40 protein-coding genes and 3 tRNA genes are annotated in these 42,095 nt (G+C 71.1%); 18 read left to right on the plus strand and 25 right to left on the minus strand.

What is annotated here, in order from left to right; genetic code table 11:
• Positions 1–26: 26 nt before the first annotated feature.
• Together VJR25_RS09525 and VJR25_RS09530 are read right to left on the minus strand one after the other, a co-directional pair.
• Positions 27–758, minus strand: coding sequence for a zinc ribbon domain-containing protein (locus tag VJR25_RS09525; protein WP_324114737.1), 732 nt, complete (start codon positions 756–758; stop codon positions 27–29).
• A gap of 33 nt (positions 759–791) precedes the next feature.
• Positions 792–864, minus strand: a tRNA-Val gene (locus VJR25_RS09530).
• A gap of 145 nt (positions 865–1,009) precedes the next feature.
• Here VJR25_RS09530 and aceE point away from each other — a divergent pair.
• The 6 genes from aceE (at position 1,010) to VJR25_RS09560 (ending at position 8,597) form a co-directional block, all read left to right on the plus strand.
• Complete coding sequence (gene aceE / locus VJR25_RS09535) at positions 1,010–3,736, plus strand: pyruvate dehydrogenase (acetyl-transferring), homodimeric type (protein ID WP_324114738.1); 2,727 nt, start codon at positions 1,010–1,012, stop codon at positions 3,734–3,736.
• A 7-nt stretch (positions 3,737–3,743) separates the two neighbouring features.
• Positions 3,744–4,961 carry a helix-turn-helix domain-containing protein gene (locus VJR25_RS09540; protein ID WP_324114739.1) on the plus strand — a complete coding sequence of 406 codons (1,218 nt, stop codon included), beginning with the start codon at positions 3,744–3,746 and terminating at the stop codon, positions 4,959–4,961.
• Positions 4,962–5,045: 84 nt separating this feature from the next.
• The gene (locus tag VJR25_RS09545; RefSeq protein ID WP_324114773.1) at positions 5,046–5,966 is read left to right on the plus strand and encodes an ACP S-malonyltransferase; all 921 of its coding nucleotides are present in this window, start codon (positions 5,046–5,048) and stop codon (positions 5,964–5,966) included.
• Positions 5,963–6,964: a beta-ketoacyl-ACP synthase III gene (locus tag VJR25_RS09550; protein ID WP_324114740.1), complete on the plus strand. Its 1,002-nt coding sequence runs from the start codon at positions 5,963–5,965 to the stop codon at positions 6,962–6,964. The genes VJR25_RS09545 and VJR25_RS09550 overlap by 4 nt, the downstream gene beginning before the upstream one ends.
• Positions 6,965–7,055: 91 nt before the next feature.
• Positions 7,056–7,304 carry an acyl carrier protein gene (locus VJR25_RS09555; protein ID WP_324114741.1) on the plus strand — a complete coding sequence of 83 codons (249 nt, stop codon included), beginning with the start codon at positions 7,056–7,058 and terminating at the stop codon, positions 7,302–7,304.
• A gap of 54 nt (positions 7,305–7,358) precedes the next feature.
• The gene (locus tag VJR25_RS09560; protein ID WP_324114742.1) at positions 7,359–8,597 is read left to right on the plus strand and encodes a beta-ketoacyl-[acyl-carrier-protein] synthase family protein; all 1,239 of its coding nucleotides are present in this window, start codon (positions 7,359–7,361) and stop codon (positions 8,595–8,597) included.
• Positions 8,598–8,756: 159 nt separating this feature from the next.
• On the opposite strand, the gene VJR25_RS09565 is transcribed toward VJR25_RS09560, so the two are convergent.
• Together VJR25_RS09565 and VJR25_RS09570 are read right to left on the minus strand one after the other, a co-directional pair.
• Complete coding sequence (locus tag VJR25_RS09565; protein ID WP_324114743.1) at positions 8,757–9,260, minus strand: DUF3145 domain-containing protein; 504 nt, start codon at positions 9,258–9,260, stop codon at positions 8,757–8,759.
• Between the two features lie 153 nt (positions 9,261–9,413).
• Positions 9,414–10,013: a TetR/AcrR family transcriptional regulator gene (locus VJR25_RS09570; RefSeq protein WP_324114744.1), complete on the minus strand. Its 600-nt coding sequence runs from the start codon at positions 10,011–10,013 to the stop codon at positions 9,414–9,416.
• Positions 10,014–10,090: 77 nt separating this feature from the next.
• Here VJR25_RS09570 and VJR25_RS09575 point away from each other — a divergent pair, with 77 nt between their 5' ends.
• Together VJR25_RS09575 and VJR25_RS09580 are read left to right on the plus strand one after the other, a co-directional pair.
• Positions 10,091–11,812, plus strand: a complete 1,722-nt coding sequence (locus tag VJR25_RS09575) for an amidohydrolase (protein WP_324114745.1) — start codon at positions 10,091–10,093, stop codon at positions 11,810–11,812.
• 72 nt (positions 11,813–11,884) lie between these two features.
• Positions 11,885–11,958: transfer RNA gene (locus VJR25_RS09580), tRNA-Ile, on the plus strand.
• A 17-nt stretch (positions 11,959–11,975) separates the two neighbouring features.
• Here the strand turns inward: VJR25_RS09580 and VJR25_RS09585 are convergent.
• Both VJR25_RS09585 and VJR25_RS09590 read right to left on the minus strand, forming a co-directional pair.
• On the minus strand, positions 11,976–12,791 hold the full coding sequence (locus tag VJR25_RS09585; RefSeq protein ID WP_324114746.1) for a DNA-formamidopyrimidine glycosylase family protein: 816 nt from the start codon (positions 12,789–12,791) through the stop codon (positions 11,976–11,978).
• A gap of 44 nt (positions 12,792–12,835) precedes the next feature.
• The gene (locus VJR25_RS09590) at positions 12,836–13,786 is read right to left on the minus strand and encodes a DMT family transporter (protein ID WP_324114747.1); all 951 of its coding nucleotides are present in this window, start codon (positions 13,784–13,786) and stop codon (positions 12,836–12,838) included.
• A 73-nt stretch (positions 13,787–13,859) separates the two neighbouring features.
• Here VJR25_RS09590 and def point away from each other — a divergent pair, with 73 nt between their 5' ends.
• Positions 13,860–14,426, plus strand: coding sequence for a peptide deformylase (def, locus tag VJR25_RS09595; RefSeq protein WP_324114748.1), 567 nt, complete (start codon positions 13,860–13,862; stop codon positions 14,424–14,426).
• Positions 14,427–14,450: 24 nt separating this feature from the next.
• On the opposite strand, the gene VJR25_RS09600 is transcribed toward def, so the two are convergent.
• Positions 14,451–14,996, minus strand: coding sequence for a ribonuclease H (locus tag VJR25_RS09600; RefSeq protein WP_324114749.1), 546 nt, complete (start codon positions 14,994–14,996; stop codon positions 14,451–14,453).
• A gap of 144 nt (positions 14,997–15,140) precedes the next feature.
• Here VJR25_RS09600 and VJR25_RS09605 point away from each other — a divergent pair, with 144 nt between their 5' ends.
• Positions 15,141–15,701, plus strand: a complete 561-nt coding sequence (locus tag VJR25_RS09605; protein WP_324114750.1) for an HdeD family acid-resistance protein — start codon at positions 15,141–15,143, stop codon at positions 15,699–15,701.
• Positions 15,702–15,716: 15 nt separating this feature from the next.
• Here the strand turns inward: VJR25_RS09605 and VJR25_RS09610 are convergent, their stop codons facing one another.
• Genes VJR25_RS09610 through VJR25_RS09620 form a run of 3 tightly spaced genes read right to left on the minus strand, consistent with a single transcriptional unit; the run spans position 15,717 to position 19,160 of the window.
• The gene (locus VJR25_RS09610) at positions 15,717–16,409 is read right to left on the minus strand and encodes a DUF2510 domain-containing protein (protein ID WP_324114751.1); all 693 of its coding nucleotides are present in this window, start codon (positions 16,407–16,409) and stop codon (positions 15,717–15,719) included.
• Positions 16,406–18,394: a S9 family peptidase gene (locus tag VJR25_RS09615; RefSeq protein WP_324114752.1), complete on the minus strand. Its 1,989-nt coding sequence runs from the start codon at positions 18,392–18,394 to the stop codon at positions 16,406–16,408. Before VJR25_RS09615 ends, VJR25_RS09610 begins: the two co-directional genes overlap by 4 nt.
• Before the next feature lies 1 nt (position 18,395).
• Entirely contained in the window at positions 18,396–19,160 is a 765-nt protein-coding gene (locus VJR25_RS09620; protein ID WP_324114753.1) for an SDR family oxidoreductase, read from the minus strand.
• A 98-nt stretch (positions 19,161–19,258) separates the two neighbouring features.
• Between VJR25_RS09620 and VJR25_RS09625 the strand changes: the two genes are divergently transcribed.
• The 4 genes from VJR25_RS09625 to VJR25_RS09640 all read left to right on the plus strand — a co-directional run bounded on the left by VJR25_RS09625 (position 19,259) and on the right by VJR25_RS09640 (position 22,029).
• Positions 19,259–19,711, plus strand: a complete 453-nt coding sequence (locus VJR25_RS09625; RefSeq protein WP_324114754.1) for an NfeD family protein — start codon at positions 19,259–19,261, stop codon at positions 19,709–19,711.
• The gene (locus VJR25_RS09630) at positions 19,708–20,715 is read left to right on the plus strand and encodes an SPFH domain-containing protein (protein ID WP_324114755.1); all 1,008 of its coding nucleotides are present in this window, start codon (positions 19,708–19,710) and stop codon (positions 20,713–20,715) included. The genes VJR25_RS09625 and VJR25_RS09630 overlap by 4 nt, the downstream gene beginning before the upstream one ends.
• A complete protein-coding gene (locus VJR25_RS09635; RefSeq protein WP_324114756.1) occupies positions 20,712–21,515 on the plus strand; it encodes a glycerophosphodiester phosphodiesterase family protein in 804 nt (267 codons plus the stop codon). Before VJR25_RS09630 ends, VJR25_RS09635 begins: the two co-directional genes overlap by 4 nt.
• 130 nt (positions 21,516–21,645) lie before the next feature.
• Positions 21,646–22,029, plus strand: coding sequence for an RNA polymerase-binding protein RbpA (locus tag VJR25_RS09640; RefSeq protein ID WP_324114757.1), 384 nt, complete (start codon positions 21,646–21,648; stop codon positions 22,027–22,029).
• Between the two features lie 10 nt (positions 22,030–22,039).
• Here the strand turns inward: VJR25_RS09640 and lnt are convergent, their stop codons facing one another.
• From lnt to VJR25_RS09695, 11 genes are all read right to left on the minus strand, one after another.
• Positions 22,040–23,665 carry an apolipoprotein N-acyltransferase gene (gene lnt, locus VJR25_RS09645; protein WP_324114758.1) on the minus strand — a complete coding sequence of 542 codons (1,626 nt, stop codon included), beginning with the start codon at positions 23,663–23,665 and terminating at the stop codon, positions 22,040–22,042.
• The gene (locus VJR25_RS09650) at positions 23,662–25,935 is read right to left on the minus strand and encodes a DEAD/DEAH box helicase (protein WP_324114759.1); all 2,274 of its coding nucleotides are present in this window, start codon (positions 25,933–25,935) and stop codon (positions 23,662–23,664) included. Before VJR25_RS09650 ends, lnt begins: the two co-directional genes overlap by 4 nt.
• On the minus strand, positions 25,932–26,702 hold the full coding sequence (tatC, locus tag VJR25_RS09655; RefSeq protein WP_324114774.1) for a twin-arginine translocase subunit TatC: 771 nt from the start codon (positions 26,700–26,702) through the stop codon (positions 25,932–25,934). The genes VJR25_RS09650 and tatC overlap by 4 nt, the downstream gene beginning before the upstream one ends.
• Before the next feature lie 63 nt (positions 26,703–26,765).
• Positions 26,766–27,032 (minus strand): Sec-independent protein translocase subunit TatA, encoded by a 267-nt coding sequence (gene tatA, locus VJR25_RS09660; protein ID WP_324114760.1) that lies wholly within the window; start codon positions 27,030–27,032, stop codon positions 26,766–26,768.
• 78 nt (positions 27,033–27,110) lie between these two features.
• Positions 27,111–28,067 (minus strand): helix-turn-helix transcriptional regulator, encoded by a 957-nt coding sequence (locus VJR25_RS09665; RefSeq protein ID WP_324114761.1) that lies wholly within the window; start codon positions 28,065–28,067, stop codon positions 27,111–27,113.
• A complete protein-coding gene (locus VJR25_RS09670; protein WP_324114775.1) occupies positions 28,067–29,014 on the minus strand; it encodes a WYL domain-containing protein in 948 nt (315 codons plus the stop codon). The genes VJR25_RS09665 and VJR25_RS09670 overlap by 1 nt, the downstream gene beginning before the upstream one ends.
• 137 nt (positions 29,015–29,151) lie before the next feature.
• Entirely contained in the window at positions 29,152–30,105 is a 954-nt protein-coding gene (locus VJR25_RS09675) for a hypothetical protein (RefSeq protein ID WP_324114762.1), read from the minus strand.
• 31 nt (positions 30,106–30,136) lie between these two features.
• Entirely contained in the window at positions 30,137–31,183 is a 1,047-nt protein-coding gene (locus VJR25_RS09680; protein ID WP_324114763.1) for a tRNA (adenine-N1)-methyltransferase, read from the minus strand.
• Positions 31,176–31,868, minus strand: coding sequence for an HAD family hydrolase (locus tag VJR25_RS09685; protein ID WP_414683764.1), 693 nt, complete (start codon positions 31,866–31,868; stop codon positions 31,176–31,178). Before VJR25_RS09685 ends, VJR25_RS09680 begins: the two co-directional genes overlap by 8 nt.
• Positions 31,869–31,896: 28 nt before the next feature.
• The gene (locus VJR25_RS09690) at positions 31,897–32,727 is read right to left on the minus strand and encodes an undecaprenyl-diphosphate phosphatase (RefSeq protein ID WP_324114765.1); all 831 of its coding nucleotides are present in this window, start codon (positions 32,725–32,727) and stop codon (positions 31,897–31,899) included.
• A gap of 16 nt (positions 32,728–32,743) precedes the next feature.
• On the minus strand, positions 32,744–34,042 hold the full coding sequence (locus VJR25_RS09695) for a M20/M25/M40 family metallo-hydrolase (protein ID WP_324114766.1): 1,299 nt from the start codon (positions 34,040–34,042) through the stop codon (positions 32,744–32,746).
• A gap of 131 nt (positions 34,043–34,173) precedes the next feature.
• Between VJR25_RS09695 and VJR25_RS09700 the strand changes: the two genes are divergently transcribed.
• Positions 34,174–34,257, plus strand: a tRNA-Leu gene (locus VJR25_RS09700).
• 79 nt (positions 34,258–34,336) lie between these two features.
• Here the strand turns inward: VJR25_RS09700 and VJR25_RS09705 are convergent.
• The 3 genes from VJR25_RS09705 to VJR25_RS09715 are packed head-to-tail and all read right to left on the minus strand — an operon-like array spanning position 34,337 to position 37,916.
• Positions 34,337–35,437, minus strand: a complete 1,101-nt coding sequence (locus VJR25_RS09705) for a VIT1/CCC1 family protein (RefSeq protein WP_324114767.1) — start codon at positions 35,435–35,437, stop codon at positions 34,337–34,339.
• Between the two features lie 48 nt (positions 35,438–35,485).
• Positions 35,486–35,998 (minus strand): hypothetical protein, encoded by a 513-nt coding sequence (locus tag VJR25_RS09710; protein ID WP_324114768.1) that lies wholly within the window; start codon positions 35,996–35,998, stop codon positions 35,486–35,488.
• Positions 35,999–36,008: 10 nt separating this feature from the next.
• Positions 36,009–37,916 (minus strand): DEAD/DEAH box helicase, encoded by a 1,908-nt coding sequence (locus VJR25_RS09715; RefSeq protein WP_324114769.1) that lies wholly within the window; start codon positions 37,914–37,916, stop codon positions 36,009–36,011.
• Positions 37,917–38,049: 133 nt separating this feature from the next.
• On the opposite strand from VJR25_RS09715, the gene VJR25_RS09720 reads away from it, so the two are divergent.
• Together VJR25_RS09720 and VJR25_RS09725 are read left to right on the plus strand one after the other, a co-directional pair.
• Positions 38,050–38,874: an SGNH/GDSL hydrolase family protein gene (locus tag VJR25_RS09720; protein WP_324114770.1), complete on the plus strand. Its 825-nt coding sequence runs from the start codon at positions 38,050–38,052 to the stop codon at positions 38,872–38,874.
• 36 nt (positions 38,875–38,910) lie between these two features.
• The gene (locus VJR25_RS09725) at positions 38,911–40,290 is read left to right on the plus strand and encodes a CoA transferase (RefSeq protein WP_324114771.1); all 1,380 of its coding nucleotides are present in this window, start codon (positions 38,911–38,913) and stop codon (positions 40,288–40,290) included.
• A 42-nt stretch (positions 40,291–40,332) separates the two neighbouring features.
• On the opposite strand, the gene VJR25_RS09730 is transcribed toward VJR25_RS09725, so the two are convergent.
• Positions 40,333–41,148: an RNA methyltransferase gene (locus tag VJR25_RS09730; RefSeq protein ID WP_324114772.1), complete on the minus strand. Its 816-nt coding sequence runs from the start codon at positions 41,146–41,148 to the stop codon at positions 40,333–40,335.
• Positions 41,149–41,221: 73 nt separating this feature from the next.
• Here VJR25_RS09730 and VJR25_RS09735 point away from each other — a divergent pair, with 73 nt between their 5' ends.
• Complete coding sequence (locus tag VJR25_RS09735; RefSeq protein WP_324114776.1) at positions 41,222–42,079, plus strand: Sir2 family NAD-dependent protein deacetylase; 858 nt, start codon at positions 41,222–41,224, stop codon at positions 42,077–42,079.
• Positions 42,080–42,095: the final 16 nt, after the last annotated feature.

The raw sequence follows: 42,095 nt of genomic DNA on the forward strand, positions 1-42,095 counted from the left end.
CGCTCATGCGCGGCGGAGCGCGCGGCTCACAGGCCGGATTCCTCCGTGCGCACCAGGATGCAGCCGCACTCGGGGCAGGTCACGACGGCGTCGCCGGCGGCCCCGCTGATCGCATGCAGGTCGGTGCCGGAGAGCACCATGCGGCATCCTTCGCACGTCTGGCGGCGCAGCAGCGCCGCGCCGACGCCGCGCAGGGCCAGGCGGTCGTACAGCGCGACGAGCTCCGCAGGGACGGATGCCGCGATGGCCGACCGGTCGCGTTCGGCCGCCTCGTAGACCGCGGTGGCCTCGGCGACCGCGGTCTTGCCGGCGGCGGACAGTGCGGCCCCCTCCGCATTCACCTCGGCGATCACCTGCTCCTGCTCGGCGACGGCCGCCTCGGCCTGCTCGAGCCGCTCCATGATCTCGAGTTCGGCGTCCTCGAGGTCGCTCTTGCGGCGCGCGAGGGCGGCCAGCTCGCTCTCGAGCCCCTGGGCGTCCTTCGGGTTGGTGACGGTCTGCAGCCGGCCCTCGTCGCGGACGCGGCGGGCATCGACGACCGAGACGTCCCCCTCGATCCGCGACAGCTCCAGGCGCAGGTCGTCGCGGATGCCCTGACGCGCTCCCAGCTCGCGGCTCAGCTCCTGCCGACGACCCAGCAGCTCCTGGACGCGGGCGGCCTGCGCGGGGTTCTTGCGGGCGTGGTCCGCCTGGCGCATGCGCGTGTCGATCTCGGCGAGATCCAGCAGCCGGCGCTGGTCGGTCGGTGTCGCGTTCACGGGGACTCCGTCATGTAGGTTCTCGACAAATCGTGGGCCCTGCCGGGTTCGAACCGACGACAACCTGGGTGTAAACCAGGTGCTCTACCAGCTGAGCTAAAGGCCCGTCCCGCAATCCTACAGATCCGAGATAGTCGACCGTCCACAAATTCGCTAGGCTGTGCAATTGTGCGTTGTGCCGACTGTACAAGCGGACGCGCATCTGTAGCCGAATCTCTGGCACGACCTGCCAGATCGAAGAAAGGTCAGCCGTGACTGTTCACGATCAGGATCCATACTCACAGGGCCCTCTCGACAGCGACCCGGAAGAAACCGCGGAGTGGCAGGAATCCCTGCAGCAGCTCGTCGAGGCGAAGGGGCACCAGCGTGGCCGCGAGGTCATGCTCAGCCTCCTGAAGGAGTCCAAGGATCTCCAGCTCGGAGTGCCGATGGTCCCCACCACGGACTACATCAACACGATCGCTCCCGAGAACGAACCGGAGTTCCCCGGTGACGAGGAGATCGAGCGCAAGTACCGCTCGTGGATCCGCTGGAACGCCGCACTCACGGTGCACCGCGCACAGCGTCCGGGCGTCGGCGTCGGCGGCCACATCTCGACCTACGCGTCGTCGGCCTCGCTCTACGAGGTCGGCTACAACCACTTCTTCCGGGGCCTCGACCACCCGGGCGGCGGCGACCAGGTCTTCTTCCAGGGCCACGCCTCCCCCGGGATGTACGCCCGCTCGTTCCTCGAGGGCCGCCTCAGCGCCGAGGATCTCGACGGGTTCCGCCAGGAGAAGTCCCGCGCCGGGCACGCCCTCCCCTCGTACCCGCACCCGCGCCTCATGCCGGACTACTGGCAGTTCCCGACGGTCTCGATGGGTCTCGGCCCGATCAACGCCATCTACCAGGCGATGACCAACAAGTACCTCACCAACCGTGGGATCAAGGACCTCGACGACTCGCACGTGTGGGCCTTCCTCGGCGACGGCGAGATGGACGAGGTCGAGAGCCGGGGTCAGCTCCAGGTGGCCGCGAACGAGGGCCTGGACAACCTGACCTTCGTCATCAACGCGAACCTGCAGCGCCTCGACGGTCCGGTGCGCGGCAACGGCAAGATCATCCAGGAGCTCGAGAGCTTCTTCCGCGGTGCCGGCTGGAACGTCATCAAGGTCATCTGGGGCCGCGAATGGGACGAGCTGCTCGCCCGCGACTCGTCGGGTGCGCTCGTGAACGTCATGAACATGACGCCCGACGGCGACTACCAGACGTACAAGACCGAGGACGGCGCGTTCGTGCGCGAGCACTTCTTCGGCAAGGATCCGCGTGCCCTGGAGCTCGTCAAGGACTACTCCGACGACCAGATCTGGAATCTGCGCCGCGGCGGCCACGACTACCGCAAGGTGTACGCGGCGTTCAAGGCGGCCAAGGAGCACAAGGGCCAGCCCACCGTCATCATCGCCAAGACCATCAAGGGCTACGGCCTCGGTCCGCACTTCGCCGGTCGCAACGCCACGCACCAGATGAAGAAGATGACGCTGGACGACCTGAAGCTGTTCCGCGACTCGATGCACATCCCCATCTCGGACGCACAGCTCGAGGAGAACCCGTACCAGCCCCCGTACTACAACCCGGGACCGCAGGACGAGGCCATCCAGTACATGCTCGAGCGGCGCCGCGCGCTCGGCGGCTTCCTGCCGGAGCGCCGCAGCCACCACGTCGGCCTCACCCTGCCCGACGACAAGGCGTACGCACTGCCGAAGAAGGGCTCGGGCACCCAGGAGGTCGCCACCACGATGGCCTTCGTGCGCCTCCTCAAGGACCTGCTGCGAGCGCCCGACTTCGGTCACCGCATCGTGCCGATCATCCCCGACGAGGCCCGCACGTTCGGCATCGACGCCTACTTCCCGACGGCGAAGATCTACAACCCGAACGGGCAGAACTACACGTCGGTGGACCGCGAGCTGCTGCTGGCCTACAAGGAGAGCCCGCAGGGTCAGATCGTCCACGTCGGCATCAACGAGGCCGGCGCGATGGCGGCGTACACGACCACCGGGACGTCGTACGCGACGCACGGCGAGCCGCTGATCCCGATCTACGTGTTCTACTCGATGTTCGGCTTCCAGCGCACCGGCGACGCCATGTGGGCCGCCGGTGACCAGATGGCGCGCGGCTTCATCATCGGAGCCACGGCCGGCCGCACCACGCTGACCGGCGAAGGTCTGCAGCACGCCGACGGCCACTCGCCGCTCATCGCGTCGACCAACCCGTCGATCGTGTCGTACGACCCGGCCTACGGCTACGAGATCGCCCACATCGTGCGCTCGGGCATCGAGCGCATGTACGGCGGCGAGCACGAGGACCCGAACGTCTCGTACTACCTCACCGTGTACAACGAGCCGTATGTGCAGCCGGCCGAGCCCGAGGGCGTGGACGTCGACGGCATCGTGCGCGGCATCCACCGCATCTCGACCGGCGAGGGCGACGGCAACCGCGCGCAGATCCTCGCGTCGGGTGTGGGCGTGCCGTGGGCTCTCGAGGCCCAGAAGCTGCTGAAGGACGACTGGGGCGTGGTCGCCGACGTCTGGTCGGTCACCTCCTGGGGCGAGCTGCGCCGCGACGGCCTCGCCGTCGACGAGCACAACTTCCTCCACCCGGAGGAAGCGCCGCGCACCGCGTACATCACCGACAAGCTGCAGGGCGCCGAAGGCCCCGTGGTCGCGGTGAGCGACTTCTCGCACGCCGTGCAGGATCAGATCCGTCCGTGGGTTCCGAACCGCTTCGCGACCCTCGGCGCCGACGGCTTCGGCTTCAGCGACACGCGCGCCGCGGCCCGCCGGTTCTTCAAGATCGACGGCCCGTCGATCGTCGTCCGCACGCTGCAGGCCCTGGCCGAGGAGGGCAAGGTCGACCGCTCGCTGGCGGCCGAGGCCATCCGCAAGTACGACCTGCACAACGTGAACGCGGGCACCAGCGGCAACGCCGGCGGAGAGTCCTGATCCGGCCATGACCGACGCCACGGAAGCGATGGACAAGACCGAGACGCTCGGCTGGCTGCGGCGGATCTCGGGAGATCTCGCCACAGCCACCCTGCAGCGGCTCGAGTCCACGCTTCCGTGGTACGCCGAGATGCCGCCTGCGCGCCGCTCCGCCGTGGGGCTGGTCGCGCAGGCGGGCATCACGTCGTTCATCCAGTGGTACGAGGATCCGGGGTCGACCCCCTGGATCGCGTCCGACATCTTCGCAGCTGCCCCGCGCGAGCTGCTGCGAAGCGTCAGCCTGCAGCAGACCCTGCAGCTGATCCGGGTCACCGTGGAGGTGACCGAGGAGCGCGTGGCCGGCATGGGAGAGCACCTCCGAGAGGCGATCCTGCTCTACTCGCGCGAGGTCGCCTTCGCATCCGCCGACGTCTACGCGCGCGCCGCCGAGGCCCGTGGGCTCTGGGACGCCCGTCTCGAAGCCCTCGTGGTGGATTCGATCCTCACCGGCGAAGCCGACGAGGAGCTGCCGAGCCGCATCGCCGCCCTCGGGTGGCACGGGCACGGCGAAGTCGTCGTGCTCGTCGGCACCACCCCCGCGCAGCTCGACGTCGACCAGCTGCGCCGCACCGCGCGCAAGCTCGGCGTCGACGTGCCCATCGGCGTGCAGGGCTCCCGGCTCGTGCTGGTGGTCGGCCGCACCCACGGCCCGTCGGGCACCGCGGATGATTCGTCCGAGCTGCCGTTCGCCGAGATCGCCGCGCGCCTCGAACCCGGCTTCGGCACCGGGCACCTCGTGCTCGGGCCGGCGGTTCCCGCGCTCGTCGACGCCAGCCGCAGCGCCCGGGCGGCGCTGGCGGGCTTCGCCGTCGCCAAGGCCTGGCGGCATGCCCCGCGTCCCGTGGACGCCGACGATCTGCTGCCCGAGCGCGCCCTCGCCGGCGACCCGCTGGCCAAGCAGACCCTCGTCGACCGCATCTACAGCCCCCTGCAGGCCCACAGTTCCGACCTCGTGACGACGCTGTGGTCGTATCTCGACAACGGCCGCTCGCTCGAGGCGACCGCGCGGGAGCTGTTCGTGCATCCGAACACCGTGCGCTACCGCCTGAAGCGCGTCTCGGAGGTGATCGGGTGGGATGCCACCGGCCCCCGCGAAGCCGTCATCCTGCAGACCGCGCTGATCCTCGGCGCGATCGGACCGGATGCCACACGCCGCCGGCCGGCGCCCGCCCGGCGCCCGCGGTGATTGTCGCCTTCGTACAACGGAACCCCCATTTCTTCTGAAGGTCATGCACGACCCTCGTCTCGACCGCCTGGCAGGATGGAAATCGTGATCGTCGCCGTCTTTCCCGGCCAGGGTTCGCAGACCCCTGGCTTCCTCGCTCCCTGGCTCGAACTCGACGGCGCCCGCGAGCGCCTGGCCGCGTACTCCGAGGCCGCCGAGGTGGACCTCGTCGCCGCCGGCACCGAGTGGGATGCCGACCGCATCCGCGACACGAAGATCGCCCAGCCGCTCATCGTCGCGGCGAGCCTGCTGTCCTCCGCGGCGCTGGCCTCCCGCACCACGACGTCCTTCTCCGGCGTCGCCGGCCACTCCGTCGGCGAGATCGCGGCCCTCGCCGCGGCAGGCGTCTTCTCGGAGACCGACGGCATGCGACTCGTCGGCATCCGCGGCCGGGCCATGGCCGAGGCGGCCGCCCTCGAGGAGACCGGCATGAGCGCCGTGCTCGGCGGCGACGAAGAGGCCGTGCTGCAGCGCCTCGCCGAACTCGACCTCACCCCCGCGAACTACAACGGCGGCGGGCAGATCGTCGCGGCCGGCGCCCTCGACAAGCTCGCCGAGCTCGCGGCGGACGCCCCGGAGCGGGCCCGCGTCATGCCCCTCAAGGTGGCCGGCGCCTTCCACACGCGCTACATGGCGCCCGCCGTCCAGACGCTGCGCGCCGCGGCCTCCGAGGTCGCGGCGAACGACCCGGCTCTGCCGCTGTGGACCAACTTCGACGGCTCGGTGCTCGAATCCGGCACGGCGGCGATCGACCGTCTCGTCGCCCAGGTGGCTTCGCCCGTGCGCTGGGATCTGTGCATGGCGTCGTTCGCCGAGAGCGGCGTCACCGGGCTCATCGAGTTCTCGCCGGCCGGCACCCTCGTCGGTCTCGCCAAACGTGCGCTGAAGGGCGTGCCCGCTGTGGCCGTCAAGACGCCGGAGGATCTCGCGGCTGCGGCCGCACTGCTCGAAGGGGACGCCGAATGACCGCGACCATCAACCAGGCTCAGGGACCCGCATACACGCGGATCTACGCGTACGGTGCCGCCCGGGGCGAGAACTTCGTGCCCAACGACGACCTGGTCGGCCCGATCGACTCCAGCGACGAGTGGATCCGCCAGCGCACCGGCATCGTGACGCGCGTGCGCGCGGATGCCGGCACGACCGCCATCGACCTGGCGTCGGCCGCGGCGCTCGAGGCCGTGGAGCGGTCGGGTGTCGACCCGAAGCAGGTCGACGCGGTGATCGTGGCCACCATCAGCAACCCCAAGCAGACGCCGTCGGTGTCGGCGATCGTCGCCGACCGGATCGGTGCGAACCCGGCCGCCGCCTACGACGTGAACGCCGCCTGCGCGGGCTTCGCCTACGCGGTCGCCCAGGCCGACGCCCTCATCCGCGGTGGTGCCGCGCACTACGCCGTCGTCGTGGGTGCGGAGAAGCTCAGCGACATCGTCGACCCGACCGACCGCAGCATCTCGTTCCTCCTCGGAGACGGCGCCGGTGCCGCCGTGATCGGCCCGAGCGACACCCCCGGCATCGCCCCGACGATCTGGGGCTCGGACGGCTCCAAGGCCGACGTCGTGGGCATGAACGAGACCCTGGTCGACTTCCGCGACGGCAAGGCGCCCTGGCCGACGCTTCGCCAGGAGGGCCCCACCGTGTTCCGGTGGGCGGTCTGGGAGATGGCGAAGGTCGCCCGGCAGGCGCTCGACGCCGCCGGCATCCAGCCCTCGGACCTCGCTGCGTTCATCCCGCACCAGGCCAACATGCGCATCATCGACGAGTTCGCCAAGCAGCTGAAGCTGCCGGACACCGTCGCGATCGCCCGAGACATCGAGACGACCGGCAACACGTCGGCCGCGTCGATCCCGCTCGCTGCGCACCGGCTGCTGGAGGAGCACCCGGAGCTTTCCGGAGGCCTCGCGCTGCAGATCGGATTCGGTGCCGGACTGGTGTTCGGCGCGCAGGTCGTCGTGCTCCCGTGAGCGCGGGAACCGCAACTCTAGACTGAATCGGGTGCTGCCGGCCGACCGGTCCGCCGCACCGACATCCGTACATTCCACACAAGGAGCAGACATGGCACTGACCAACGATGAGGTCCTCGCGGGCCTGGCCGAGCTGATCACCGACGAGACCGGCATCTCCGCCGACGAGGTCGCGATGGAGAAGTCGTTCACCGACGACCTCGACATCGACTCGATCTCGATGATGACGATCGTCGTCAACGCCGAGGAGAAGTTCGGCGTGACGATCCCCGACGACGAGGTCAAGAACCTGAAGTCGGTCGGCGACGCCGTCACCTTCATCACGTCCAACCAGGCGTGACCCCTCCGGTGGGGGCGAGAGCCCCCACCGGCAAAACCTCACCAAGGATCTTCAATGAGCGCATCCCGCATCGTCGTCACCGGAATCGGCGCGTCCAGCCCCATCGGGGGCACCGCGCCCGAGAGCTGGTCCGCCCTGCTGGGCGGGGCCTCCGGAACCCGCACCCTCGAGCACGAGTGGGTCGAGGAGCTGCAGCTTCCCGTCACCTTCGCCGCCGAGGCCCTCGTGCGCCCCGAAACCGTCCTCGCGCGTCCGATGGCCAAGCGGCTCGACCCCTCCTCCCAGTTCGCGCTGGTCGCGGCGATGGAGGCGTGGGAGGATGCCGGCGCCCCCGAGGTCGACCCCGACCGCCTCGGCGTGGACTTCGCGACCGGCATCGGCGGGGTGTGGACGCTGCTCGACGCGTGGGACACGCTCAAGGAGAAGGGCCCGCGCCGCGTCATGCCGATGACGGTGCCCATGCTCATGCCGAACGCGGCCGCGGGCAACCTGTCGCTGCATTTCGGGGCCCGCGCCTTCGCGCGAACCGTGGCGAGCGCCTGCGCCTCCAGCACGGAGTCCATCGTGAACGCGATGGAGCACCTGCAGGACGGCCTCGCCGATGTGGTCATCGCGGGCGGGACCGAGTCCGCGATCCACCCCATCACGATCGCGTCGTTCGCGTCGATGCAGGCCCTGTCCAAGCGCAACGACGACCCGGCGCACGCCTCCCGCCCCACGAGCATCGACCGCGACGGCTTCGTCATGGGCGAAGGCGCGGCCGCGCTCATCCTCGAGACCGAGGAGCACGCGAAGGCGCGCGGCGCCAGGATCTACGCGTACGTCGTGGGCGGCGGCGTCACCGCCGACTCGTACCACATCACCGCCAACGACCCCGAGGGCAAGGGCGCGTCCCGCGCCGTCGAGCAGGCGCTCGCGATGGCGGATGCCTCCCCCGACGACGTCACCCACATCAACGCGCACGCCACCTCCACTCCCGTCGGCGACCCGAACGAGTACCAGGCGCTGCGCACGGTGTTCGGCTCGCGCGTCGACGAGATCCCGGTCTCGGCGACGAAGGCGTCCACCGGCCACCTGCTCGGCGGCACCGGCGCCCTGGAGGCGGTGTTCACGATCCTCGCGCTGCGGGACCGCGTGGCGCCCCCCACGATCAACCTCACCGAGCAGGACCCGGAGGTTCCGTTCGCGATCTCCGGCACGTCCCTCGACCTCGGCTCGGGCGACCAGCTCGCGATCAGCAACTCGTTCGGATTCGGCGGTCACAACGCCGTGGTGGCGTTCGCCTCCGCGTGACCGTCTCCTGAAACCTCAGAAGCCCCGGCACCGCTGCCGGGGCTTCTGTCGTGTCAGGCGGCGATTCGCGTTCCCCTCCCCCGGGACACCCCACCGAGGATGCGGTAGTTGCGCCTCTCTCCGTCTGAGTCCTCTGTCAGGCGCTGACGGCGGTCCGACTCAGCCGACCTTGTGCAGCCACACGACGGGCGCGTCGTCGGATGCGTGCCGGAACGGCTCGAGCTCCTCGTCCCAGGCCGCCCCGAGCGCCACCTCCAGTTCGCGCAGCAGCTCCACCGGGTCACCGGCCGACACCTCCACGGCGTACCGGATGCGCTCCTCGCCGACGACGACGTTGCCCGCCGTGTCCGTCTGCGCGAAGTGGATGCCGAGGTCCGGCGTGTGCATCCAGCGGCCGCCGTCGCTGCGCGCCGAGGGGTCCTCGGTGATCTCGTACCGCAGGTGCTCCCAGCCCCGGATCGCCGTCGCGAGGGCGGCGCCGGTGCCGGCGGTGCCCTCCCAATAGAACTCCGCGCGACGGCATCCCTGCAGCACGGGCTGGTCGGTCCAGTCGAAGTTGACGGCACGTCCGAGAGCGCGTCCGACCGCCCACTCCAGGTGGGGGCACAACGCGCGTGGCGCGGAGTGGATGTAAACCACTCCACGCGCCTGTGTGGAAGCCATGGTCTCTCCGTTTCGTCAGGTGCGTCTTCCCCTACGACCTGAACCGGATCATCCACGGCTGTTCTGCTATGTCGGGCCCATTATGGCGCACGGACGGCGGGAATCACAACCGTGTCACTCCACGGCGTGGCGCGATGACGGTGACGGCGGCGGCTACGCCGGGGCGCAGCCCAGTTCTGCGGCGAGTCGACGCATGGCGGCTGTGGCGGCGGCCACGGTCATGAGCTCGTTGCCGCCCACGATGTGCAGGCCGTAGGCGTCCTCGAGGGCGACGAAGGTCATCGCGAGTTCGTCGTCGGACAGTCCCGACCGGAACACGCCGGCCGCCCGGCCCGCGGCGAACACCCGCCGATAGGTCGCCAGCTGTCGCAGGTACATGTGCTGCACCTGCTCGTCGTGGAGGGCCGATGACCCGGCGAGCACGTCGAACTCGTAGAGGAGCCGCATCAGATGGTCATCGGGGCCGTGCGGAAGGCCTCGTTCGATGGCGACGGCCAGCTGCCGGCGCGGGTCGTCGAGAGCGCCCACCACGGCATCCCGCTCATCGCAGAAGCGCGCGACGCCTGCGGAGTGGGTCTCGACGAGCAGGGCGTCGAGATCCTCGTAGTAGTAGAGCACCGCGCCCCGGGTCAGCCCGGCGCGCGCGGCGACGTCGGTCAGCGACAGCGACCGCAGCCCGCGCTCGGCGCCCGCGGCGATCGTCGCCTCGATGAGCGCCGCACGCCTCTCCTCCTGCCGTCTCGGTCTCGCCACCCCTTGACAGTAGTCCAGATGCGTGGGACGGTTGAGTATTCTTTGACACTTGAGTCAATTAATTCCTGGAGACCCTCATGCTCGACCTGCTGCTCACCGGCGCACGTGTGCGCACGTTCGACCCCGCACGGCCCTGGGCCGACGCCATCGGCGTCTCCGGCGACCGCATCGCGTTCGTCGGACCGGCCGCGGAGGCGCCGCGAGCCCAACGTGTCGTGAACGCCGAGGGCCGCACCGTCACGCCGGGCGTCATCGACACCCACAACCATCTGCTCCTCGGCTTCGACGAGGATGCCGTGAGCCTCGAGGGCGCGCACACGCTCGCCGAGGTGCGCCGCCGCATCGCCGGATTCGCGGCATCCCGCCCCGATCTCAGCTGGATCTGCGCGGAGAACGCCGTCTACTCGATCGTGGACGACCGTCGCCCGAACGCCGACGACCTGCGCGGGTTGGATGCCGCGAACCGTCCGATCTTCGTCACCACGTACGACCAGCACTCGGTCTGGCTGAACGACTCCGCGCTGCGGGCGCTCGGCATCGCGGACGGCACGGACGTCGCGTGGGGACGGCCCGAACGCGGCGACGACGGTGCCCCGACGGGGTGGGTGACCGACTTCTACACCAGCGCGATGACCGTGCGCGGCCTCGCGGAGCTGCAGCGCGACATCCCGATGTACTCCCCCGACCGGCGCTACAAGAAGATCCTCGCGAGCATGCGGATGGCGACCGCGGTCGGCATCACCACGGCCGTGGAGCCGCAGGTGCCGCTGGCCGAGCTGCCCCTGTTCGAACGCGCTCTGCAGGCGGGGCTGCTGACCTCCCGCGTGATCGCCCAGCTGTTCCACCCGGTCGGTGCGGACGGTGCGTTCCGGCGCACGCTGCGCGACACCGTCGACACCTTCACGCCCGACCCGCTGCTGACGGTCGGGCCGCTCAAGCTGTACTCCGACGACGTCATCGAGCCGCACACCGCGTTCATGCTCGACGACTACGCGAACCGGCCGGGCCGTCGCGGACGCCCGAGCTACGCCGGCAGCGGCGGGCGGGAGCTCGTGGAGGTCATCACGGAGCTCGACCGGCTCGGCTTCCAGACGCACACGCACGCCACCGGCGATGCCGGCATCCGCCTCGCCCTCGACGCCATCGAGAACGCGCAGCGCGCGAACGGCACGACCGATCGCCGCCACGGCATCGTGCATGTCGAGTGCCTGCACCCCGACGACCTGTCCCGGTTCGCCCGGCTCGGCGTCGTCGCCGCCATGCAGCCCCGGCACGCGTCTCCGGACCTGGTCGCGGGCACCTGGATGGAGAACATCGGCGAAGAGCGGTGGGACCGCGCCTGGCGCTTCAAGAGCCTCATCGATTCGGGCGCGACGGTGTCGTTCTCGAGCGACTGGCAGGTCGGCGAGATGGACCCGCTGGTCGGCGTCTTCTCGGCGGCGACCCGTGCCACGCTCGCCGGGACCGACGCGTGGACCACGGCCGAGCGGGTCGGCATCGACCAGTCCCTCGAGGCGTACACGCGGAGCGGCGCGCGCGCCTTCCATCTGGAGCGCGAGGTGGGCACCCTCGCCGAGGGGATGCTCGCGGACCTCGTGGTGTGGTCGGGCGACCTGCACGCGCACGAGGGCGACCCGCAGGGACTCCTCGGCGAGTTCGCCGAGACCACGATCGTCGGAGGCCGCGTCGTGCACTCGCGCGGCGACGTGCTCGACGAGGTGGGCGCTCCCCCGGCCTCCGACCCGGCTGCCGGCGGCACCGCGAAGGACCCGCACCAGCACGAGCACCACGACGCTTAGAACCTCGGGCGACGGCGCGGCGGACACGGGTGCCGTGCCGTAGGCTCGAAGGTCGGGGCCCGTGGGCCCCGCGGGGCGGTGGCCAAGCTGGTCAAGGCAGCGGGCTCATAACCCGACGATCGTGGGTTCAAGTCCCACCCGCCCTACAGATGTCCCGACGGATTCACCCCGCCGACTGACAGGACGGGCACCACTGCGCGGACGTGCCGGCGAACGTGAAGTCCTCGATCTGGCCGCCGCAGGCCGGGCAGGATTCTCCGGCGCGCCCGTGCACGCGCATGGCCGCGACCTTCGTCGCCTTCTGATCGGCGATCGGGATGCCGCGGCGGGCGGCGATCGCGCCGCCGATCTCGTCGGTCATCGCTCGGAAGAGCCGCTCGCGCTGCTGGTCGGAGAGGAGCGCGGCGTGCATCGTCGGCGACAGTCGGGCGGCGAACAGGATCTCGTCCGAATAGGCGTTGCCGATGCCCGCGAACGACGTCTGCTCCTGCAGCACGGCCTTCAGCTGCTTGCGCCGTCCCACGGTCGCGGCATCCACGTCGGACTGCGAGAACGCGGCATCGGCCGGATCGGGGCCGAGGCTCGCGATCGCAGCGACCTCGGCCGGATCGGCCACCACCCACAGGGCCGCGCTGCGGAAGGAACCCGCGTCGGTGAGGTCGAGCGCCGCGCGGTCGTCGAAGGCGATCGTCGCGATGACCGGCGGATCGGACGGGGGCGTCTCGGCCCCGGTCTCTCGCCACGCGCCCCAGCCGTGCCGCCCGAAGCTCACGACGAGGTGCTGGCGGTCGGTCACGACGTCGACGTACTTGCCGAGCCGGCGCACCTGCGACACGACGGCGCCCGCGAGCACGCCCGGATCGACCCCGCGGGTCTTGTAGGCGCGGAAGTCGCGCACCGTGAACGCGTCGACGCCGCGACCGACGACACGCGCCGCGACGGACTCGGCGAAGGCCTGGACTTCCGGCGACTCGGGCATGGGTCAGATCCTGCCACCGGCATCCGACATCCGCGACGGACCGGTCAGGAGGGGTCGTCCCCGCCGCGCCGGATCGGCAGCTGCTGGCTGTCGCTGATGACCTGGGGGTGGTTGCGCGCCAGGGAGAACACGCCGTACACGGCGATGAGGCCGGCCACGGCGAACCCGAGCAGCGCCGGCCATGGCGCGGTCTCCGCCTCGCGCAGGATCGTCAGCCCGATGAGCACCGCGACCATGGGGTCGATGACTGTGAGGCCGGCGACCACGAGGTCGGGCGGCCCGACGGCGTAGGCGGTCTGCACGAAGTAGGCGCCGACCGCCAGGGCCGCGACGAGGCCGACGGCGCACAGGATGGTCAGCCAGTTGACGTCCTGCGATTGCAGTCGCGTGATCACGGTCTTCGCGAGGGTCGCCACGAAGCCGTACAGCACGCCGGATGCCACGACGTAGAAGAGCGGATGCGTCTTGCGCCGCACGAGCAGCCAGACCGTGACGAGAGCGACCAGCATGACCACGAGCAGACCGAGGATGATGAGCAGCTGCAGGTCGCTCACCGGTGTGTCCGTCGCGAACAGCGCGGCGATCGTGACGAAGACGAAGATGCCGCCCACGCACGCGATGATCGACGTGACCGATTTTCCGGTCGGCTTGTGGCCGCTCAGGCGCGCGTTCAGCAGCGTCGTGATGACCAGCGAGATCGCACCCAGCGGCTGGACCAGGATCAGCGGGGCGAACGCGAGAGCGGTGAGCTGGGAGATCACCGCGGCGCCGAGCATGAGCGTGCCGAACACCCACGACGGCCGGCGGAGCAGATTGAGGAAGTGCCGCACCGTCAGGCCGCTGCTGCCGGACACTCCGGTCAGGCGCCCGACCTTGACGACGCCGCGGTGCTGGTACTGCGCACCGAACGACATGAAGACGGCGCCGAGCAGTGCCAGCGGGATGCCGATCAGGATCGCGGGGTCGCGGAAGACGCCGACCAGGTGGTCGGTCACGTCCCCTGTGTACACCCCAGTGAAGGCCACGCTTCGACCCTACGCGACGGTAGGGCGCCGGTAGGCTCTTGACGTGGCCGTACTTCCGATCCGCATCATGGGTGACCCTGTCCTCCACGCCCCCGCCGCCGAGGTGGGTGAGATCACCGACGAGATCCGCACGCTCGTCGCCGACATGTACGAGACGATGGATGCCGCCCCCGGCGTCGGCCTCGCCGCTCCGCAGGTGGGCGTGCCCCTGCGGCTCTACACCTACACGTATCAGGACGACGAGGGCCACCCGTGGCGCGGCGTCGTGATCAACCCCACGCTGTGGCAGCGCCCGCTGATCCCGGGCGGCCCGGACCCTGAAGAGGAGTCCGAGGGATGCCTCTCGTTCCCGGGCGAGCGGTTCCCGCTGCGCCGTTCGGAAGAGGTGCTGGTGACCGGAATCGACCTCGACGGCGCCCCGGTGCGGATCGAGGTCAGCGGCTGGCGCGCGCGCATCATGCAGCACGAGTTCGACCATCTCGACGGCGTCCTCTACGTCGACCGACTCGACGACGGAGACTGGCGCACGGTGCAGAAGATCGCCCGCAAGCGCGGGTGGAACCGCCCCGGACAGTCGTGGATGCCCGGGGTCGACGACCTCGACGCCTGACCCTTCGACGCGCTCGGGGACCGGCTACCGCTTGCGGTCCTGCGCCGACCGCGGCGGGTCGACGCTCACGTCGATCGGGGCCTGCCCGTCCAGCGACGACCACCGGCTCTCGGTGCCCTTCGCGCCGTGGGTCGCCGCGCGCACCGCGCGCTCATCCGCCCAGCTGTTCAGGCGATGCCCGGCGTGGCCCCGCACATGCTCGAGCACGACGTCGGGCAGCCCGTGCTCGCGTCGAGCATCCCGCTCGACGATGAGCTGCTTGAGGAGATCGACGTTCTTGGCCGGCGCGCCGGTGCTGGTCTTCCAGTTGCGGCGCGCGTGGCCGTCCATCCACTTCGCGTAGGTGTCGATCGCGTACTTCGAGTCGGCCTGCACGACGAGGTCGCGGACGTCCCGGTGGTCGCGGATGGCGTTCAGGAGGCCCAGCAGCTCGCCGATGTTGTTCGTGCCGGATGCCAGCGAGCCGGCCGCCCACTCGCCGTCCTCCCCCACCCAGGCCCAGCCGGCCGGTCCCGGGTTGCCCTGACAGGCGCCGTCCGTCGCCACGATGTACCGGTCGCTTTCCACCACGTGCTCGTCCTGCCTCTTCCCGTCGGTCCGGCATCCGATCCTAGCCGTGCGCGAACGCCGGTCATGCGCGGCCCTCTGGCCGCACCCGCCGCGCGCGCTAGGGTATGGGCACCGCACACAGGCAACGCTCAGAAAGGTCACATCATGACGTCGGAGTCCTCCGTCGGGAAGAACGCCGTCAACGGCATCCGCACCGCCTTCGGCGTCGGCGGACTCATCGCCCTCGTCGTCGGCATCCTGATCCTCGTGTGGCCGGGCCACACCGCTTCGGTCATCACCGCGATCATCGCGCTGTACGCGATCGTCGTCGGACTCGTGTATGCCGGACTCGGCATCTTCGCCCGAACCATGGGCGGCTGGTCGCGGCTGGGCCACATCGTGCTCGGCGTGCTGTTCATCATCGGCGGCGTCATCGCGCTCACCAACCTGCGGGCGTCGACCGTGTGGTTCGCCGTGTTCCTCGGGATCTTCATCGGCATCATGTGGATCGTCGAGGGCGTCGTCGCACTGACCACGCTCGCCGGCAGCCGCACGAAGGCGTTCGCCGTGGTCTTCGCGATCCTGAGCATCGTCGCCGGTGTGATCGTGCTGCTGAGCCCGTTGTGGAGTGCCGTGGTGCTGTGGTGGCTCTTCGGGATCTCGCTGGTCGTGCTGGGCATCGTGCAGATCGTGCGTGCCTTCGCCCTCTCGGCGACGGCCCGGTAGCAGCGGCTCGCGCGGTCAGTACCCGCTCGGGCCGACGGACGTCACGATGGCGCTCATCACCCGGAGCATCTGCCCGGCCACCGCCGCGCTCACGATGAAGCCGACGACCCACGACCCGATGGTGACGGCGATCATCGCCCACAGCGGCCCGAGCGACTTGCCTCCGCGACGGTGGATGACGACGGTGCGCCCGATCATGTAGACGAGAAACGTCGGCATGAACGCCCAGGCCCAGTGGAAGGGCCTCGCATAGCCTCGCCCCCCGAGCTCCCGGTGATCGAGATAGGCGAAGACGACGGTGGCCGCGTACGTGAGCAGGGTGACGCCGATGGACGCGAAATACCACCCGTTGTAGATCGCGGCGGTCAGCTCGACGCTCAGACGCTCGACGTCGGCGGATGAGCCGGACGACAGCCCAGGCAGCTGGTCGGAGAGACGGGCGAATGCGCCGCCCAGGCTGGACGTGTACCCGATCGACAGGATCAGGCTGACGACCGGCAGGAACGCGATGAGCCAGGCCCACAGCGTCGTTCCCGGCGTGCCCGGCGCCACCCGTGGGTACGCCTCCGGCTGCGCGTAGACGCCCTGGGGATAGGCGGGGTACTGCGGCTGTGCCGGAGGCTGGGTCGCAGCCGTCCACTGTGTGCCGTCCCACCAGCGCGTCACGCCCTGCTGATCGGGGTACCACCCCGGAGGGATCGAGGTCATTTCGCGCCTCCCTGTTCGATGGGCAGATGCCGGTTCCACCAGTCCAGGATCGCGGCGAACCGCTCGATCCGGTGCCGGGGCTGCCCGCTGCGGCTGAGCTCGTGGTTCTCTCCCGGGAAGATGAGCAGCTCCGCATCCGTCCCGGCGCGCTTGAGTGCCGAGTAGTACCGGGTCGCCTGCTCGAGCGGGCACCGGAAATCCAGCTCGGAATGGATCACCAGCGTCGGCGTCGTGACCTGCGACACCACCGCCATCGGGCTCTGCCGGGAGATGTCGGCGGCATCCGTCCCGACGTACTCGTCGCCGAAGAACGTCCCGATGTCGCTCGTGCCCTGGAACGACGCCGGGTCGAGGAATCCCCGCTCCACGATGGCGCCGGCGAAGCGATGGTCGTGCGCGATCGTCCAGGCGGTCAGGTAGCCGCCGTACGAGCCGCCCTGCACTCCCACCCGGGACCCGTCGAGGCGGTCGTCGGATGCCACGGCGCCGTCGAGGAAGTCGAGCACGTCGGTGAGGTCGACCGTCCCCATCGCCTGGCGGATCGCCCGCCCGTGCGCCCGGCCGTACCCTGCGGAGCCGCGAGGGTTGCAGTAGACGACGGCGTATCCGGCATCCACGAGCACCTGGGTCTCGTCGAACAGGTGAATGCCGTAGGCGGCATACGGCCCGCCGTGGATCTGCAGGATCACCGGGAACGGCCCGTCCCCCTCGGGCGTCGCGACCCAGCCGTGCACCGGATAGCCGTCACGGCCGGCGACCTCGATCTCTCGAGGCGTCACGGTTCCGGCGCCGCGCGCCGCCCCGCCGAAGTCGGTCACCGCACCGGCGCCTGCGACGAGCAGTTCGCCGGAGGAATCCGGCGTGGCCGCGGACGCCACGACCACCCCGGCGGCGGACGCGTGGCCCGAGACGTCGACGTCGCCGTCGAGCACCGTGCCGACGGTGCCGTCGCGCGCGACGCGCTTCAGATGCACGCGCCCGCGGGTACGGTGCTGCACCAGGAGGTCCGCCCCGTCGAAGGTGATGTGCGTGCCTCCCTCGCCGAGATCGAGCTCGTCCGGATCGGTGAGCCGGCGGGGAGCGCCGTCTTCGAGCACGTACAGGTCCACGGCTGCCGCGATGAAGTCGACGCCGTCGGCGCCCACGTCCGAAGCGAGGAGCGCCACCGTCCCGTCTGCGGCGACCGCGACCTCGTGGATCGACAGGCGGGCATCGCGGCCCACGACCACACGGCTGCCGCTTCCGTCGACGGCGATGGCGACCAGCTGCGACCGCAGGTCCGGATGCCGCGGCTCGATGTCGCTCGCCACCACGAGCACCTCCGCCCCGTCGGCGGTGAACGCGGGCAGGGCGTACGACGTCGTGCCCTCGGTCAGTCGCTGCGCGGACGCCGGGACGACCGGCCGTTTGGGCGCGGACTCGTCGTTCGGGGACGGCGCCGGGTCGTAGAACGGCTCGGCGTCGACATCGGGCGCGTCGATCAGGAAGAGCTCGGAGACGCGGTCGACGATGTATCCGGAGCCGTTCGCATGCCAGCGGATGCCGGTGACGCGCCGCGGCGGCTCGGAGGCGGCATCCAAGCCCTCGACCGTGCCGTACCGGCCGGGTTCGGCGACGGAGGCCACGTACGCGAGCCGGGCGCCGTCCGGCGACCAGGCGAACTCCGTGACGCCGATCGGCGCATCGGTGGCCTGCACCGGCTCGCCGCCGACGGACGGCACCACCCACACCTGGGCGCGCTTGCGGGCGTCGGCGCGCAGGAACGCGATCCGCGAGCTGTCCGGCGACAGCCGCGGCATGGCGTCCGCGACGCCGCGGGTGAGCCGTCGACGTCGCCCGGACGGCAGTTCGATGCGCCACAGCTGGCCGACGTTGCGGTTGGCGGTCAGGTCGGGCCGCGAGGTCGCGACGACCGCGAACGCGCCGTCGGGCGACAGCTGCGGGCGCCCGACGGAGATCAGCATTCCGATGTCGGATGCGCGCATGTCACTCCGTGGCGAACGACGTGATGTCGCCGACGAGGCGCTCATTGTTCGCGGGGACGGGCTCCACAGCCGCTTGGGCGACCTCGGCCGCGAATTCTGCGACGTTGTAGAGCTTGCCGGCATCCTCCCGGCGCTGGGAGATCGCACCCGGGTTGGCTCGCTCGAGCAGGGTCGCGGTGATCGTGCCCTCGATCATGTCGCCGGACACGACGACGAACTCGATGCCCTTCTCGGCGAGCGCCGGGATCTTCTCGCGTAGCGCGTCCTCGCCGGCGCGCTTGGACAGGGCGACCGGCTCGTACTCCGGCATCGTCGGGACGGTGCGGATGAAGTGCGCCTGGTGGCTCGTGACGAACACGACGCGCGACCCCTCGCGCAGCAGCGGCGTGGCGGCATCCAGCACGCGCACCTGGGCGTCGCGGTTCAGCTGCAGCGCGTAGTCCTCCGCCATGCCGGACTCCATGCCGCCGGAGGCGTTGAGCACCAGAACGTCGAGGCCCCCGAAGGCCTTCTCCACCTCGGCGAACATCGCGTCCACCGAGTCCGCGTCGGTGAGGTCCGCGCCCACCACGAGCGCGTCCACCCCGAGGCCGCGCAACTCGTCCGCCAGCTTGTTCGCGCGCGGGGCCTTGTTGCGGTAGTTGATGACCACGTTCGCGCCCGCCTCGGCGAAGTAGCGGACGGTGTCGGCGCCGATTCCGCGCGACGATCCGGTGACGAGCGCGGTCTTTCCGGCGAGGGCGCCGGCGGGAAGGATCTGGGACACAGAAATCTCCTGAGAATGTCGGAGTGAGAGACCCTTCGACACTACCGCCGCGTGCTTTCGCGCGTGTTAGGTTCAACCAAAGGGGAAGGATCGGGATCATGATCGCCGATTTCGCGTGGATCGCCTGGCTCGTGCTGATGGCGGTGTTCCTGGTGATCGAGATGCTGACGCTCGATTTCACGTTCCTGATGCTCGGCATCGGCGGCCTCGCCGGCCTCGCCTCGGACCTGTTCGGAGCGCCCATCTGGCTGCAGGTCATCATCGCCGCCGTCGTCAGCGCGCTGCTCGTGTTCCTGCTGCGGCCGCCGTTGCTGCGGCGCCTGCGTCGCGGTGAGGATGCCGCGAAGACCAACGTGCCGGCGCTCATCGGCCTGACCGGGCAGGTGGTGGACACCGTCACGGACACCACGGGGCTCGTCAAGCTCGCCAACGGGGAGACCTGGACGGCACGCGTCGTGTCCGCCGGTCCGCTCAGTCCGGGCCAGCCGGTGCGGGTCCTCCGCATCGACGGCGCCACCGCCTACGTCCACAAGCTCGAGGAGCAGTCATGAACGACATCGTCCCCACGACCATCGGATGGGTGCTGGCCCTCGCGGTCTTCATCTTCGTCGTGATCGTGATCACGCGATCCGTGCGGATCATCCCGCAGGCCACGGCCGGGATCGTCCAGCGGCTCGGGCGGTACCACAAGACCCTCGCGCCCGGGCTGAACCTGCTCGTCCCGTTCGTGGATCGGCTGCGTCCCCTCATCGACATGCGCGAGCAGGTGGTGACCTTCGCACCGCAGCCGGTCATCACCGAGGACAACCTCGTGGTCTCCATCGACACGGTGGTGTACTTCCAGGTGACCGACGCCCGTGCCGCGACCTACGAGATCGCGAACTATCTGGGCGCCGTCGAGCAGCTGACGATCACGACGCTGCGTAACGTGGTCGGCGGCCTGAACCTCGAAGAGGCGCTCACCAGCCGCGACAACATCAACGGCCAGCTGCGCGTCGTGCTCGACGAGGCGACCGGCAAGTGGGGCATCCGCGTCTCGCGGGTCGAGCTGAAGTCGATCGACCCGCCCGCTTCCATCCAGGACTCCATGGAGAAGCAGATGCGCGCCGAGCGCGACCGGCGAGCCGCGATCCTCACCGCCGAGGGCTCCAAGCAGTCGCAGATCCTCGAGGCGGAGGGGCGCCGGCAGGCGGCGATCCTGCAGGCCGAGGGCAACAAGCAGGCGCTGATCCTGCAGGCGGAGGGCGAGAAGCAGGCCCAGGTGCTGCGCGCGGACGGTGAGGGACAGGCCATCCAGACCGTCTTCAACGCCATCCACCTCGGCAACGCCGACGACAAGCTGCTGGCCTATCAGTACCTGCAGACGCTGCCGAAGATCAGCGAGGGAGCATCCAACAAGCTCTGGATCATCCCGGGCGAGTTCACGGACGCCATCAAGGGCCTCGCCGGAGCGTTCGGCGCCGGGCGCGGTCCCGTCGTCCCGGGGACGCCGACGAGCCCGACCGCGCACGCCCCCGAGTCCGCGCCGCCGCTCACCCCGCCCACGCCGGTGTGACCCACCCCTGGTTCTCTCCCCCGGCCCCGCGTGTGCTCGCACACCGGGGCCTGGTGACGCTCGCCGCAGCCGCGGACGGCGTCGTGGAGAACAGCTTCCTCGCCGTCGCCGCCGCCCACGCGGAGGGCATCGCGTATGTGGAGTCGGATTGCCATCTCACCGCCGACGGCGTCGTGGTGCTGTGGCACGATGCCGACCTGCGGCGGATCACCGGTGACGCGCGCCCGGTGGCGGACTGCACCGTCCGCGAACTCGAGCACCTCATGGCCGAGCGGGGCGGGCTGATCACCCTCGCGCAGGCGCTCGACACCTTCCCCACCCTGCGGTTCAACCTCGACGTCAAGACGGATGCCGCGGCGGAACCCACCGGACGGCTCGTCGCCAAGTACGCCGATCGCGTGCTGCTCACGAGCTTCTCCGACGAGCGCCGTCACGCGGCCCTCGCCACCGCGTACACCCACGGCGGGCACCCGGCGACGTCCGGCGGCACCTCCACGGTCGCCCGGGCGGTCGTCGCCGCGGCGGCCCGATCGCGCGCGATGCTCGCCCGCGCCGCACGCGGCATCCACGCCGTGCAGGTGCCCGAGCGGCGCAACGGGATCCGGATCGTCACGCCGCACTTCGTGTCCGCGTGCCACGACGTCGGCGTCGAGGTGCACGTGTGGACGGTGAACCAGACGCCGGACATGGAACGGCTGCTGGACCTCGACGGACGCGGCCACGGGGTGGACGGGCTGATCACGGACCGGGCGGAGGCCGCGGCCCGCGTGGTGCGCAAGATCCACCCGCCCCGGAACTGAGTCCGGGCAGAGCCGGGACCGCGTCCCATGCCTCTGTGCATTCACTGGGAAACCGGCAGCTTCTGGAGCCGTTCGGATTATCCGCTCAGGTGGCCGCGTTATACCTGTACAGCGACGAGAGGACCACACAATGGCAGACCGCAGTCTGCGCGGCATCCGACTCGGCGCCCAGAGCTTGCAGAGCGAAGAGGGCGTCGTGTTCATGGAGCGCACCGAATACACCTACACGTGCACGGCCTGTGGCCGTGACACCTCCCTGATGTTCGCCGCCGACGCCGAGGCGCCGGAGACCTGGGAATGCCGCACGTGCGGCGCCGAGGCCACCCTGCGCGTCGACGGAACCGCCGTGACCGTCGACCACTCCGGCGACAAGACGCCGCGCAGCCACTGGGACATGCTGCTCGAGCGTCGCACCATCCCCGAGCTGGAGGAGCTGCTCGAAGAGCGCCTGCAGTTCGTGCGCGCACGCCGCGGAGCAGGTCACGATGTCACCAAGGAGCGCCTGAGCGCCTGAGCGCGACCGTCTAGTCGACGCCGGTCCCCGCGGGGGCCGGCGTTGTTGCGTGCGCGGCGCGCCGGCGTCGCACGAGGACCCCAGCCGTCGCCAGCGCCGCGAGGCTCCCCCAGCCGAGGATCCCGTCGATCCAGCCGCCCGCGATCACCGCAGGCGTCAGGCCGGTGCGCAGCGGCACGTCCGCGAGCAGGTGGCCGGCGCGACCGGCCGGGATGCCGTCGAGCTCGGACCCGTCCGGCGCGATCACCTGGCTGCGGCCGACCGTGGAGATGTTGACCACCGCGCGGCCGGTCTCCAGGGCGCGGGCCCGGGCGAAGGCGAGCTGCTGGATGTTCTCGTCGGTACCGCGGAAGTCGGCGTTGTTGGTCTGGAACACGAACAGGCGGGCGCCGTCGCGCGCTCCGGTGCGGATGACGTCGTCGTAGATGACGTCGAAGCAGATCGCGAGCCCGACCCCGACGCCCTTGACCCTGACGACGGGGGCGGTCGTGCCGGGTGTGTAGCCCCGGCCGATGAGCCCGATCAGGTCGGGGGCGAGCGGCTCGAACAGCCAGCGGTCGGGCACGTACTCGCCGAACGGCACCGGATGCCACTTCGCGTACGACTGCGTGATGCCGTGCCCGGCCTGCCACACGAACGACAGGTTGTAGTCGTCCGCACCCCGGCGGACGGCGGCGTTCGCCAGCAGCGGGGCGCCGGCCTGCCGCTGGACGGCGTCGAGCGTCGCCGCGGTCGGGACATCCTGGGTCGGGTCGTAGTCCACGCCGCCTTCGGGCCAGACGAGGAGGTCCAGCTTCCGGCCGAGCAGCGGCTTCGTCGCCGCGACCTGGGCGTCGATCACGGCGTAGTCGGCCCGCTTGTCGAAGTATCCGGTGGGGCCGTTGCCCTGAACGGCGCCGACCCGCAGCGTGCCGGCCGGCGTCGTCGGGAACTGCGGCACCAGGAGCAGCACGAGGACGGTGACCGCGCCGGGCAGCGCGGTGCGGAGGTCGCGCCACGTGCCGATCCGGAGGTACTCGACCGCGGTCGCGCAGAGGAACACGATGAGGAATCCGACGCCGCTCATGCCGACCCACGAGATGAGGTGGCCGAGCGGGCTGTCGACCTGGGTGACGCCGAGACGGCCCCACGGGAACCCGCCGTAGGGTTCGTGGCCGATGAGCTCCTCGCGGGCCACCCAGAGCCCCGCGACGACGGCGGGCAGCGCGACGAGGCGCCCCCAGCGTCCGGGCGCGACCCGCGGCAGCCAGCGATACGCGAGCGCGATCGGCACGGCGAGGGCGGCCGTGAGGAGCGCCTCGAGGACCGACAGCGCGAGCCACGGGATGGGCCCGAGATAGCGCGACGTGAACGCCACATTGATGAGGTAGAAGCCGAGTCCGTTCGCGAAGCCGACGAGGAGCGCGGACCATGCCCGCCGGCCGGTCAGTGCGATCAGGGTCAGCGGGACCGAGACGAAGACGATCGGCCACCAGCTGAGCGTCGGGAACGCCAGCGTCTGCAGCACCCCGGCGACCGCGGAGACGAACACCGCGACGCCGAGCGGCAGGATGTGTCTGACCGGGTCGCGGGGTGAGGCATCCGCGTCCCGGCGACCGGCGCGCGCTGCGCGCTGCGCCCCCGGTGCCGCGGTCACAGTCCGCTGTAGGCCACGATGCCGCGGCGCACGGCATCCAGCCCCTGGCGCGCCGTGCGCGCGATCTCGGGCTCGGCGACGAGGGAGAGCTGGTCGAGCAGATCGATCGTCTGCTTGCACCAGCGCACGAAGTCGCCCGCGGCCATGTCCGCCTGGATCAGCACGCGCTCGAGCGGAAGTCCCCGCGCCCACGAGTGCATGGCGAGGGAGATGCCGGTCGCCGGCGGCTCGGAGCCGGGCAGGCGGTTGTCGCGCTCCAGGTCGTCGAGTTCGGCCCAGAGGTTGCCGGTGGTGTCCATCGCCCGCGCGAAGGGGCCCTTCGGCACCGCGCCGTCCCGGTCGTCGCGGCGGGGTTCGTAGACGAGGGCGCAGACGATCGCGACCAGGGTCGGCGCATCGAGGCCGCGCCACAGCCCCTGGCGGAGGCTCTCCGCGACGAGCAGGTCGCGCTCGCCGTAGATGCGGCGCATCGTGCGCCCCGCGTCGGTGAGGGTCGCACGATCACCGTCGAGACGCACGTAGTCGAGCGTCACAAGCACCTCGACGACCCGGTCGAACAGCCGCGCGACGGTGCCGGTGCGGGAGGAGATCTGGCGGCGGAGCTTCGCGGTGGATGCCTCGAGCTTCGCCGTGCGCTTGGCCCAGCGCTCGCGATCCGACGCCTTGCGCGACTTCGCCACGGCGTCCCGGTAGCCCTGCAGCGACACCTCGGCATCCTGCACCTGCCGGGCGAGCCCGACGACCGCGCGGTCGGCCTGGAACTGCGCGAACGACGACTCGAGGATCTCCCGCGCTCGGCGGCGGCCGAACTGGTCGATGAGGTTCACTGCCATGTTGTAGGTGGGCCGGAAGCTGGAGTTGAGCGGATACGTGCGGCGCGAGGCCAGGGAGGCCACGGCCTGCGGGTCCATGCCCTCCGCCCACTGCACGACCGCGTGGCCCTCGACATCGATGCCGCGACGGCCGGCGCGGCCGGTGAGCTGCGTGTACTCCCCCGGCGTGATGGCGACCCGCGCCTCGCCGTTGAACTTCTGCAGCTTCTCGAGCACGACCGTGCGGGCCGGCATGTTGATGCCGAGCGCAAGCGTCTCGGTGGCGAACACCGCCTTGACGAGCTTGCGCTGGAAGAGCTCCTCGACGACCTCCTTGAAGACCGGCAGCAGGCCCGCGTGGTGGGATGCCACGCCCCGCTGCAGGTTGTCCAGCCACTCCCAGTAGCCGAGCACGTCGAGGTCGGCGTCGTCGAGCGCAGACGTGCGCTCCTCGACGATCCGGCGGATCAGCGAGCGCTCGTCGGGCGTCGTGAGCCGGATGCCCGCGCGGCGCACCTGGTTCACGGCGGCGTCGCACCCGACCCGGCTGAAGATGAAGAAGATGGCCGGCAGCAGGCGCTCCCGCTGCAGCAGCTCCACGACCTCCGGCCGGTCGATGCGCTCGATGCGCGGCGCCTGGGACGACCGCGGCGGCGCGTGCATGCCCCGGCGGGCGTTCCGCGCATCGCGACCGGCATGGCGGCCGCTGCGCTCCTGCTGCACGCGCCGGTTGTTCTCGTACATGCCCGCGCGCGGCGTGCGGATGCGCATGAGCTCCTGGTTGACCTGCGCGGCCGCGGCACCCGCGCGGTCGTCGAACAGGGGCAGCAGGTCGCCGCGCACGAGCACGTGCTGCTCGAGCGGCACCGGCCGGATCTCGGAGACGACCACCTGGGTGTCGCCGCGGACGGTGCCGAGCCAGTCGCCGAACTCCTCGGCGTTCGAGACGGTCGCCGACAGTGACACGAGCCGCACGTGGCGCGGCAGGTGGATGATGACCTCCTCCCACACCGCCCCGCGGAACCGGTCGGCGAGGTAGTGCACCTCGTCCATGACCACGTATCGCAGGTCGCCGAGCGTGTCCGAATCCGCGTAGAGCATGTTGCGCAGCACTTCGGTGGTCATCACCACGATGCGCGCGCTGCCGTTGATGTTGGTGTCCCCGGTGAGAAGCCCCACCGCATCCGGCCCGTAGACGTCGACGAGCTCGCGGTACTTCTGGTTCGACAGCGCCTTCATCGGAGTCGTGTAGAAGGCCTTCGCGGTGGGCTCGCCCATCGCGAGGTGGATGGCGAACTCGCCCACGACCGTCTTACCCGCCCCGGTGGGCGCGGCCACCAGGACGCTCGAGCCCTGCTCGAGCGCCTGGCAGGAGGCGATCTGGAACGGGTCGAGCTGGAAGGGCCGGGATGCGGCGAACGCCGCGGTCTGCGGGTGCGCGGCGTCCGCCTCGCTCACGCGAGGGGCTCCGGCGGCAGGAGCCCGGCCGCGGCCTCGCGTTTGCGCTTGCGTCGGTCGAACAGCAGCGAGAGCAGGGCGGCGGCGAAGTAGAGCACGCAGAGGATGCCGCCCAGCAGCAGCATCGAACTGACGTCGGCCGCCGGCGTGGCGGCCGCCGCGAAGACGCAGATGATGATGATCGCGACGCGCCAGCCCCGGAGGATGGTGCGGCCGGTCATCACCCCGGCGAGGTTCAGCGCGACGAGGAAGACCGGCGTGATGAAGGAGACGCCGACGACGAGCAGCAGCTTGAAGACGAAGTCGTAGTACGTCGAGTAGTCGTAGAACTGGGCGACGCCCTTGCTGCCGGGGACGAACGTCGCCATGAGCTCGATCATGTGCGGCATGATCGTCCAGCCGACGTACAGGCCCGCGACGAAGAGCGGGATCGCCGCACCCAGGAACCCGATCGTGTACCGGATCTCCTTGCGGGTGAGGCCCGGCATGATGAAGGCCCAGACCTGCCACAGCCACACCGGCGCCGAGATGAGCAGGCCGATCGAGAACGCGATGCGCATGCGCAGGTCGAAGCCGCTCGTCACCGTGTTGAAGTTGAGCTTCGTGTAGGCGTCGCCGTGCGTCGCGGCGATCTGGGCGATCGGCTGGGTCAGCAGGTCGATGACCGGACCGCTGATGATGAACCCGATCACCATGCCGACGATCAGGCCGGCGGCGGCGATGAACAGACGCCTGCGCAGCTCCAGAAGATGCTGCGCAAGCGACATGCGCTTGTCGTGCTTGGGCGCGTCAGGCTGTTGCACGAGCGGCGGACCACCCGTCGCCACGGGTCAGGCGGAGGTGTCGGAATCGCCCGGCTTGTGCTCGGGCTGAGCCGGCGCCGGGGTCGAGACGGGAGAGGCGACGGGCGGCGTGGACGCCTCCGGCTTCGGTGATGCCGCAGCGGCGTCGTCGTCCTTCATCGCCTTCATCTCGCTCTTGAACACGCGGGCGGACTGACCCATGCTCTTCGCGAGCGCGGGAAGCTTGGCAGCGCCGAACAGCAGCAGGATCACCGCGACGATGATCAACAGGTGAGGCCATCCGAATGCGCCCATGATTACTCCTTCAGAAGGGGTGTTGCGTCCAGTGTAACCCGCGACCCCGAAGGTGGTCGCCGAGTGCCGGCCGAGTGCTCAGCGGTACTGTTCCAGGCCCGCCTGCGCCCACTGCGCGGCCGCTCGGCGGGCGGCGGGGGGCGCGATCACCTCGATCACACCGCCGCGCCGGGCGACGAGGCGCTTGACGCTCTGGGCGTCCGCGACCCGGACCGTGGCGGTGGTGACCCCGTCGACCGTGACGGTGTCCGCGCGGGCGAGGATGTCGCCGACGAGGCCATGTGCGTCGGCCGCGAACCGCAGCTGCACGATCGGGTCGTACTCGCCGGGCTCGAACAGCTCCGGCAGAGGCTCCGCACCGTGCGTGATCGGGATGCCGGTGAGGGCCACCTCGCTCACCCGCTCGAGGTGGAAGGTGCGCATCGCCTCGCGCAGATGGCACCAGCCCTGCAGATACCAGTCGTTGCCCTCGATGTGCACCTTGACCGGATCGACCGTGCGGCGGGTGGGCGGGGCATCCGGCGCGTGGTACGCGAACGTCACCGCGACCCCGCGACGCAGAGCCTCGCTGACCGTCGCCCGCACCTCGTCGACCCGCTCGGGCGCGACGATCACGTCGGCCGGGGTGTCGGCCGCGCCGCGCGCGAGTTTGCGCAGCAAGCCGTCGAACAGCGCCGTGTCGCCGATGCCCGGCACCGACCGCGCGAGCTGCAGGCCGGCCAGCAGCGCCGCCGCCTCGCGGGCGCTGAGCTTGGGCGCGCGCTCCAGCGCGACGGTGTTGGTGAGCGCGATGACGGCCCGCTCGTCGAGCAGGTCCCAATCGATCTGGAAGAGATCGTCGTCCATCTGCCAGTAGCCGCTGTCGCCGGGCTGGCCGAGCACCGTGAGCTTCTCGACCATCGAGCGCATGTCGTCGACGCTGACGTCGAAGTCCCGGGCGGCCTGCTCGAGGGTGACCTCGCCCTTGCCCACGATGTAGGGCACGAGCTGCAGGATGAGCGCGGCGCGTTCGGTCGCCATGACCGGCAGGGCCATCAGCTCTCCCCCTCGTCGTCGCGGTGCAATTCCAGCGTCGCCCGGAGGCGGCGGACGACCTCGTCGCGCAGTCGCGGCGGATCCACCACGCGCACCTCCGGCCCGTACGACGCCAGCTCGTCGGCGAAGATGTGCACGTCGACGAACGGCACGCGGATGCCCTGCTCGGGTGCGTCCTCGACGACGACACGGCGGGACAGCCGCAGGGCGGCCTCACTGCCCGGGTGCACTTCGAGGTGGGCCCGCTGGCGGCCGGCGAGCTCCTCGAGCCCGGCAAGTGCTCGCTCCCCCGCGCCGTCGCGCAGGGCCGCATCGAACTTCTCGCGGGTGACCCGCACCGGACCGACGATGCGCGAGAGCAGGAACGTCCGCGGCGCGCGGGCGGTGGCATCCTCGCCGTAGACGTGCCAGCGGCCCTCGTACTCGATCAGCGCGAGCGGGCGGATGCGGCGCTCCACCGGCACCGTCTCGCCGGGCTTCAGGTACGGGAACGTGATCGCCTTGCACTGCTCGATGGCGCGCTGCAGCGGCACGAACGCCGCGTCGTGCAGGTTGATGCGCGGCGAGATGCCGATGATCTGCTCGTCGACATCGCCGCCGAGGGCGCGGATCTTGCGCAGGCCGCTGCGGGCCTCGGCGGACAGGGAGCTGTGCTGCCAGACGTTGCCGGCGAGGTTCAGCAGGGCGATCTCGGCTGCCGTGAAGACGATGTCCTCCGGAAGCTCGTATTCCTCCTGCGGAATGCGGTACCGCGCATCCCGCAGGTCATCCGGGTCCGCGTAATCGCCGATGGTCTGGATGCGCAGGCCGAGCTCGCGCAGGCTCTGCTTGTCGCGCTCGAACATCTTCTCGAGGGCATCGCGGCCGGCACCGTCCTCGCCCGCCTCGCGATAGCCGGAGACGGCCGTGAACACGGTGTCCTTCGTCAGCCCGATCTGGGTCGACATGAGCGCGACGGTGAGGTTGACGAGGCGCTCCTCCGGCGGGATGCGGACGCGTTGCGCATCGCCGCCGCTGCGCTGGACGGCGTCACGATCGGCGGGCACGACCCCCATCCTAGGGGCGGGCGAACGCCGACGGCTCGTTACTGGGCGACGGGGGTGCCCGGCGCGTCGATGCCGAGGATGTCGAACACGTAGATCTGCGTGCCGCTCTGACCCGTGGTGCCGTCGGCCGACGGGACGATCGCCATCACCTGCGAGCCCACGGTCTGGTTCCGCAGAGCATCCCGGATGCCCGTGGGCTGCTGACCGAGCGGGAGTGAGACGGGCTGGCTGTCCCACGTGTCGGTCGCGACCGTCTTGTCGGACCAGTTGACGACGAGTTCGTGCACGCGCACCTGGGAGTCGTCCTTCACGACGGCGCCGGAGCCGCGCTTGAGCGTCTCGATCGTGAGGTTCGTCGGCTGCGCGCCGTCCGGGACGACGACGCCGGGGCGCCCGTCGGGAGCGCGCACCACGGCCGGCATCCCCCAGCCCTGGTTGTACACGTTCGCGCCGTCGGCCGCCGCCAGGTACACCTTGCGGACATCGACCACCGCGACGACGGAGGCGTCCGGCGAGATCCCCAGGGATGCCGCGACCCCCTGCGCGAGACCGCTCGGGGCGAGCGCCGCGACCACGCGCGACCCGGCCGACGCGCACTGCAGCGGCGCGCGCAGACCCGGGAACTGCTTGGTGATCTGGGACAGCTGGAAGACCTGCGTCAGGTCGTTCGTGTACGCGGTGCGCGCCAGCGGCTTGCCGGTGGTGCCGTCGTAGAAGGCCGCGTCCACCACGACCATCTGGCTGGAGCTGGTGATGCCCGGGTCGCCCTCGCCGCGGTCGACCGTTCGGTATGCCGTCTTCTGCGTGTGCAGCGGCGTGTGCATCGTGACATCCGGCGCGGCGCCCGCGGCGCCCTTCACCGTGACCAGGCTCGTGATCGCGGGGTCGGAGTCCGCCACCGGGGTGCACGAGGACGCGGGGGCCGAAGAGCACCCCACGAGGGTCACGGCAGCAAGGCCCAGGACGGCGATGACGGCGGGAAGTTTGCGCACCGGATCAGTCTATGCGGAAGGCGAATGAGCCTCAGTCGCCGGCGCCGGCGGCGGCGGCATCCTCGTCCGCGTCGGCGCCGGGCGCGGCATCCCGTGCGCGGAGCACCCCGGCCGCGGCACGCTCGGCGTCGCGCAGCCGCTTGCGGAGGTTCTTGTCCGTGATCTGCCGGTCGCCGACCGCGCCCGGCGTCCACAGCTCGACGTCCTCGTCGCCGTACGCGGTCTTGCGGACGGCGCGTTTGCGCACGTCGGGCGGCATCGCCCCGGGAGCGAGCCGGCGCGCCGAGATCAGGAAGCCCGTGTGCGCGACCATGCGGTGGTCCGGACGCACGGCCAAGCCTTCGACGTGCCAGCCGCGCACCATCGTCTCGTTGGCCTCCGGCTCGGTGAACAGGCCCGTGCCGCGGAGGTATTCGGCGACGCGGCTCAGCTGCGTGGCGGTCGCCACATAGCAGGTGACCACGCCGCCCGGGGTGAGGGCGTCGGCGACGGCGTCGATGCAGTCCCACGGGGCGAGCATGTCGAGCACGACACGGTCGACGGATCCCGGCTCGACGGTGTGCAGCAGCGTCTCGGCGAGGTCGCCGAGGGTGATCGACCAGTTCTCCGGCGCGGTGCCGAGGAAGGTGGTCACGTTGGCCCTCGCGACGTCGGCGAACTCCTCACGGCGCTCGAACGACAGGAGGCGCCCGTCGCGGCCCACGGCCCGCAGCAGCGACAGCGAGAGGGCGCCGGAGCCGACGCCGGCCTCGACGACGACCGCTCCGGGGAAGATGTCGGCCTGCGCGATGATCTGCGCGGCATCCTTCGGGTACACGATCGCGGCGCCGCGCGGCATCGACAGCACGAAGTCGCGAAGCAGGGGGCGCAGCGCCAGGTATTCGGAGCCGCCGCTGTTCTCCACCACCGACCCGTCGGGCAGGCCCACGAGGATGTCGTGCTTGAGCACGCCGTGGTGCGTGTGCAGTTCGCCGCCCTCGGTGAGGGTGACGGTGTGCAGACGTCCCTTCGGTCCCGTCAGCTGCACCCGGTCGCCGTAGCGGAAGGGGCCCGACGGGCGCAGGGCGGGGTCAGACATGACGGGCCTTTCGGTGGGTCGCGTGCAGTTCGGCGAGGTCGTCCGCGGTGCGGCCGTCGAGCGTCGGCCAGACGGCGTGCGCCCCCGTGCCGACGAGGGAGACCTGCATGGGCACGCCGAGGGAAGTGGTCCCGGAGGCGACCGCGGCGCGCAGTCCGTTCGGGGAGTCCTCGATCGCGACGCAGTCGGTCGGGTCCACGCCGAGCCCGGCGCAGGCCTGCAGATACGGATCGGGGTAGGGCTTCGGCCGGGTCGCATCGTCGCCGGCGATCACGATGTCGAAGGCGTCGGGCCCGATGAGCTCGGCGATGCTCAGCGCCATGTGGCGCAGCGACATCGTGACGAGCGCCGTCTTCACCCCGCGGGCGCGCAGATCGGCGAGAAGCTCGCGGGCTCCCGGACGGAAGGGCACCCCCTCCCGGGCGAGGGATGCCATCACCTCGTCGGTCAGATGGGTGACGATCGCGTCCGCGCTCATCTTCACGCCGGCATCCTGCAGCACCCGCGCGGCGTCGTGCAGGCCGAGTCCGACGAGCCGCAGGGCGTCCTCGTGGGTCCAGGTTCCTCCGTGGCTCTCGACGAGCGGCGTCTCGGCGGCCATCCACAGCGGCTCGGTGTCGACCAGGGTGCCGTCCATGTCCCACAGAACGGCGGCGGGCAGGGGCGCGGAAGTCACCCGCCCCATGTTACCGGCGCGCTCGGCGCGAGCCCGATCAGGCCGAGATGACCCCGAGCGCGAGGAGCACCAGCAGGGTGGCGCCCAGAGCGACCCGGTAGACCACGAACGGCAGGAAGCTGTGCCGCGAGATCCACTTCATGAAGAACGCGATGACCGCGAACCCCACGGCGAACGCCACCACCGTGGCGACGATCGTCTCGGGCATGGTGAACAGCTCGGCGACCGGATGCTTGAGGGTCTTGTAGAGCTCGTAGAGCCCGCTCGCGAACACCGCGGGGACGGCGAGGAGGAACGCGTAGCGCGCGGCATCCGCACGCTTGTACCCGAGGAGCAGCCCGGCGGTGATCGTGCCGCCGGAGCGGGAGACGCCCGGGATCAGCGCCAGCGACTGCGCCAGTCCGTAGACGATGCCGTGCCCGACCGTGAGGTGGTCGATCGTGCGACGCTGGGCGCCGACGATGTCCGCGATGCCGAGGATGACGCCGAACAGGATGAGGCTGCCGGCGACGATCCACAGGGACCGCAGCGTGGTCTCGATCTGGTTCTGGAAGAGCAGCCCCAGCACGGCGATCGGGATGGTGCCGATGATGATCATCCAGCCGAGCTTGGCGTCCGGGTCGTTGCGCGGGATGCGGCCGAACAGCGACCGGAACCAGTGCCCGACGATCCGGACGATGTCGCGCCAGAAGAACACGAGCACCGCGGTTTCGGTGCCGAGCTGCGTGATCGCGGTGAACGCGGCACCCGGGTCCTCGGCGCCGGGCAGGAACGCACCGACGATGCGCAGATGCGCGCTGGAGGAGATGGGCAGGAACTCGGTCAGCCCCTGGACGAAGCCGAGGAAGATCGCCTCGAGGAGGTGCATGGTGGTGTCCTTCAGGTCAGGCGGTCAGCAGCAGATCGGTGAGCACGCGCTGCCCGAAGACGAGGGTATCCAACGGCACGCGCTCGTCGACGCCGTGGAACATCCCCGTGAAGTCGAGGTCCGCGGGCAGCCGCATCGGCGCGAAGCCGTAGCCGGCGATGCCCAGCGCGGACAGCGCCTTGTTGTCGGTGCCTCCGCCGAGCAGATACGGGATCACCGGGGCATCCGGATCGTGACGGTGCAGGGACGCCGCCATGGCGTCGACGAGGTCGCCGGTGCCGGGCGCCTCGAGCCCGACGTCCTGCACGACGATCTCGATCTCGACGTCATCGCCGACGATCCGCTGGATCTCCGCGAGGGTCTGCTGCTCCCGGCCGGGGAGCGTGCGCACGTCGATGAGCGCCTCGGCCCGGTCGGGGATGACGTTGTGCTTGTAGCCGGCGGTGAGCCCGGTCGGGTTGGCGGTCGTGCGCAGGCTCGACCGGAGGAACCGCGCCGCGGGCCCGGCCTCGGCGGCGAGGGCGTCGGGGTCGGTGACGTCCGGGCCGGTGAGCGCCTTCAGCCCGTCGAGCGTCCGGGTGGTGGTCGCGGTCAGTTCGACCGGCCACGGCGTGCGGCCGAGGGCCGCGACCGCTTCGCCCAGGCGCGTGACCGCGTTGGCGGCGTGCACGCCGCTGCCGTGGCCCGCCTGGCCGCGGGCGACGAGCTTCAGCCAGAGGAGGGCCTTCTCGCCCGTCTGCAGCAGATACGCGCGCTTGTCGCCGACCATGATCGAGTACCCGCCGACTTCGCTGATCGCCTCGGTGGCGCCGGCGAACCACTCCGGACGGTTCTTCACGACCAGCGACGACCCCTCGATTCCGCCGTTCTCCTCGTCGGCGAAGAACACGACGACGAGGTCGCGGGCAGGGCGTCGTCCGGAGCGCACGATGTCGGCGATCGAGGTGAGGATCATCGCGTCCATGTTCTTCATGTCCACGGCGCCGCGCCCCCACAGCATCCCGTCTCGGATCTCACCGGCGAACGGGTCCACGGACCAGTCCTCGGCCATGGCCGGCACGACGTCGAGGTGGCCGTGCAGCACGAGCGCCGGACGCTCCGGATCGGCGCCGGGGAGACGCACCATCACGTTCGTGCGCCGGTCGATCGGCTCGTAGACCTCGGGCTCCAGGCCGAGTCCGCGCAGGTAGTCGACGACATAGCCGGCTGCTTCCCGTTCTCCCGCAGCACGGCCGCCGCCCCAGTTCGTGGTGTCGAAGCGGATGAGGTCGCGCGCGACGCGCACCACCTCGGGCAGGTCGGTGAGGTCGGTCATGCGACTCAGGCTATCGGCGCGTATACCGCGGCCCGCGGCGACGCCGTGCCCGAGGTGTGCGACGCGTTCGGTGCAGGTTCGGATCCGTGATAGTGTCGTCTCTCGTTGCGGTGCGAGCCGCACCACCACCTGCGCGGGTGGCGGAATAGGTAGACGCGCTAGCTTGAGGTGCTAGTGCCCGAAAGGGCGTGGGGGTTCAAGTCCCCCCTCGCGCACAGAATGAAGGCCTCCCGAAAGGGAGGCCTTCTTCGTCGTGCGGGCGGCCTCTCCGCGAAGACCGCCCGGCGGATCGGGTCAGTGGAGCGTGACGTCGAAGAGCAGGCCGAGCACGTAGGTCACGGCCGCGGCGCCGAAGCCGATGGCGAGCTGACGCAGCGCGCGGCGCAGCGGCGGGGCACCCGACAGCAGGCCGACCATGGCGCCGGTCGACATCAGCACCACGCCGACGAGCAGCAGCGCGAGCAGCACCGCGGCGACCCCCGACAGGCCGAAGATCCACGGCAGCACCGGGATGACGGCTCCGGACGCGAAGAAGCAGAAGCTCGACAGCGCCGCCCCCCACGCGCTGCCGATCACCTCGTGCTCGGAGGCGACCGCGACCGGCCCGGTCAGCGGATCACGGTCATCCGAGAGCTTGGAGGCTTCGATCACACGGCGCGCCCGGTTCAGGGCCTCATCCTCCGGCATCCCGCGCGTGCGGTAGACGAGCGCCAGCTCGTTGGCGTCGAGGTCGAGGTGCGGCAGCGCGGCATCCGCGAAGTCACTCGGCTCGGTCGCGGCGAGCAGCTCGCGCTGGGACCGCACGGACACGAACTCCCCGGCGCCCATCGACAGCGCGCCGGCCAGCAGGCCTGCGATCCCGGAGAACAGCACGATCCTCGCCGAGACGCCGGTGGCGCCGATGCCCATCACCAGCGCGAGGTTGGAGACGAGGCCGTCGTTCGCCCCGAACACGGCGGCGCGGAACGTGCCGGACAGGCGACGACGGCCCCGCGCCGCAAGCCCGCGCACCACTTCGCGGTGCACCTTCTCGTCCGCGGCCATGGCAGGCGTCGCGTGCGGGTCGTCGTCGTACGGGGAGCGCCCCTCGGCGTTCTGCGCCAGGGCGAGCACGAAGATCGAACCGAAGTGCTTGGCCATCCAGCCGAGCAGGCTCGTGCCGAACGACGCGCGCGGCAGTGACGCGGGCTCGCCGCCGAGCAGTTCCAGCCAGTGCGCCTCGTGGCGCCCCTCGGCTCCGGCGAGGGCACGCAGGATGTCCGCCTCCTCGCCCTCGCGGCGGTCGGCGAGCTGGCTGTAGACCCGGGCCTCGGCGCGCTCGTTGACGAGATACTGCGCCCAGCGGCGGCGATCGCGGGCGGTCGGGGCTGCGGGCGGCAAGGTCGGCGCGGGCATGCTCGAGGAACCCTCCAAAGGGCGACGGCGATCAGGGATGCTTCAACGCTAACCAGCCACAGGACCGGGTTCCGCGGATTCGCCCCGATTGCCAGCATTTCGGACCTCCGAAGCGAGCGCTGCGACCAGGCCCCGCTCCCCGTCGCGCATCACGCGGGCGTGGGCGGCCTCGAACACGGGGCGCAGCACGCGCGCCGTCCGATTCATCCAGGGCCGGCGCGTGGCGACCTGCCACCGGATCGTGATCAGCGTGTCGCTCGGGCCCTCCGGTTGCAGCTCGATCGAGCCGTGGCCTTCGAGATCGCCGGTGCTGGCCGCGGCGATGCGGATGCCGGACTGCACGTCGGTGATCCGCAGCCGCATGCGCAGCACGTAGCCGAGGCGGCTGCGCACCCGGAAGGTGAGCAGGGCACCCGGCTCGATCCGCTCGGGCGGGTCCGGGACCGAGACGCCCGGCCACCAGGACCGCCCGGGTCGCAGCGCACGCTCGAGCATCGGCCAGCACCGCTCCGGGGGGGCCGCCACGCTCCACCGGGATTCGAACGCGTAGTCGGCGTCCACGACGCCGATTCTACGAGTGCACGCGACGCCGCAGCAGGTCGATGCGCGCCTGCAGTTGGGTCACCGTCGCCTGCGGCACGGCCGGGCCTCCGCACAGGCGGCGGAGCTCGGCGTGCACGGCGCCGTGCGGCTCCCCGCTCTGCCGGGCGTACAGCCCGACCAGGCTGTTCAGCAGCTGCCGCTGCTCCTTGAGGGTGCGGTGCAGCGCCTGCGGCGGGGCATCCGCTGCCGGGCCGTCCGCACCGGGCTGAGCGGCGCCCTCGCGTGCTTCGCGGGCGGTGCGATGCCGGCTCTGCCGCACCTGGCGCTGCATCAGCAGCTCGTGCACGTGCTCCGGTTCGAGAAGGCCCGGAAGCCCGAGGAACTCCTCCTCCTCGGGGGTACCGGGCACCGCCAGCTGGCCGAACTCGCGCCCGTCGAACATGACGCGGTCGAAGTGCGCTTGGGAGGCGAGCGCCTGGTACGAGAACTCCTCGGTGAGCGCTTCGGATGCCCGCTCCTCGCGCTCGGCGGCATCCATCATGTCCTCTTCGGCGTTCCACTCGTCCGAGTCGCCGTCGCGGTCCAGGGCGTGGTCGCGCTGCCGCTCCAGCTCGTTCGCGAGGGCGAGCAGCTGCGGCACGTTCGGCAGGAAGACGCTCGCGGTCTCGCCGCGCCGGCGGGCGCGCACGAAGCGGCCGATCGCCTGGGCGAAGAAGAGCGGGGTGGAGGCGCTCGTCGCGTAGACGCCGACCGCGAGTCGCGGCACGTCGACGCCCTCGGACACCATGCGCACTGCGACCATCCAGCGGCTCGTTCCCTGCGAGAACGTCTCGATGCGGGCGGAGGCCTCGGCCTCATCCGACAACACCACGGTGGGCTGCTCACCGCTGATGTCGTGCAGGATCTGCGCGTACGCGCGCGCCGCGGTCTGGTCGGTCGCGATGACGAGGCCGCCGGCATCCGGCACCTGCTCGCGCACCTCGGTGAGGCGCCGGTCGGCGGATCGCAGCACCGCGGGAATCCAGTCACCCTCGGGGTTCAGCGCGGTGCGCCAGGCCTGGGAGGTGATGTCCTTCGTGTTGTCCTGGCCGAGCTGGGCCTCCATCTCGTCGCCGGTCTTGGTGCGCCAGCGCATGTGCCCGGCGTAGACCAGGAAGATGACCGGACGCACGACCCCGTCTTCGAGTGCGCGCCGGTAGCCGTACGCATAGTCGGTGCGCGAGACGCGGATGCCCTTCTCGTCGGGGTGGTACTCGACGAACGGGATGGGCGCGGTGTCGCTGCGGAAGGGCGTGCCGGAGAGCAGGAGACGCCGGGTGGCGCGGCGGTACGCGTCGCGCAGGGCGTCGCCCCAGCTGAGGGCGTCGCCGCCGTGGTGGACCTCGTCGAGGATGACGAGCGTGCGCTTCTCGAGGATCAGGTGCTCGTGCACGGAGGATTTGACGGCCACCTGCGCATAGGTGACCGCGGCGCCCTGGTAGTGGCGCGCGGGGCTCGTGTGCCGGTTGCTGAACTCGGGGTCGATGCGGATGCCCACGCGGGCGGCGGCATCCGCCCACTGCGTCTTCAGGTGCTCGGTCGGTGTGACGACCACGATGCGGTCGACGATGCGGCGGCGCAGCAGCTCGCTCGCGAGGCGCAGGGCGAAGGTCGTCTTGCCTGCGCCCGGGGTCGCGGCGGCGAGGAAGTCACGGGGACCGGAGCCGACGCCGTCGGGGCCGTCCAGGCTGAAGTAGAGGTCGAGCGCCTCGGCCTGCCAGGCCCGCAGCCGTTGCGCGGTGCCCCAGGGGGCGCGCTGCGGATACGACGGCGACAGGTGCTCGGCGGCGAAGCTCGCGTGCCGTCCGTCAGCGGGGCCGGTGAGGGGGGCGTCGGAAGCGGGAGACGATGCGACGGCGGGCGGTGCGGCATCCTCTGCAACGGCTTCCACTGTCATCGGCATCCTCCCCTCGTGCGCCCGATCCACCCTAAAGGTTCGACGGCCGCGGTCCCTCGGCGGGAGCTTAAAGACGGGCTCCGACATCGACCGTCGGGCTAGTCTGAGAGCCGGTCGGTCGCCGAGGAGGACCATGCCAGAATCGCCGGAATCCCGCAGCCCGCTCGTGCGCAACAGCGAGCCCCACCCCTGGCATCGCTACGTCGCGATCGGGGACTCCTTCACCGAGGGCGTGGGCGATCCCGAACCCGAACTGCCCAACGGTCTGCGCGGCTGGGCCGACCGCGTCGCGGAGGTGCTGGCCGCCGGTTCCGACGACTTCGCCTACGCGAACCTGGCCGTCCGCGGCAAGCTCATCCGGCAGATCATCGACGACCAGATCGAGCCCGCCCTCGCGCTGCGACCCGACCTCATCACGATCTCGGCGGGCGGCAACGACGTGATCCGCCCCGGCCACGACCCGGACACCGTGGGCGCGCTCTTCGAGGATGCGGTCGCCCGCCTCTCGCGCGACGGTGCGACCATCGTCGTGTTCACCGGCATCGACACGGACTTCACCCCGGTCTTCCGCGGCATCCGCGGCAAGATCGCCATCTACAACGAGAACATCCGCGGCATCGCCGACCGGTACGACTGCATCGTCGCCGATCAGTGGGCGCTGAAGTCCGTCCAGGACATGCGGTTCTTCAGCGACGACCGCCTGCACATGAACCCGCTCGGCCACCACGAGGTCGCCCGGATGGTGCTGCGGGCTCTCAACGTGCCCAACGACCTGCAGCCGATGCTCCCCGACCCGCTGCCTGCGCGGGGATGGCGCGAGGCACGGGCCGGCGACCTCGTGTGGGCACGGGAGTACCTCGTGCCGTGGGTGCTGCGGCGCCTGCGGCACCAGTCCAGCGGCGACCACATCCTGCCGAAGCGGCCCGAGGCCGCCCCGGTGCTGCGCCTGGAGGGGTGAGCGGCGTGGCCGCGTGAATCGGCGTATCGTGCGAGCATGAGCACGCCCGGGTCGGGTTCCGAGTTCGATGCGCTGCGCCGCGAGTTCGACATCGCCGGCGCCGTGGAAGTTCAGGGAGCGGGGTTCCTGCGCTCGGCGCTGCCGGTGTCCGGTCTCGCGACCGAGGCGTTCACCACGCTCGCGCTCGCGCTCTCGGCCCTCATGGAGAAGCTCGGCTTCCCCGAGGCCGCGGAGGTGCACGTCGACCGGACGCTGTGCGACACCTGGTTCGGGCTGCAGGTGCGCCCGGTCGGCTGGACGCCGCCGCCGCCCTGGGATCCGCTGTCGGCCGCGTTCGCCACGCGCGACGGATCCTGGATCCGCACGCACGCGAACGCCCCCCATCACCGTGCCGCGCTGCTGCAGGTGCTGGGCCTTGCGGATGCCCCCGAGCCGGTCGACGGCGCATCCGTCGGCGAGCGGATCGCCGGGTGGGATGCCGTGGACCTCGAATCCGCGATCGTCGATGCCGGCGGGGCATCCGCCGCGTTCCGCTCCCCGGACGCCTGGGCGGCGTCGGCTCCCGGACAGGCCGTGCAGCTGGAGCCGCTCATCGAGTACTCCCCCGCCGCGAAGTGGGACGACGCCACCACGTGGGTGCCGACCCCGCAGCAGCCCCTCGCCGGACTGCGCGTGCTCGACCTCACCCGCGTCATCGCCGGGCCGACGTGCACACAGGTGCTCGCGGGCCTCGGCGCCGACGTGCTGCGCGTCGACCCGCCGACCTGGGACGAGCCGGGAGTGCTGCCGATGGTGATGGCCGGCAAGCGCTCCGTGCGGCTCGACGCGCACGACGCGGCCGAGCGGGGCGTGCTGCACGGGCTGCTCGCGGAGGCGGACGTGCTGGTGCACGGCTACCGCGCCGGCGCGATGGATCACCTCGGGCTGTCCGAGGCGGCGAGACGGCATCTGCGCCCCGGGCTCGTCGACGTGTCCGAGCGCGCCTTCGGGTGGACCGGTCCCTGGGCCGAGCGCCGCGGCTTCGACTCGCTCGTGCAGTTCGCGAGCGGGATCGCGCACGTCGGCATGACGGCAACCGGCGAACCCGCCCCGGTGTCGCTGCCCGTGCAAGCGCTCGACTGGGCGACCGGCTACCTCGCCGCCGCGGCGGCGATCCTGGGCCTCGCCGAGCGCTTCGACACCGACCGCGGCTCGAGCTGGCGTCTCTCCCTCGCACGCACCGCGCACACGCTTCTCACCATGCCGCGCGACGCGGAGCCGGGTACCGGTGGCCGGCCCGATGTGCCGGGTACGCTCGTCGGCACCGGGCTCGGCGACGTGGTGCTCGCGGACTCCCCGATCCGGGTGGGCGCGGCACGACTCGCCTACGCGCACATCACGACCGCGCTCGGTGAGGACGCCGCGGCGTGGCGCTGACGCCCGCCCGTCCCGTCCCGCCCGATCAGCGGCCGCGCTGCCTCAGCGACCGGGTGGGATGCGCAGCGCCCACAGTGCGACGGCGCTGGCGGCAGCGACGTTCAGCGAGTCCACCCCGCCCGCCATCGGGATCTCGATCACCGTGTCGGCGGCGGCGAGCGCCCGCGCGCTGAGGCCGTCGCCCTCCGCGCCGAGCATCAGGGCGACGCGCTCCGGCGGATCGGCCGCGAACACGTCGAGCGGCACCGCATCGTCGCGCAGGGCGAGCGCGGCGACGTGCAGCCCGGCGTCCCGCAGCAGGATGCCGGCCTCCGGCCAGCCCGGCAGCCGCGTCCACGGCACCTGGAAGACCGTGCCCATGCTGACCCGCACGCTGCGGCGGTAGAGCGGGTCGGCGCAGCGCGGCCCGACGAGCACCGCGTCCGCGCCCAGCCCGGCTGCGCCGCGGAACATCGCGCCGACGTTCGTGTGGTCGACGATGTCCTCCAGCACGACGACCCGCCGGGCGCCCGCCACCACGGCGGCGACCGACGGAAGCTCCGGCCGGTGCATCGCCGCGAGCGCCCCGCGGTGCACGACGTAGCCGGTCAGGGACTCCGCCACCTCGGACGACACGAGGTACACGGGGACGTCTGGATGCTGCGCAAGCAGCGCCTCGGCATCCGGCATCCACTTCTGCTGCACCAGCAGCGATCGGGGCCGGTGCCCGGCCGCGATCGCCCGCCCGATCACCTTCGCCGACTCGGCCATGTACAGGCCGCCCGCGGGCTCCAGCACGCGCCGCAGGGCGACGTCCGTGAGATCGCGGTAGTCGGCCAGTCGCGGGTCGGCGGCGTCGTCGATCGGGATGAGGTTCACCCCTCCAGGATGCCCCGCGCCGACACGCCCCCGTAACACGAGCGGCGTAGCCTCGACGCAGAGGTGACCCATGATGCTGACCCCCGGCACCGACATCCGCATCGACCCGGCCGTCGAGGCTGCGCTGACCCGCGCCGTCGACGCGCTGCAGGGCAAGCGGGTCGCGGTGCTGACCGGCGCGGGGGTCTCCACGGATTCCGGCATCCCGGACTACCGCGGCGAAGGCGCTCCGCGGCGCACCCCGATGACCGTCGACCAGTTCTTCGCCAGCGACGCCGCCCGCCGCCGCTACTGGATCGGCAGCCACCTCGGCTGGATGGCGTTCGCGGCCGCCGAGCCCAATGCCGGGCACCGCGCGGTCGCCGCGCTCGAGCACGCCGGCGTCGTGACCGGCGTCATCACGCAGAACGTCGACGGGCTGCACCTGCGGGCCGGCAGCTCCCGCGTCGTCGAGCTGCACGGCACCATGCGCCGGGTGCTGTGCACCCGCTGCGGCCAGGTGTTCGACCGGCGCGACATCGCGCGCCGCCTCGAGGCGGACAACCCGTGGCTCGCGACCGGCCCCGAGGTCGCCCTCGGCCCGGACGGGGACGTCCGCCCGGAGTCCGCCGACGGCTTCGTCGTGCCGGACTGCACGGTGTGCGGCGGTGTGCTCAAGCCCGACGTGGTGTTCTTCGGCGAGTTCATCCCGGCGGGCCGGTTCCGCGGCGCCGAGCAGCTGGTGCACGGCTCGGATGCGCTTCTGGTGGCGGGCTCCTCGCTCGTGGTCAACTCCGGCATCCGCTTCACCGAGCGCGCGCGCCGCAAGCACATGCCGCTCGTGATCGTCAATCGCGGCACCACGCGGGCGGATGCCGCCGCCACCGTGAAGATCGACACCGGCACGAGCGAGGCGCTCGCCGCGCTGGCGACCGCGCTCACTCCCCGCTGAGCCGGGTCACGCCCCC

Origin of the sequence: Microbacterium sp., assembly GCF_035277845.1 — a bacterium.
Classification (GTDB): domain Bacteria; phylum Actinomycetota; class Actinomycetes; order Actinomycetales; family Microbacteriaceae; genus Microbacterium.

Bases quoted from the DNA above. Each gene is read 5' to 3' on its own strand.
- VJR25_RS09565 (WP_324114743.1), bottom strand. From the start codon at position 9,260: ATGGCTTCCACACAGGCGCGTGGAGTGGTTTACATCCACTCCGCGCCA.
- VJR25_RS09720 (WP_324114770.1), top strand. From the start codon at position 38,050: ATGCCAGAATCGCCGGAATCCCGCAGCCCGCTCGTGCGCAACAGCGAG.
- VJR25_RS09575 (WP_324114745.1), top strand. From the start codon at position 10,091: ATGCTCGACCTGCTGCTCACCGGCGCACGTGTGCGCACGTTCGACCCC.
- VJR25_RS09725 (WP_324114771.1), top strand. From the start codon at position 38,911: ATGAGCACGCCCGGGTCGGGTTCCGAGTTCGATGCGCTGCGCCGCGAG.
- VJR25_RS09615 (WP_324114752.1), bottom strand. From the start codon at position 18,394: ATGCGCGCATCCGACATCGGAATGCTGATCTCCGTCGGGCGCCCGCAG.
- VJR25_RS09680 (WP_324114763.1), bottom strand. From the start codon at position 31,183: ATGTCTGACCCCGCCCTGCGCCCGTCGGGCCCCTTCCGCTACGGCGAC.
- VJR25_RS09735 (WP_324114776.1), top strand. From the start codon at position 41,222: ATGCTGACCCCCGGCACCGACATCCGCATCGACCCGGCCGTCGAGGCT.
- VJR25_RS09540 (WP_324114739.1), top strand. From the start codon at position 3,744: ATGACCGACGCCACGGAAGCGATGGACAAGACCGAGACGCTCGGCTGG.
- VJR25_RS09685 (WP_414683764.1), bottom strand. From the start codon at position 31,868: ATGGGGCGGGTGACTTCCGCGCCCCTGCCCGCCGCCGTTCTGTGGGAC.
- VJR25_RS09705 (WP_324114767.1), bottom strand. From the start codon at position 35,437: ATGCCCGCGCCGACCTTGCCGCCCGCAGCCCCGACCGCCCGCGATCGC.
- VJR25_RS09585 (WP_324114746.1), bottom strand. From the start codon at position 12,791: ATGCCCGAGTCGCCGGAAGTCCAGGCCTTCGCCGAGTCCGTCGCGGCG.
- VJR25_RS09630 (WP_324114755.1), top strand. From the start codon at position 19,708: ATGAACGACATCGTCCCCACGACCATCGGATGGGTGCTGGCCCTCGCG.
- VJR25_RS09610 (WP_324114751.1), bottom strand. From the start codon at position 16,409: ATGACCTCGATCCCTCCGGGGTGGTACCCCGATCAGCAGGGCGTGACG.
- VJR25_RS09670 (WP_324114775.1), bottom strand. From the start codon at position 29,014: ATGTCGACCCAGATCGGGCTGACGAAGGACACCGTGTTCACGGCCGTC.
- VJR25_RS09560 (WP_324114742.1), top strand. From the start codon at position 7,359: ATGAGCGCATCCCGCATCGTCGTCACCGGAATCGGCGCGTCCAGCCCC.
- VJR25_RS09550 (WP_324114740.1), top strand. From the start codon at position 5,963: ATGACCGCGACCATCAACCAGGCTCAGGGACCCGCATACACGCGGATC.
- VJR25_RS09625 (WP_324114754.1), top strand. From the start codon at position 19,259: ATGATCGCCGATTTCGCGTGGATCGCCTGGCTCGTGCTGATGGCGGTG.
- VJR25_RS09640 (WP_324114757.1), top strand. From the start codon at position 21,646: ATGGCAGACCGCAGTCTGCGCGGCATCCGACTCGGCGCCCAGAGCTTG.
- tatC (WP_324114774.1), bottom strand. From the start codon at position 26,702: ATGTCGCTTGCGCAGCATCTTCTGGAGCTGCGCAGGCGTCTGTTCATC.
- VJR25_RS09715 (WP_324114769.1), bottom strand. From the start codon at position 37,916: ATGACAGTGGAAGCCGTTGCAGAGGATGCCGCACCGCCCGCCGTCGCA.
- VJR25_RS09555 (WP_324114741.1), top strand. From the start codon at position 7,056: ATGGCACTGACCAACGATGAGGTCCTCGCGGGCCTGGCCGAGCTGATC.
- VJR25_RS09605 (WP_324114750.1), top strand. From the start codon at position 15,141: ATGACGTCGGAGTCCTCCGTCGGGAAGAACGCCGTCAACGGCATCCGC.
- tatA (WP_324114760.1), bottom strand. From the start codon at position 27,032: ATGGGCGCATTCGGATGGCCTCACCTGTTGATCATCGTCGCGGTGATC.
- VJR25_RS09665 (WP_324114761.1), bottom strand. From the start codon at position 28,067: ATGGCCCTGCCGGTCATGGCGACCGAACGCGCCGCGCTCATCCTGCAG.
- VJR25_RS09690 (WP_324114765.1), bottom strand. From the start codon at position 32,727: ATGCACCTCCTCGAGGCGATCTTCCTCGGCTTCGTCCAGGGGCTGACC.
- VJR25_RS09695 (WP_324114766.1), bottom strand. From the start codon at position 34,042: ATGACCGACCTCACCGACCTGCCCGAGGTGGTGCGCGTCGCGCGCGAC.